This window comes from Streptomyces sp. NPDC058674 (assembly GCF_042716505.1).
Taxonomy (GTDB): Bacteria; Actinomycetota; Actinomycetes; order Streptomycetales; family Streptomycetaceae; genus Streptomyces.
This window is the reverse complement of the sequence record NZ_JBHXSC010000038.1, coordinates 1-55,761: the sequence shown is the minus strand read 5'-3', so window position 1 is coordinate 55,761 and position 55,761 is coordinate 1. Positions and strand designations below refer to the sequence as shown.

Genomic DNA, 55,761 nt, shown 5'->3' with positions numbered 1-55,761 from the left:
CGCGGGCGACGTCTACCTCTTCAAGAACAACACCGACTCGGCGGGCAATTCGTACGGCTGCCACGAGAACTACCTGGTGGCCCGGCACGGAGAATTCTCCCGCCTGGCGGACATCCTCATTCCGTTCCTCGTCACGCGCCAGCTGATCTGCGGCGCGGGCAAGGTGCTGCAGACCCCCCGGGGCGCGGTCTACTGCGTGAGCCAGCGGGCCGAGCACATCTGGGAGGGCGTCAGCTCCGCCACGACCCGCTCCCGGCCGATCATCAACACCCGGGACGAGCCGCACGCGGACGCGGAGCGCTACCGCCGGCTGCACGTGATCGTCGGCGACTCCAACATGTCGGAGACGACCATGCTGCTCAAGGTCGGCGCCACCGACCTGGTGCTGCGCATGATCGAGGCGGGCACGGTCATGCGGGACCTGACGCTGGAGAACCCGATCCGGGCCATCCGCGAGGTCAGCCACGACATCACGGGCCAGCGCAAGGTGCGCCTCGCCAGCGGCCGGGAGGCCTCGGCGCTGGAGATCCAGCGCGAGTACTACGACAAGGCCGTGGACTTCGCCGAGCGCCGGGGCATCCGCACCGGCGTGGTGGACCAGGTGCTGGAGCTGTGGGGCCGCACCCTCGACGCCATCGACGCCGAGGACCTGGACCGGATCGGGACCGAGATCGACTGGGTCATGAAGTACCAGCTGATCGAGCGGTACCGGGCCAAGCACAACATGACGATGTCGAACCCGCGGGTGGCGCAGATAGACCTCGCCTACCACGACATCCACCGCCGGCGCGGGCTGTACTACCTGCTGGAGCGCAAGGGTCAGGCGGCGCGGATCTGCAACGACCTCAAGATCTTCGAGGGCAAGTCGGTGCCCCCGCAGACGACGAGGGCGCGGCTGCGCGGCGACTTCATCCGCCGGGCGCAGGAGCAGCGGCGGGACTTCACCGTCGACTGGGTGCACCTGAAGCTCAACGACCAGGCGCAGCGGACGGTGCTGTGCAAGGACCCCTTCCGGTCGGTGGACGACCGGGTGGAGAAGCTGATCGCCGGCATGTAGGACGCCGGTGTGACCTCGCACCCGATCTTCCCGGGGCCCCGTACGCATCTCGTACGGGGCCCCGCGCACGGCTTAGAGTGGCGACGACCGCCTTGCCGTCTGAGATCTGAGGAACACGTGCGCCGACTTGCCGGCCTGCTGGTCGTCCCCCTGCTGCTGCTGTCGACAGCGGCGTGCGGAGACGACAGCGGCTCCGATTCCGCCTCGACGAAGAACGGGGTGCCCGCGATCACCAAGGGCGCCAAGTTCGGGGAGAAGCCCACCCTGTCGCAGGGGAAGGGCGAGCCGCCCAAGGAACTGAAGGTGGAGACGCTCAGCGAGGGCCGCGGCCCCGCGCTGAAGAAGGGCGACATCGCCCAGGTCAACTACCTCGGCCAGGTGTGGGACGGCAAGGAGCCGTTCGACGAGAGCTTCGGCCGGGGCACCCCCTTCGACGTGACCGTCGGTGCCGGTGCGGTCATCAAGGGCTGGGACCAGGGCCTGGAGGGCCAGAAGGTCGGCAGCCGCGTCGAGCTCGTGATCCCGCCGGCCCTCGGCTACGGCGAGCAGGGCTCGGGCGAGAAGATCAAGCCGAACGCGACGCTGGTCTTCGTCGTGGACATCGTCAAGGGCGCCACCGTCCCCGCCTCGGCCAAGGGCAAGGAGGTGGCCCAGGAGAACAAGGACCTGCCCAAGGTCGGCACGAACACGGACGGCAAGGAAGTCGCCGTGACCGTCCCGAAGGACACCGCCGAGCCGGCCAAGCTGGTCTCGAACTACGTCCTGGAGGGCGACGGCCCGGCGGTGAAGGACACCGACAACGTCGTCGTCAAGTTCAACGGCAAGACGTGGAAGGACGACAAGACCTTCGAAAGCACGTACGCCGCCGACACGACCGTCACCTGGCCGATGGAGCAGCTTTCCGTCAAGGGCTTGAAGGAAGGCCTGATCGGCAAGAAGGCCGGCAGCCGCATCCTGCTGGTCGTCCCGCCGGACCTGGGCTTCGGCGACAAGGAGCAGGGGACCATCCCGGCGAAGTCGACGCTGGTCTTCAGCCTCGACATCCTCGCGGTGATGTAAGACTGTTCCGGTTGACCGGTTCGTACGTATGAGGAGCAGTTCCGTGAGCAAGCAGCTCGAGAAGCCCGAGATCGACTTCCCCGAGGGCCCGGTCCCGACCGACCTCGTGATCGAGGACGTCTGGCTGGGCGACGGCGCCGAGGCCAAGGCCGGTTCCCGGGTCTCCGTCCACTACGTGGGCGTGGCCTTCTCCACCGGCGAGGAGTTCGACGCCTCCTGGAACCGCGGCGCGCCGCTGCAGTTCCAGCTCGGTGTCGGCCAGGTCATCGCCGGCTGGGACCGGGGCGTACAGGGCATGAAGGTCGGCGGCCGCCGCAAGCTGACGATCCCGGCGGACCTCGCGTACGGCGACCGCGGCGCCGGCGGTGCCATCAAGCCGGGCGAGGCGCTGATCTTCGTCTGCGACCTGATGGGCGCCTGACACCACGGGTGTGACCAGAGCGAGGGCCCCTGCCGACCGGCAGGGGCCCTCGCTTTTGCCCGGGCGCGCGGGGGCGGTACCGTCACGGTCACGGGTGTGTGTGTCGAGAGCGGGGGAACGGCGTCGATGGCGATTGCCAAGGCCGAGCGGCTGATGAATCTGGCGCTGTGTCTGCTGGGGACCCGCCGGCCGCTCAGCAAGCGCGAGCTGCGCGGCTCCATCGAGGCCTACATGGAAGCCGGCAACGACGAGTCCTTCAACCGCATGTTCGAGCGGGACAAGGACGACCTGCGCGAACTGGGCCTGGTCATCGAGACGGTCGAGAACCTCGACGGGGACACCGGCTACCTCGCCCGCCGGGACAGCAACCGCCTGCCGGCCGTCTCGCTGGACGCCGAGGAGGCCGCCGCCCTGGGCCTGGCGGCGAAGGTCTGGCAGCAGGCGCGTCTGGCCGGAGCGGCCAGTGGCGCCCTGCAGAAGCTGCGGGCCGCCGGCATGCCGGAGGCGAGCGATCCGTACGAGGGGCAGCACAGCGCCATCGAGCCGCGCATCCCCGTCCACGAGGCGGCCTTCGAGCCGCTGATGCTGGCCTGCCGGGACCGGCGGCCGGTGGTCTTCGACTACCGCAAGTCCACCGCGGCCCGCCCCGAGTCCCGCCAGGTGGAGCCGTGGGCGCTGGAGTGCTGGCGCGGCCACTGGTACCTCGCCGGCTACGACCGCGACCGCGGGGCCGAGCGGGTGTTCCGGCTCTCGCGGATCACCGGGAAGGTCCGCTCCCGGGCCGGCGCGTACACCGCCGGGGTGCCCGACGTGGTGACCGTGCGGGAGACCGTGGCGAGCTGGGCCGGGGAGAGCGCGGACCGCTCCGCGCTGATCCGGCTCCGCACCGGGGCGGGCTACCCGCTGCGGGCCAAGGCCACCGCCGTGCGCGAGGGCGGCGACGGCTGGGACGAGCTGGAGATCCCGTACGGACACGGGCTGGACGCCTGGCTGGTGGAGTTCGGCCCGGACGTGGTGGTCGTGGAGCCCGCCGACCTCCGGGCGGACGTGGTCGACCGGCTCCGCGCCGTCGCCAAGGGCTGACCGGGCCGCCGGGCGGTCCGGGCCGACCGGGTCCGCCACCGCACCTTCCGAGGCCGCGGGTCCGCCGCGGCGCCTTCCGTGACCGCGGTGCCCACCGGACCGCGCCATCCGCAAAGCACGCCCTGAGGGGGAGACGTACCAGCATGGCTGCCAACGCCATCGACCAGACCCGCCGGATGCTGTCCCTGGTGACCTATCTGCGCGAGCGGCCCGGGGCGCACGTCGCCGACGTGGCCCGGGCCTTCGGGATCACCGAGGACGAGCTGATCTCGGACCTCGACGTGCTGCCCATGTGCGGGACCAGCTTCCGCGGCGGGGACCTGCTCGACATCGACACCGACGGGGAGCGCATCTGGTGGCGCAACCCCGAGGCGTCGGGGGAGTCCACCGCCGAGCCGCTGCGCCTGGCCGCCGACGAGGCGACCGCGCTGCTGGTCGCCGCGCGCGCCGTGGCGACCCTGCCGGGGCTGCGCGAGAGCGACCGCGACGCGCTGCTGCGGGCCACCGCCAAGCTGGAGGCGGCCGCGGGAGAGGCCGCCGGGGCCAGCTCCCGGCTCTCGGTGACGTTCGAGTCCGAGGGCGGGGTCTTCGCCGACGTCGACCGGGCCATCGCGGAGCGGCGCAGGCTGTGGCTGCGCTACTACTCGCCCGCGCGCGACGAGCTCACCGAGCGCAAGGTCGACCCGATCCGGCTCTTCGCGGTCGGCCACACGTACATGGAGGGCTGGTGCCACCTCTCCGAGGCGCGGCGCACCTTCCGCCTGGACCGCGTCGCGGAGATCCGGCTGCTGGCCGAGCGGTCCGATCCGCCCGCCATCGAGCCGCGCGACCTGTCGGAGGGGCTCGTGCAGCCCGCCGCCGAGGACCCGGAGGTCGTGGTCGAGGTCGGGCCCGGCGGACGCTGGGTCGCCGAGTACTACCCGCACGACAGTGCCGAGGAGCTCGCCGAGGGGGGCCTGCGGATCACGCTGCGCAGCCCGGACCCGGCCTCGCTGCGCCGGCTCGCGCTCCGGCTCGGACGCGAGGGCCGCATCGTCGCCCCTGCAGAGCTGGCGGAGAGCGCGCGGAGCGCCGCTCGAGAAGCGCTCGCGGGATACGGGGAACAGGTCTGAGGGGAGCGCGGTCGATGTCGCCGATGTCCGGGCCCATCACCTTCAAGGCGGCCTGCCCCGACTGCCGGGCCCGCTTCGAGCTGGAGGCGGGCGCCCTGCGGCTGGCCATCGGCGTCAGCCGGCGGGCCACTTTCTACTCGTTCACCTGTCCCGAGTGCGGGGCAGCCGTCCGCAAACCCGCCGGTGAGCGCATCGTGGAGCTGCTGACCGGGGGCGGCGTGAGCACCCTGCGCAGCGTCTGAGGCGCCCGGTGGCCTAGGCTCGTCCCATGCTGTGGCCGATGATCGCAATTGCCCTGGGGTTCCTGGGGATCGCCGTCCTGGGCGTCCTGGCCCTGCGGGTCTTCGTCGAGGTGCGAAGGCTCTCCGGCCAGGTCGCGCGGGCGAGCCGCCGGATTTCCGACGCCTCGGCGGACCTGGAGCGCGCGGCGGCCGACCTGGCGCGGACGGGCCGCACCGTGCGGCCGTAGAAACGGGACGAATCCGTGTGACCGGGGCATGAACAACCGTCCCGGACGCAAGCGCGGGGACGCCGGGGGATTGCCGGGCGTTAACCCCCGGGGGTTACGATCCTTGTCTGAGTGGTTACCGGATTCCGTCCAGGTCAACCAGAGCCACCACAACCAGCCGTTTCGGTGAGAAGGAAGACACACATGATCGGCAATCTGAAGCCCCTTGAGATCCTTCTGATCATCGCTGTCATCGTGCTGCTGTTCGGCGCCAAGAAGCTCCCCGAGATGGCCCGCTCCCTCGGCAAGTCGGCCCGCATCCTGAAGAGCGAGGCCAAGGCGATGAAGAAGGACGGCGAAGCGGAGGATGCGGCGCCCGCCGCCACCGTCGCGGACCCGGCCCCGCAGGTCGTCCCCCGCACCATCCAGGCCGCGCCCGGTGACGTCACCAGCTCCCGGCCGGTCAACGAGACGAACCGCACCACCCAGGGCTGACACGAGCCGTAGGCGCCAGTCATCTGCAACGAGACAAGGGACGTGGGTTGCTCAAGTCTGCCCGCAAGCAGGGGAAAGCCGAGAAGGACGCCGAGGGGCGGATGCCCCTCGTCGAACACCTGCGTGAGCTGAGAAACCGCCTGCTGAAGTCGGTCCTGGCGATCCTCGTGATCACCGTGGTGGCGGCCTTCTTCTACAAGGACCTCATCGACTTCATGCTGAAGCCGATGCTGGACTCCGTCGGCTGCACCAACGGGGTGGTCTCGCAGCGCAACGGCCGCCCCTGCGCCGACATGACCGTGAACGGCCTCATCGCGCCCTTCTCGATCGCCCTGAAGGTCTCCCTCACCGCCGGAGTGGTGCTCTCCGCGCCGGTGTGGCTGTACCAGCTGTGGGCCTTCACCGCCCCCGGCCTGCACAGCCACGAGAAGAAGTACGCGATGAGCTTCGTCGCGGTCGGCGCGCCGCTCTTCGGCGCCGGCGCGGTGCTCGCGTACAAGGTCCTCCCGCAGACCGCGACGATCCTGCTGGACTTCACCCCCGAGCACGCGCGCAACCTGCTGCCGGTCGACGACTACCTCGACCTGGTCACGCGCATGGTCGTCGTCTTCGGTCTCGCCTTCGAGCTGCCGCTGCTGCTGATCCTGCTGAACGTCACCGGGGTGCTCACCGCCAAGCGGCTGGGGAGCTGGTGGCGGGCCATGATCCTCGGCATCACCGTCTTCGCCGCCTTCGCGACGCCCACCGGCGACCCGCTCACGATGCTGTCGCTGGCCGTTCCGATCGTGGCGCTCTACTTCGTCGCCCTCGGTTTCTGCCTGCTCAACGACCGCAGGCGCCGGCGCAACGACCCCGACGCGCACCTGGACGACGACGAGGCCGCCGAGCTGGACCTCACCCCCGCCCCCCTCGGGCACATGGAGCCGGTTCCGTCCCCCGCGGCGCTGCCCGGCCAGGCCGACGGCGGACGACAGCGGATCAACGGGTACGACGACGCGACCTGACCCCGCCCTCTTCGCACACACCACCGCGGGAAGCGGCCGGCCGCGCGCACGCCCGCGCGGCCGGCCGCTTGCGCACGCAGCGCTCCGCTTAAATGATCGCGACTGTTGTCAGGGGCGGCGGGTAGGCTCGATGTCAAGATGACCGAAGAACTCTCCCCCGCCGAGCGGTACGCCGCCTTCCGGCGCCGCGCCGCCGAAGAGGCCACCGCGCTGCACCCCTTCCGCGAGATGTACGAATTCGAGCTGGACCCCTTCCAGATCGAGGCCTGCAAGGCCCTGGAGGCGGGCAAGGGCGTCCTGGTGGCCGCCCCGACCGGCTCGGGAAAGACGATCGTCGGCGAGTTCGCCGTGCACCTGGCGCTCCAGCAGGGCCGCAAGTGCTTCTACACAACGCCGATCAAGGCCCTGTCGAACCAGAAGTACGCCGACCTCGTCAAGCGCTACGGCGCCGACAAGGTGGGCCTGCTGACGGGCGACAACAGCGTCAACGCAGACGCGCCGGTGATCGTGATGACCACCGAGGTGCTCCGCAACATGCTGTACGCGGGCTCGCAGTCGCTGCGGGGGCTCGGCTACGTCGTGATGGACGAGGTGCACTACCTCTCCGACCGGTTCCGCGGAGCCGTCTGGGAAGAGGTGATCATCCACCTCCCCGAGTCGGTGACCCTGGTCTCCCTGTCGGCCACCGTGTCCAACGCCGAGGAGTTCGGCGACTGGCTGGACACCGTGCGCGGCGACACCGAGGTCATCGTCTCCGAGGAGCGGCCCGTGCCGCTGTGGCAGCACGTCATGGCCGGCCGCCGGATCTTCGACCTCTTCGAGGAGGAGTCCGACCACGGCGGCCGCGGATCCGCGCGCCGCGAGGTCAACCCCGACCTGCAGCGCCTGGCGCGCGAGGAGAACAGCCGTACGTACAGCCCGAAGGACCGGCGGCGCGGCAAGATGGTCCGCGAGGCCGACCGCGAGCGCGAGCGGCGCTCCCGCGGCCGGATCTGGACCCCGTCGCGCCCCGAGGTCATCGCCCGGCTCGACAACGACGGGCTGCTGCCCGCCATCAACTTCATCTTCAGCCGGGCCGGTTGCGAGGCCGCCGTCCAGCAGTGCCTGTTCGCGGGCCTGCGGCTCAACGACGACACCGCGCGCCTGAGGGTGCGTGAGATCGTCGAGGCGCGCACCGCCTCCATCCCCACCGAGGACCTGCACGTCCTGGGGTACTACGAGTGGCTCGAAGGCCTGGAGCGCGGCATCGCCGCGCACCACGCGGGCATGCTGCCCACCTTCAAGGAGGTCGTCGAGGAGCTCTTCGTCCGCGGCCTGGTGAAGGCCGTCTTCGCCACCGAGACCCTGGCGCTGGGCATCAACATGCCCGCGCGCACGGTGATCCTGGAGAAGCTGGTCAAGTGGAACGGCGAGCAGCACGCCGACATCACCCCCGGCGAGTACACCCAGCTGACCGGCCGGGCCGGACGGCGCGGCATCGACGTCGAGGGCCACGCGGTGGTGCTCTGGCAGCGCGGGATGGACCCGGTGGGCCTCGCGGGCCTCGCGGGCACCCGTACGTATCCGCTGCGCTCCAGCTTCAAGCCCTCGTACAACATGGCCGTGAACCTGGTCAGCCAGTTCGGGCGGCACCGCTCGCGCGAACTGCTGGAGACCTCCTTCGCGCAGTTCCAGGCCGACCGCTCGGTCGTCGGGATCTCCCGGCAGGTGCAGCGCAACGAGGAGGGCCTGGAGGGCTACCAGGAGGGCATGACCTGCCACTTGGGGAACTTCGAGGAGTACGCGCAACTGCGCCGCGACCTCAAGGACCGCGAGACCGACCTGGCCAAGCAGGGCGCGGCCCAGCGGCGGGCGCAGGCCGCCGGTTCGCTGGAGAAGCTCAAGCCGGGCGACATCATCCACGTGCCGAGCGGCAAGTTCGCCGGGCTCGCCCTCGTCCTGGACCCGGGCGTGCCGGCCGGGCGGGTCAACGGCCACCGCGGACACGAGTACACCGAGGGCCCGCGGCCGCTGGTGCTCACCGCCGAGCGGCAGGTCAAGCGGCTCGCAGCGATCGACTTCCCCGTCCCGGTGGAGCCTCTCGACCGGATGCGCATCCCCAAGACCTTCAACGCCCGCTCCCCGCAGTCCCGTCGTGACCTCGCCTCACAACTGCGCACCAAGGCGGGCGACTTCAGGCCCGGGCGGGCCCCCCGCGGGCGCGCCGCGGCGGCCGACGACCGCGAGATCGCCCGGCTGCGCGCCGCGTTGCGGGCGCACCCGTGCCACGGCTGCGACGAGCGCGAGGACCACGCCCGCTGGGCGGAGCGCTACCACCGGCTCAAGCGGGACACGCAGCAGCTGGAGCGGCGGATCGAGGGCCGGACGAACACCATCGCCCGCACCTTCGACCGGATCCACGCGCTCCTGACCGACCTGGACTACCTGCGCGAGGACGAGGTCACCGTGCACGGCAAACGGCTCGCCCGGCTGTACGGGGAGCTCGACCTGCTGGCGTCGGAGTGCCTGCGCGAGCGCGTCTGGGAGGGCCTGGGCCCGGCGGAACTGGCCGCCTGCGTCTCGGCGCTGGTCTTCGAGGCGCGGCAGTCCGACGACGCGGTCGCGCCGAAGCTGCCGGGCGGCGCGGCGACGGCGGCGCTGGGCGAGATGGTCCGGATCTGGGGCCGGCTCGACGCGCTGGAGGAGGACCACGGGATCAGCCAGGCGGAGGGCGTGGGACAGCGCGAGCCGGATCTCGGCTTCGCGTGGGCGGTCTACCAGTGGGCCTCCGACAAGAGCCTGGACGAGGTGCTGCGCGAGGCGGAGATGCCGGCCGGCGACTTCGTGCGCTGGTGCAAGCAGGTCATCGACGTCCTCGGACAGGTGGCGGCGGCCGCTCCCTCGGCCTCCGGCGACAGCGGGAGCACGGTGGCGCGAAATGCCCGCAAGGCCGTGGACGCCCTCCTTCGGGGTGTCGTCGCCTACAGCTCCGTCGGCTAGCCCCTTTTGGGGCTTCCTCCGAGAGCAGAGGCGGCCCGGTCTGATCTCTTGCCATGATCGAATCGGTGTGCGCTGTGCGACGATCGGCCCATGAGCGGCGCAGTGGACGAAGGTCCGAGACGGGTCGGTCGGCCGCGCGCCGACCGGCTGAGGACGGAGAGCGGACGGCCGCCGCGCGAGGAGCTCCTGCGCGCGGCGGCCGAGCTGTTCACCGTCCAGGGGTACGCCGCCACCACCACGCGGGTGGTCGCCGAGCGGGCCGGCATGCGCCAGGCGACGATGTACCACTACTTCGCCGGCAAGGAGGACATCCTCGCCGAGCTCCTCGAGTCCACGGCCGCCCCCTCGCTGGCGCTGGCCCGGCAGCTCCTCGCCGACACCGGCCGGCCCGCCGCCCGGCGGCTGTGGGAGCTGTGCCGCTCCGACGTGCTGCTGCTGTGCGCAGGACCGTACAACCTGGGCGCGCTCTACCTGCTGCCCGAGGTCGGCGGCGCGCGGTTCGCCCGGTTCCACCGGATGCGGGCCGAACTCAGGCAGGCGTACCGCGAGTTGCTCGACGGCACCTGTGCCGGAGCCGAACTCGCCGGGGACCGGGCCGGGCTCGCGCTGCGCAACGACCTCGTCTTCGGCCTGGTCGAGGGCGCCATGCTGATCCACCGGGCCGCTCCCGCACGACCGGTGGCCGTCTTCGCCGAGGCGACGGCCGACGCGGCGCTGCGCATCGCGGGCGTCGGGGCGGGGACCGCCTAGGCCCTGTCGTCCTCGGCGGGGGTGCCCGCCTCCCAGGCGGCGCGGTCGTGCCAGGCCTGGAGGGTGCGGCCGCTCTCGAAGCGGTGGGCGGCGCCGGTGACCGGATCGGTGAACGCGAGCACCCGGGCCAGGAGCTGGAGGGGCCTGCGGTAGTCGTCCGGGGCCGGATCGGTGACCCGCGGGTACACCGGGTCGCCGAGGATCGGCAGGCCCAGGCTGTTCATGTGCACGCGCAGCTGGTGGGTGCGGCCGGTGCGCGGGGTCAGCCGGTAGCGGCCCAGCCCGCCCGCCGTCCCGGTGAGTTCGATGAGGCTCTCGGCATTGGGCACGGCATCGGGGACCTCGGCCGCCGCGATGACCCCGCGGGTCTTCTCGATGCGGCTGCGGAGCGTGCGCGGGAGGGCGATCGACGGATCGTGGGCGGCGAGCGCCTCGTACTCCTTGTGCACCCGCCGGTCCTGGAAGAGGAGCTGGTAGGCGCCGCGGTCGGCGGGCCGGACGCTGAACATCACCAGCCCCGCCGTCAGCCGGTCCAGCCGGTGCGCCGGGCTCAGGGCGGGCAGGTCCAGCTCTTCGCGCAGCCGGGCCAGGGCGGTCTGCGTGACGTGGCTGCCGCGCGGGGTGGTCGCCAGGAAGTGCGGCTTGTCGACGACGAGCAGGTGCGCGTCGCGGTGCAGGACGCGGATCGGGAACGGCACCGGCGCCTCGGCCGGGAGGTCGCGGTGGAACCACAGGTGGGTTCCCGGCTGGTACGGGTCCCGGGCGTGCAGGACCCGTCCGCCCTCGCCGACGACCTCGCCGGCGGCCAGCAGCCGGGCGACGGCCTCGGCGCCGGGCCCGCCCGCGTAGTGGGCTGCGAGGTAGGTGCCCAGATCGGTCCGGCCGGGGTCCGGGTCGGCGGGCAGACGCAGCCGGACCGGATCGATGCCGGCGCGCTGGGGGAGGGGGGAGGGGGGCGGCTGGGCTCTGCGTCTCATCGGGGACAGGCTATGCGGCTACTGCTCGGTGAAGGTGCCCAGGTGCTCCGCGTCCAGGTACTCGACGCGGACCGTACCGTCGCCGAAGGTCACCCCGGTGCGGCCGACCGCGTTCTCGCCGGTGGTCTCGAAGCTGAAGACGTTCCCGTCGTAGTGGGTGAGCGGGAAGCGCAGGGGATTCGGCCCGAGGGAGAGGGTGAGCGCGCCCTTGGCGTCCGCGGTCACCGTGAGCCTGCCGTAGTACGGGTTGTCGTAGGTCCCGGTGTAGGCGGCGCTGTCCTGCGCCGGCGCGGCGCCGGCCGGCGGGCGGGCGTAGTCGGTGGGGGACCGGCCCGCTTCGTCCATCTGCGCGTAGAGCGCGGCGGTCAGCTCCAGCCAGTCGGCGGTGGCCTTGCCGTGCTCGGCGAAGTCGAAGAAGTCGAGGGCGACGGCGTCGGCAACGCCGACGGGTGCGCCGTTGGTGAGGACGACGATGCCGAGCTCCTCCAGGGGGAGCATCGTGACGTTGGTGTTGGCGCCGAGCTGGAAGGCGCCGGAGTGGCTCAGGCGGAGCCGGCCCGCGTCGTCGTACGCGACGTTCCAGCCGAGTCCGTAGAAGCCGGTCCGGGCGGTGGGGCCGGAGGGCGGCTGCGACACGATCTCGGGGACGTGCGTGCGGGCGAGGGTGTCGGCCGGGACGATCCGCCGCCCGTCGAGGGTGCCCTCGGCGAGCTGGAGCCGGAGCCAGCGGGACAGGTCGCGGGCGGTGGTACTGACGCCGCCGGCGGGGGACTGCGCGTCCGGGTCGCGGACGTAGCGGGCGCTCCAGGTGCCGTCGGGGTTCTTGACGTGGGTGGCGGCGCGGTCGGGGGCCTGCGCGAAGGCGGAGGACTCGGTGCTCGTGTGCGTCATCCCGGCGGGCTCGAAGAGGGTGTCCGCGCTGAGCTGCTGCCAGGTGGTGCCCTTGGCGCGGGCGACGGCCTCGGCGGCGGCGGTCAGGCCGAAGTTGGTGTAGGCGTAGCTCGCGCGGAAGGGGGACAGGGGCAGGAGGCGGAGGTGGTCCAGGACGTACGCCTGGTCGTGGCCGAGGTCTTCGAGGAGGTCGCCGGCGTGGTCGGGGAGGCCGCTGCGGTGGGAGAAGAGGTCGGCGGTGGTGACGTGCCCGGTGACCCAAGGGTCCTTGAGGGAGAACCCGGGGAGGGTGACGTGCCGGTCCCACTGGTCGGGGGAGGTGAGGGTGCCGGCGACCACCGTGGAGGAGACCGGCTTGGAGAGCGAGGCGATCTGAAAGACGGTGTCGGGGCCGACTGCGGCGGCGTCGCCGACGCGGCGCACGCCGAAGCCCTTGAGGTGGACGACCTCGTCGTTGTGGACGACGGCCACGGAGATCCCCGGGACGCCGGTGCGGCGCATCATGTCCTCGACGGTCCGGTCGAGGCGGGCGACGGCCGCGTCGACCTGGGCGTCGGTGATCCGGGGGCGGGGCGCGGGGGGTGGGCTGGGGGCGGTGGGCAGGACGGTGACCGCCGATGCCGATGCCGATGCCGGTGCCGGTGACGCCGTGGCGGCCGTTGCGGTCAGGAGGATCGCGGCCCCTGCGGCGCCGAGTGCGCGGAGCGTACGCATGGGGACATTGTCCCGCCGTACGGGTGAATGCGCGCGGGGTGGCCCCGCCGGGTCGTGCGGGCGCCGCCGCCGGGGCTCCGCCCCGGACCCCGCGCCTCAAACGCCGGCGGGGCTGAGTTGGGGCCCCGGTACCGGGGCTCGCCCGGCGGGGCTGGGTTCGGGGTCCGGTACCGGGGCGGGGTGCGGCGGGTGGTGGCGGCCGGGGTCCGGTGCCGCCCCGGGCTCCGCGCCGCACGCGACGGCGGGCTGAGTTCGGTGGGTCAGGCGGCCGTGGCGTGGTCCTGTTCGGCTTCCACCGCGGCGTTCCAGTCGCGCTTGATCGCGCGCCAGCCCTCGTCCGTCTCGCCCAGGCGCCAGTAGCCCGAGACCGACAGCCGTTCGCGCGGGACGCCCCGTTCCATGCGCAGGTGGCGGCGGAGCTCCTTCACGAAGCCCGCCTCGCCGTGGACGAAGGCGTGGACGTCCTGCGACGGGAAGTCCAGGGAGGTGACCGCCTCCACCAGGGCCTCACCGATCGGCCGGTCGCCGCGGTGCAGCCAGACCGGGACGGTTCCGTCGGGAGTGGCGAACTTCTGCTCGTCGGCCCGGCCGCCGACCTCCACGAAGGCGTGCACCCGCGCACCCGCCGGCATCCGCTCCATTGCCGCGGCGATCGCCGGCAGGGCGCTCTCGTCGCCCACCAGCAGGTGCCAGCCCGCCGTCGGGTCCGGGGCGTAGGCGCCGCCCGGGCCGAGGAAGCGTACGAGCTCGCCCGGCTGGACGCGCGCCGCCCAGGGGCCGGCCAGGCCCTCGTCGCCGTGGACGACGAAGTCCAGCGTCAACTCACGGTGCACCGGGTCCCAGGCCCGTACGGTGTACGCGCGCTGGCGCGGCCACTGCGCACGGGGGAAGTCGGCGCGGATGCGCTCCAGGTCCCACGGCGCGGGGTAGGTGACGCCCTGCGGCGGGAACAGCAGCTTGACGTAGTGGTCGGTGAACTCGCCCGCGCCGAATCCGGCCAGACCCTCACCGCCCAGCACGATCCGCACCATGTGCGGGGTGAGCCGCTCGGTGCGTACGACGACGGCGGTGCCGACTGCGCGGGCGCGTCCTTCTGCCACGGTGTCTCCCCTGACTCCCCAGAAACTTAGGATGACCTAAGTTAGCATCTCAGGGGCGCAGCGCGCCGCTCAAACGCGACACGGCGCCGCCCAGACCCCACCGGCGTGCGAGCGCGTCGACCAGTTCCGGCTGGGCCGGAGCGGTCGGTAGCGCCGGGTCGAACGGGGGCAGGGGGACGTCAGAGGCGACGTGGACCACCTTCGGGGCCACCGCCAGGTACGGCCGGGACTCGTCCAGGCGCGTGCGCTGGGCGGGCGTCAGCTTCGACTTCGGGTCGTCGACCGCGGCGATGATCCCGGCCAGCGAGCCGTAGGCGTCGAGCAGTTTCGCCGCGGTCTTCTCGCCGACGCCGGGCACGCCGGGCAGGCCGTCGCTGGGGTCCCCGCGCAGCAGGGCGAGATCGGCGTAGCCGGGGCCGTCCACGCCGTACTTCTCCCGCAGCCAGGCCTCGTCGGTGATCTGGAGGGTGCCGACCCCCTTGAGGGGGTAGAGCACCCGCCGCCGCTTGGCGTCGTCCACCAGCTGGTAGAGGTCGCGGTCGCCCGTGACGATGTCCACCGGGCCGGTCGCACGGGTGGTGAGCGTGCCGATCACGTCGTCCGCCTCGTACCCCGCGACCCCCACGCGGGCGATGCCGAAGGCGTCCAGCGCGGCCTCGATGATCGGCACCTGCGGCGCGAGGGTGTCCGGGGTGTCCTCCAGGTCCGGGCCGGTCTCCGTCTCCCGGGCGACCCGGTGGGCCTTGTACGAGGGGATCAGCTCCACCCGCCAGTGCGGCCGCCAGTCGGCGTCCATACAGGCCACCAGATCGTCCGGCCGGTGGTCCTGGACCAGGCGGCCGATGAAGTCGAGCAGCCCGCGCACGGCGTTGACCGGGGTGCCGTCGGGGGCCTTCACGGAGTCCGGCACGCCGAAGTACGCGCGGTAGTAGAGGGAGGCGGTGTCCAGGAGCATCAGGCGTCGTGTCGTCACGCAGACGATGATGCCGCAACGGGCCCCCCGGGCCGGGGGCGTACGGGCCCCCGCCGGTCCGGACGGCCCGGCCGCGCCCCAGCGGTCCTCCAGCGGGCGGGCGTACCGTGGCGGGCCCGTCGCCGGCCGCGGAAGGTGACCGGGTGCAGCCGGGGCATCACCTGCCGTGGGACCAGTGGTCCCGTGCACGCGAAACCGGGGACGGTTGCTGCGTAAGGTGCTTACAGCACACCGATGTGCGACGGACAAGGGGAGGGCAGCCCCGACATGAACAACAGGGACGGCACGGACGAAACGCCGGACGGCAGGGACGACAAGGGCAGGGAGAAGGACAAGGACAAGGACGGCAAGGAGCCGCTCCGGGTGGGCGTGGCCGTGCGCAAGCGGCGCCGCGCGCTCCAGCTGACGCTGGCGGCCGTCTCGGCGCGCAGCGGCCTGTCCGTACCCTTCCTGAGCCAGATAGAGAACGAGCGGGCCCGTCCCAGCATGCGCTCCCTGGAACGTGTCGCGGACGCGCTGGAGACCACGGCCGTCGAACTGCTGGCCGCCTCCGACACCGCCCGTACCGTGGACCTCGTACGGGCCGGGGACGACTCCGCGCTCACCCCGGTCCCGGGCGTACGGCCCCTCGTGCGCGGCCACCACCAGCTGCACGCGCTGGAGTTCACCGGGGACCAGGACGCCGGCCGGGAGTACCAGCACCGCAACGACGAGCTGATGTACGTGGTCGCGGGTGCCTGCCAGGTGGAGGCCGAGGGCCGGGCGTACCGGCTGGAGAGCGGGGACGCGCTGTTCCTGTCCGGAGGCGTACGGCACCGCTGGCGGGCCGTCACCGAGGACACCCGCATCCTGGTCGTCGCGGTCGGCGAGCACATCCACGCCACGTCCGAGCCGCCGTCGCCCGGGTGCTGAGCGGCGTGCGGCGGGTCGTCTCGCTGGTGCCGTCGCTGACCGAGGCGGTGGCGGTCAGCGCACCGGGTCTGCTGGTCGGGGCCACGGACTGGTGCACGCACCCCGGGGACCTCGGGGACGCGGTGCGGATCGGGGGGACGAAGAACCCGGACGTACGGCGGATCGCGGAGCTGCGCCCCGACCTGGTGATCGCCAACGAGGAGGAGAACCGGGCCCCCGACCTGGCGGCGCTGCGCGCGGCCGGACTGGAGGTGCTGGTCACCGAGGTCCGGGACCTGCCGCAGGCGATCCGGGAGCTGGACCGGGTGCTGGTGGGGGTACTGGGGCTGAAGAGGCCGGGGTGGCTGGCGGACGCCGAATCCGCGTGGGCCCGGACGGAGCCGGCGGAGCTCCTGACCGCCTTCGTGCCGGTGTGGCGGCGGCCGTGGATGGTGCTGGGCCGCGACACCTTCGCGGGGGACCTGCTGGCCAGGCTGGGGGTGCGCAACGCGTACGCCGGACACGCGGAGCGCTACCCGCGCGTCCCGGCCGAGGAGCTGGCCGCGAGCGGCTGCGACCTGGTGGTGCTCCCGGACGAGCCGTACCGCTTCACGGCCGGGGACGGCCCGGAGGCCTTCCCAGGACTGCCCGCCGCACTGGTCTCCGGCCGCCACCTGACCTGGTACGGCCCCTCGCTGGCGCAGGCCCCGGCAGTACTGGCGCGGTCCCTGCGCGCACCGTACTGACCCTGCGCCGACCGGTACGGACCACTGCCGACGGGTACGGACCTCTGCCGACCGGTACCCACCCGCGCTGAGCCGTACGGACCCGCGCCGGCCCGCGCTCGTTTCCTCCGGGCCGTCCTCCGGCGGCTCCGGGTCTGCGCCCGGTGCCGCCCCGGGCCCGTCAGCTTCCGTCCGGCCGGGAGCGGAGTGATCGGCTCCGGCCCGGCGCGGCGGGTGCGCCCGGAGCCGCGGGGAGGCGGCCGGTGGACAGGCCGTGCAGGGTGCGGGCCGCCGCCGCGAGCCACGCCGCCAGCAGGGCGGCGTACAGGACGGCGGCGAGCCAGGCGAAGGCGGTCAGGCCGGTGTGGCGGGCGAGTCCGGCCGCGCCGGTGACACAGGTGCCGACGGGGAAGGTCAGTGCCCACCAGGTCATGGAGAAGCCCATGCCGCCCCGGGCCGCTCGGACGAGCATGGCCGCGGAGAGGGCCAGCCACAGCAGGGCGAAGCCCATCACGGGGACCCCGTAGACCACGGCGAACGCGCCGAGCGCACCGGCGTAGGGGGCGCCGATCGACCGGGGGGCCATGTCGGCGAGCTGGTTCACGGCGGTGGTCGACTGCCCCAGGGGGCCCAGGACCAGGAACAGGGTCGGGGTGAGCGGCAGGGGCAGCGGGCCGCCCGTGAGCAGCCGCCCGAAGACCAGGGGGAGCATCAGCAGGGTGGCCAGCAGGCTGAGGCCGAAGAGGGCGTAGCAGCCCAGCAGCATGGCCTCGCGGGGCTGGCCGGCGGGCAGGTGGGGGATGAGCAGCGGTCCGAGCGCGGCGGAGACCATCGGCGCGACGAGGGGAAGCAGCCAGACGGGGGTGGCCCGGGCCGCCTCGACCGTGTGGCGCACCACCATCAGGTACGGCACGGCCACGGCCGTCAGCAGGGCCGTCGCGGTGCCCGCGGTGAACAGCACGGCGTCCACGGCGACGGCGGCGCTCAGGCCGATGAGGTCCTTGCCGACGATGAGGGCGCCGCCGCCCACGGCCAGCAGGGCCATGGAGAGACAGCCGTAGAACGGTGCGACGGCGGGGTCGAGCAGGTGGGCCCGCGCCTGGTCCCGGTGGTGGATCCAGTGCCCGGCGCGCGCCACGAGCAGGACGGCGAGGGCGGCGGCGGACAGCGCCCAGACGAGCTGGCAGGCCACGCGCTGGCCGGGGAGCTGGTAGGGGAGCGTCGCGCCGGCGGTCGCGACGATCGCCGTCCCCATGACGCAGGCGTACCAGTTCGGCCCGAGGTGCCGCAGGGCCTCGTGGGCCCGGGGGGCGGTCCTCCCGGCGGGGGTGGTGCGGGTGCGGGGTCGCACGAGGGTGGTGGCCATGGCTCCAGGGTCGGGCGGGGGCGGACCGGGCGGCAGAGGTCATCTCCCTATGAGGCCATAAACTGATGTTATGGGTAATGAGGAGTGGGTTCCGCTGGCGCACCGGGTGCCGGACCTGGGCGCGCTGGAACTGCTGCTCGCGGTCGCGCGGGTCGGCAGCCTGAGCGGCGCGGCTCGGCGGCTGGGCATCACCCAGCCCGCGGCGAGCAGCCGCATCCGGGCGATGGAGACGCGGCTGGGCGTGGCCCTGGTGGACCGCTCGCCGCGCGGCTCCACGCTGACGGCGGAGGGAGCGCTGGTCACCGACTGGGCGCGGCGGGTGGTGGAGGCGGCGGAGGCGTTCGACGCGGGCGCGCAGGCGCTGCGGGGGCGGCGGGACTCGCGGCTGCGGGTGGCCGCGAGCATGACCATCGCCGAGTACCTGCTTCCGGGGTGGCTGATCGCGCTGCGCGGGCAGCGGCCCGACACGGCGGTCTCGCTGCACGCGGGGAACTCCGCGGACGTCGCCGAGCGGGTGCTCGCGCACGAGGCGGACCTCGGCTTCGTGGAGGGGCTGACGGCGCCGGAGGGGCTGGACTCGGCGGTGATCGCGCAGGACCGGCTCGTGGTGGCCGTGGCGCCGGGGCACGCGTGGGCGCGCCGGTCCAAGGGCGTGGCCGCGCAGGAGCTGGCCTCCGCGCCGTTGATCCTGCGGGAGCGCGGGTCCGGGACGCGGCAGGTGCTGGACGCGGCACTGGCCGGATGCGGGGGGCTCGCCGAGCCGCTGCTGGAGCTGGCGTCGACCACGGCGGTGAAGGCGGCGGCGCTGAGCGGGGCCGGTCCGTGCGTGCTGTCGGAGCTGGCGGTGGGGGACGAACTGGCGGCGCGGCGGCTGGTGGAGGTGCCGGTGGCCGGGGCCGGGCTGGGTCGGGAGCTGCGGGCCGTCTGGCCCGCCGGATCGCGCCCGGCGGGCCCGGCCCGCGACCTGCTGTCCCTGACCCGCCGACCGGCGCCCTGACCCCCGCCGGGCCGGGGGCCGGTCCTGGCTCCCGCTGGGCAGGGGGCGGTCCTGGCCTCCGCCGGGCCGGGGTCGGGTCCTGGCCTCCGCCGCGCCGGGGCCGGGTCCTGGCCCCCGCCGGGCCGGGGCGGTCCTGACCCCCGCCGGGGTCAGCTCACCGGGGTCGGCGCGTGGAGGGCCGCGCGCAGGCCGGCGGCTGCGATCAGGGAGGACATCACGCGCGTGTCCGTGTCCCGTTCCGGGTGCCACTGGACGCCCAGGACCCACCGCCGCGGGTCGGGAAGCTCGATCGCCTCGACCGTCCCGTCCACCGCCTCCGCAGACACGACCAGGCCCCGGCCCAGTTGGTCGACGGCCTGGTGGTGGTAGGTCGGCACCTGCGCCTCCTCCGGGACCAGCGCCGCGTACCGGGTGCCCGGGACCGGGCGGACCGGGTGCCGGGACATCACCCCCGGAGCCCCGACGTGGCCGTCGATGTGCTGGACGAGGGTGCCGCCCAGGGCGACGTTCAGCGCCTGCATGCCCCGGCAGATCCCGAGCAGGGGCACGTCGCCCGCCAGTGCGGCGTCGATCAGGGCGAGCTCCCAGCGGTCCCGCACCGCCGCGGGGGCGCCCGTACGGGGGTCGCGGGCGGCTCCGTAGTGGACCGGGTCCAGGTCCGGCCCGCCCGCGACGACCAGGCCGTCCACGCGGCCCAGCACCTCCGCCGCCCGCCCCGGGTCGTCCGGCGGGAGCAGGACCGCCGCCCCGCCCGCCGCCTGGACGAGCTCGTGGTACCCGGAGGGGGCCAGGGCCGCCGGGACGTCCCACACGCCGTAGCGGGCGGACTCCTCCACGTAGGTGCTGATGCCGATGAGCGGCCTGGTCACGTACTCCACCTCCGGGGCGGGAGCGCTCTGGGACGGGGACAGGATTTCACTTGCGGGAGAGCTCCGCCTCGGCTTCGGCGAGGGCCGCGAACTCCTCCTCGGGCGCCGAGGCCACCAGGTGGTGCCGGCTGTAGAACGCGAAGTAGGCGAGGGCCACGGCGTACACGGCCAGCGCGATGAACGCCGCGTCCTTGTCCACCAGGAAGGTGGCGACCAGCGCCGAGAGCGCGAGGACGAAGGCCGTCGAGGAGGTCGCGATCCCGCCGGGGGTGCGGTACGGCCGGTCCAGGTCCGGCTCCCGGCGGCGCAGCACGATGTGCGAGAGGGCCATCAGGGCGTACGAGATGGTCGCGCCGAAGACCGCGATGTTGAGCATGCGGGCGCCGTCGCCGGTGGCCGCCGCGAGGGCGAAGCCGATCACCCCGGGGATCACGAGGCCGAGGTACGGGGCCTTTCGGCGCGAGGTCAGGGAGAGGAAGCGCGGCAGGTAGCCGGCCCGGGACAGGGCGAAGAGCTGGCGGGAGCCGGCGTAGATGAGCGAGAAGAAGGAGGCCACCAGGCCGGCGAGGCCCGCGTAGTTGACGAACCGGCTCAGCGCGGTCGGGTCACCGGTCCCCTCCAGCGCCACCACCAGCGGGTTCCCCGCCGACTTGACGGCGTCCGCACCCTGCGCGCCGGTCGCCGCGAAGAAGGTGATCAGGGCCAGCACGGCGAGGATGCCCATGGAGATCGAGAGCGCCTTCGGCATGGAGCGGACCGGGTCCTTGGCCTCCTCGGCCGCCAGCGGCACGCCCTCCACGCCGAGGAAGAACCACATGCCGAAGGGGAAGGCCGCCCAGATGCCCAGGAGGCCCATCGGCAGCCAGGAGTTCGCGCCGAGGGCGTCCGCGTCGACCGGGATGTCGTTCAGGCGGTCGGCGTCGAACTCGGTGAAGGCGCCCACGGCGAAGATCAGCAGCGCGGCGACGGCGATGGCGGTGACCACGAGGCTGAAGCGCAGCGCCTCGCCGACCCCCCAGAGGTGGACGCCGATGAACACCGCGAAGCAGGCGAGGTAGACCGGCCAGCCGGAGGTGAGCCCGAAGAGGCCGAGGGACTCCACGTAGTCGCCGATGAAGATGACGATCGCCGCCGGGGCCAGGATGTACTCGATGAGGATGGCGGTGCCGGTGAGGAAGCCGCCCCAGGGGCCCAGCGCGCGGCGGGCGAAGCCGTAGCCGCCGCCCGCCGTGGGCAGGATGGTGGACAGCTCCGCGAGGGAGAAGACCAGACAGGCGTACATCGCGCCCATCAGGACGGTGGCGATGGCCAGGCCGCCGAAGCCGCCCTTGGCCAGCCCCACGTTCCAGCCGGAGAAGTCCCCGGAGACCACGTACGCGACGCCGAGGCCGGTGAGCAGCAGCCAGCCGGCGCTGCCGCGGCGCAGGGTGCGGCGCTTGAGGTAGTCGTCGCCGCCCCCGGGGGAACCGGGGGATGCGGGCACGGCTGTCAGCCGTGCCTCGATGTCGTCGGCCATCGTGCGCTCCTGCCTCGGGGCAATGGTTGTGGGGCGTACCTTTGCCGCAGTGGAGTGGAGTACGCAAGACCCCTGCGTTAAACAGACGTTACGAAGGCCTCTCGGCCCGTGGCGCGCGGAACGCGCCACCGGGGGATCGGATCAGGCCAGGAACCCCCTCAGCAGGGCCGCCGTGCCGCAGCAGTGCTCGCGCATCGTCTCGCGCGCCCCGTCCGCGTCCCGCTCCAGCACCGACTCCACCAGCGCGGTGTGCTGCTGCTGCGAGTGCTCCAGATTGCGCACCAGCAGCGGGATGCAGTCCAGCAGGTCGTTCACGGTCGCCCGGACCGCCGCGTACTGGGCCGTCAGGGTGGCGGATCCGGCCAGTTCGCTCAGCGTCAGGTGGAAGAGGGTGTCCTGGCGGCGGTAGTCGGCGAGCGGGGCGTCGTGGGTCGCGGCCAGGGCGGCGAGCAGCCGCTCCGTTCCCTCCTCTGTCAGCCCGTGCGCGGCGCACAGCCCGGCCGCGCCCACCTCCAGTACCTCGCGGAACCGCAGGGCGTCCTCGATGTCCACCCCCGCGACGCGCCGGCGCAGCTCCTCCTCGGCGCTCCCGGCCGGGGTGTCGGGGCGGGCCAGGACGAACGTTCCGCCGTACCGCCCCCGCCGGGACTCCACCAGTCCCTGGTCCTGGAGCACCTTCAGCACCTCGCGCAGGGTGACGCGGCTGATGCCCATCCGCTCCGCCAGCTCGCGCTCGGGCGGGAGCCGTTCGCCGCCCGGCACCAGGCCGAGCCGGACCACCTGGAGGATCTGCTCCAGCGCCTCCTCGAAACCGTTGCCCGCCCGCACCTGTCGCAGCACGGGATTCAGCCGTGCGGCGGCAGGGCCCTCGCTCGCCGTGTCGGTCATCTTGCCCCCTCCCCTTCCCAAGCAATGGTTCTATTCAATACCTTAGGCCCCCTCGGCTCACCGAAGGAGAGATTCCCGTGGTAGACCGCAAGCCGCCGCTCGCGCCCGAGGAGCTCCGCTCCCTCGTCGCCAGCGGCGAGATCGACACCGTGGTCCTGGCCTTCCCCGACATGCAGGGGCGGCTCCAAGGCAAGCGGTTCGCCGCACAGTTCTTCCTCGACGAGGTCCTCGCGCACGGCACCGAGGGCTGCAACTACCTCCTCGCCGTCGACACCGACATGAACACCGTCGACGGTTACGAGATGTCCTCGTGGGACCGGGGCTACGGCGACTTCGCCATGCACCCCGACCTCGCCACGCTGCGCCGCGTCCCCTGGAACCCGGGCAGCGCCTTCCTCCTCGCCGACCTGGCCTGGAGCGACGCCTCGCCCGTGATCGCGGCCCCCCGGCAGATCCTGCGCCGCCAGCTGGAGCGCCTCGCCGAGCACGGATACACCGCGATGGTCGGCACCGAGCTGGAGTTCATGGTCTTCCAGGACACCTACGAGCAGGCCTGGAACGCCAACTACCGCGGCCTGACCCCCGCCAACCAGTACAACATCGACTACTCCGTCCTCGGGACCGGCCGCGTCGAGCCGCTGCTGCGCCGTATCCGCAACGAGATGCAGGCGGCCGGCCTGGTCGTCGAGTCGGCCAAGGGGGAGTGCAACCTCGGCCAGCACGAGATCGCCTTCCGCTACGACGAGGCGCTGACCACCTGCGACCAGCACGCCGTCTACAAGACCGGGGCGAAGGAGATCGCCGCCCAGGAGGGTGTCTCGCTCACCTTCATGGCCAAGTACGACGAGCGCGAGGGCAACTCCTGTCACATCCACCTCTCGCTGAACGACACCGACGGACGCAACGCGATGGCCGGGGACGGCCCGGGCGGAATGTCACCGGTGATGCGACACTTCCTGGCCGGCCAGCTGGCCGCGCTGCGCGACTTCTCCCTTCTCTACGCCCCGAACATCAACTCGTACAAGCGTTTCCGGCCGGGTTCCTTCGCCCCGACCGCGGTCGCCTGGGGCGCGGACAACCGGACCTGCGCCCTCCGGGTGGTCGGCCACGGCCGCTCCATGCGCTTCGAGAACCGCCTCCCCGGCGGTGACGTCAACCCGTACCTCGCCGTCGCCGGCCTGGTCGCGGCCGGGCTCCACGGGGTCGAGCACCGGCTGGAGCTCCCGGAGGCCTGCGCGGGCAACGCCTACACCGCCGACTACGCGCACGTGCCGACCACGCTGCGCGAAGCCGCCGAGCTCTGGGAGAACAGCGAGATCGCCAAGGCCGCCTTCGGCCCCGAAGTGGTCGCCCACTACCGGAACATGGCCCGCGTCGAGCTCGACGCCTACGACTCCGCGGTGACCGACTGGGAGCTGCGGCGCTCCTTCGAACGCCTGTAACCGCCCCGCCCGCGGTCTCCGCACCCGTGCACACCTTCGAACGTCTGCGAGGCACCACGTGTCCGATGCGCTGGAAGTCCTGAATCCGGCCACCGAGGAAATCGTCGCCACCGTCCCGGCCGCCACACGGGACGACGTCGACGCCGCCGTCACCAGAGCGGCCGCGGCGCAGCGCCGCTGGGCCGCGGCGGCCCCCGCCGACCGGGCCCGGCTGCTCCGCCGGTTCGCCGCCGTCGTCGACGGCCACATCGAGGAGCTGGCGCAGCTGGAGGTCCGCGAAGCCGGCCACACCATCGGCAACGCCCGCTGGGAGGCCGGCAACGTCCGCGACCTCCTCGACTTCGCCGCCGGGGGAGTGGAGCGGCTCTCCGGCCGCCAGATCCCCGTCGCCGGCGGCATCGACGTCACCTTCCTCGAACCCCTCGGCGTCATCGGCGTGATCGCCCCCTGGAACTTCCCCATGCCCATCGCCGCCTGGGGCCTGGCACCCGCCCTGGCCGCCGGCAACGCGGTCGTCCTCAAGCCCGCCGAGACCACCCCGCTCACCGCCCTGCGCCTGGCCGAACTGGCCCTCGAAGCCGGGCTCCCCGAGCACCTCTTCCAGGTGCTCCCCGGCCGAGGGGAGGTCACGGGCGACGCGCTCGTCGAGCACCCGGGCGTCGCGAAGATCGTCTTCACCGGCTCCACCCGGGTCGGCAAGCAGATCATGGCCAAGTGCGCCGACCGGGTGAAGCGGGTCACCCTCGAACTCGGCGGCAAGAGCCCCAACATCGTCTTCGCGGACGCCGACCTCGAAGCGGCGGCCGCGGCCGCCCCCATGGCCTTCCTCGACAACACCGGCCAGGACTGCTGCGCCCGCACCCGCATCCTCGTCCAGCGCTCCGCCTACGACCGGTTCCTGGAACTGCTCGCCCCCGGCATCGAGGGCGTCGTCGTCGGCGACCCGGCCGACGAGAAGACCCAGATGGGACCGCTGATCTCGCGGGCGCAACTGGAGCGCGTACGGTCCTACGTCACCGACGACCTCGCCGCGATCCGCGGCACCGCCCCCGAGGGCCCCGGCTTCTGGTACCCGCCCACCCTCGTCACCGACGCCGCCCCGACGTCCCCGGTGGCCGCCGAGGAGGTCTTCGGCCCGGTCGCCGTCGTCCTGCCCTTCGAGGACGAGGAGGACGCCGTACGCCTGGCCAACGCCACCGAGTACGGGCTCTCCGGCTCCCTGTGGACCCGCGACATCGGCCGTGCGCTGCGCGTCTCGCGCGCCGTCGCCGCGGGCAACCTGTCCGTCAACTCGCACTCCAGCGTCCGCTACTGGACCCCCTTCGGCGGCTACAAGCAGTCCGGGCTCGGCCGCGAGCTCGGACCCGACGCCCTCACCGCTTTCACCGAGACCAAGAACGTCTTCATCAGCACGGAGGCCTGAACCACCATGACCGACCGCACCGAAGCGATCATCTGCCGCCGCCTCGTCGGCCGCACCGCTGTCATCACCGGAGCCGGCAGCGGCATCGGCCTGGCCACCGCCCGCCGGCTCGCCTCCGAAGGCGCCGACGTCGTCTGCGCCGACATCGACCCGGCCGCGGGCAAGGCCGCGGCCGACGAGGTGGGCGGCCTCTTCGTCCAGGTGGACGTCACCGACAAGGAGCAGGTCGACGCCCTCTTCAAGACGGCCCACGACACCTACGGCTCCGTCGACATCGCCTTCAACAACGCGGGCATCTCGCCCGCCGACGACGACTCGATCCTCCTCACCGGCCTCGACGCCTGGAAGCGGGTCCAGGACGTCAACCTCACCTCCGTCTACCTGTGCTGCAAGGCCGCCCTGCCCTACATGCAGGCCCAGAAGCGCGGCTCCATCATCAACACCGCGTCCTTCGTGGCCCTGATGGGCGCCGCGACCTCGCAGATCTCCTACACGGCCTCCAAGGGCGGGGTCCTCGCCATGTCCCGCGAGCTCGGCGTGCAGTTCGCCCGCGAGGGCATCCGCGTCAACGCCCTGTGCCCGGGGCCGGTCAACACCCCGCTGCTCCAGGAGCTCTTCGCCAGCGACCCGGAGCGCGCCGCCCGCCGCCTCGTGCACATCCCCGTCGGCCGCTTCGCCGAAGCCGAGGAGATCGCCGCCGCCGTCGCCTTCCTCGCCAGCGACGACTCCTCCTTCGTCAACGCCGCCGACTTCGTCGTCGACGGCGGCATCTCCGGCGCGTACGTCACCCCGCTGTAGGCCCCTCGCAGACGGCCCGGTGGCCCCGCCCGCGGACGCCGCCGCCGTGGCCGACCGACTCGGTGTGCCGGACGACTCAGAGGAACGTGCGGCCCTCGCCCCGGTAGGTCGGGGCGGTGGCCGTCACCCGGTCCCCCTGGACCAGGTGCAGCGCGTCGAAGCGCTCGCAGAGCTCCCCGGCCTTCGCGTGCCGGAACCACACCCGGTCGCCGATCAGCAGGTCGTCGGCCGGGCTGCCGAGCAGGGGCGTCTGCACCTCGCCGGCGCCCTCCTGCGGGTCGTAGCGCAGCCCCTGCGGCAGGTACGGGACGGGCAGCCGGTCGGGGCCGGCCGCCCCCGAGGCCGGATAGCCGCCGCCGAGCACCGTCACCACCCCCACACCGGGGCGCCGGACCACGGGCTGGGCGAACAGCGCCGCCGGGCGCCCCCGGAAGGACGTGTAGTTGTCGAACAGCCGCGGCACGTAGAGCCCCGACCCGGCGGCGATCTCCGTCACCGCGTCCTCGGCGGCGGTCTGCTGCACGCTGCCGGTGCCGCCGCCGTTGACGAACTCCAGGTCCGGCACGACCGAGCGGACGGCCCGAACCGCCTCCGCGCGCCGGGCGGCGAGCTCCTTGCGGGCCGCGCCCTGCATCAGCCGGATGGCCCGCGACCGCAGGGGCCGTCCGGCCAGCGCGTCCCCGACCCCCGCGACGTGACCCTCGTACCCCATCAGCCCCACCACCCGGAACCCGGGCCGGGCCGAGACCGTACGGGCCAGGTCGGCGAGCTGCTCCGGCGTGCGCAGCGGCGAACGCCGGGCCCCCACCCGCACCCTGCCGCCGAACAGGTGCAGGGCGGTGTCCAGCTCCAGGCAGACGCGGACCTCCTGGGCGCCGCCGGCGCGGGACCGGTCGATCAGCTCCAGCTGGGCGGGGTCGTCGACCATGACGGTCACCGCCGCGGCGAGCTTGGGGTCGTCGGCCAGCTCGCCGAAACCGGCCCGGTCGGCGGACGGGTAGGCCAGCAGGACGTCCTCGAAGCCGGAACGGGCCAGCCAGAGCGACTCGGCGAGGGTGTACGACATGATCCCGGCGAACCCGGGCCGGGCCAGGACCCGTTCGAGGAGCACCTGGCACCGGACGGACTTGCTGGCCACCCGGACCGGCTTCCCGCCGGCCCGGCGCACGAGGTCGTCGGCATTCGCGTCGAACGCGTCGAGGTCCACGACGGCCAGCGGCGCGTCGAGGTGCGCGGTCGCCCGGTCGTACCGGGCCCGGTCGGCGGCGGGGGAGTTCATGGGCGGCAGCTTGCCAGACCGCTCTACCGGTGGGTAGGGGGCGGCGGAGCCGGTGCCGTCCTGACCGCCGTGGTCGACGGTTCCCCGGCTTCCGCCCCCGGTCTTGGCGGCCCGAGCACGTTCCGACGGCCGGTGCCGGGCGTGGTGCCGTCCTGACCGCCGCGGTCGACGGTTCCCCGGCTTCCGCCCCGGTCCTGGGCGGCCCGAGCACGCTCCGACGGCCCGCGCCACACCCGCTCCCGCACCGCCGGTGGCGGGCCGCCGGCCGCGATGGGGCACGGGGTCGGCGGCCCGGCCGCGGGGGGCCGTAGAGTACGGGCAGGCAGCCGTACGGAACGGGGGGCGGAGCCGCCGGATGACCACGACGACACCGCGGACCGCGCTGCCGGGCGAGCCCGAACCCTTCCCGCCCCCGCACGCGCCGTCGCGCCGCCGCCACCCCGGGCGGGTCCTCGCCGCCGTCCTGAGCGGCCTCCTCGGGGCCGGCCTCCTCGGCGGCGCCGGAGTCGGCGCCTGGGCGGACCACCGCGACGCGCACCGGCCCCCGCCCCCCGACGCCGCCTACCGCGAGGCCGGTTCGCTCTGGCGCGCCGCGCCCGTGGACAGCCTCTTCCCCACCGTCCTCGACGGCCCCGCGGCCGGCCCGGGCGGCGCCGACCGGACCTGGACCCGGATCGCCGTCGCGCCCGACGCGGACTGCCCGGCCGCGCTCTCCGCCGAGTGGCGGGCGCTGCTCGCCGCCACCGGCTGTACCCGCGTGCTCCGGGCCGCCTACACCGATGCCACCCGCTCTTCCCTGATCACCGTCGGCATGGTCTTCACCCCCGCCGACGCGCCCGCCCTGGCCGCGGCCGGGGCGCGGCTCCCCGCCCCGCCCGCGTACGGGTTCACCGACGCCCAGCGCGCGGCCTGGACCGCGTCCGCACTGGCCGAGGCCCCCGTCGTCCTCTACACGGTCTCCGCCTTCGCCGACGGCCGCTCCGTGGACGCGCCCCGCCCCGCCAAGGAAGCGATGGAGAAGGACGCCACCGGGTCCGTGGCCCAGGCGGGCCTGGGCCACGACGCCGACGCCGTCGCCGGGCGCATCCGAGCCGCCCTGCGGACGCTCGCCGCCCCGCCCGCACCCCCGGAGCCCGCCGGATGAGCCGCCCCCGCCCCGCACTCGGACCCGTCGCCGCCGTCCTCACGGCGACCGCGGTCCTCCTGGCCGCCTCGCCGGCCCCCGCCGCCGCGGACACCATCCGGGACCGCCAGTGGGGCCTGCTCGCCCTGCGCGCCGAGGAGGCCTGGGGCACCACCCGGGGCGACGGCGTCACCGTCGCCGTCCTCGACACCGGGGTCGACGACTCCCATCCCGACCTCGCCGGCCAGGTCCTCGCCGGCACCGACCTCATCGGAATGGGCGCCGGCCGGGGGGACCGCTCCTGGGCCCGCCACGGCACCGCCATGGCCGGCATCATCGCCGGGCACGGCCACGGACCCAGCCGCGGCCAGGGCGTCCTCGGAGTGGCGCCGCAGGCGAAGATCCTGCCCGTCCGGGTGATCCTGGAGGAGGGCGACCCGGGCCGCGCCAAAGCCCGCGAGAGCAAGGGCGGCGCGCTCGCCGAGGGCATCCGCTGGGCCGCCGACCACGGGGCCGACGTGATCAACCTGTCCCTCGGCGACGACAGCGACTCCGCCCACCACGAGGCGGGGGAGGACGAAGCCGTCCAGTACGCCCTCGCCAAGGGCGTCGTCGTCGTCGCCTCCGCCGGCAACGGCGGCGAGAGCGGCGACCGCGTCTCCTACCCGGCCGCCTACCCGGGGGTGATCGCGGTCACCGCCGTCGACCGCCGGGGCCGCAAGGCCGCCTTCTCCACGCGCAACTGGTACGCCACCGTCAGCGCTCCCGGCGTGGACGTGGTCATCGCCGACCCCGACCGGTCGTACTACGAGGGCTGGGGCACCAGCGCGGCGGCGGCCTTCGTCTCGGGATCGGTGGCCCTGGTCAGGGCCGCCCACCCGGACCTCTCCCCGGCGCAGATCAAGAAGCTGCTGGAGGACACCGCCTCGGACAGCCCCGCCGCGGGCCGCGACGACGCGCGCGGCCACGGCACCGTCGACCCCGCCGCCGCCCTCCAGGCCGCCGACGCGATGCTGCCGCAGGCGCCGGTGCCCGCGCCCGCCCCGGCCGGACGCACCTACTTCGGCCCCGGGCCCGAGCCCGCCCGCCCGCCCGAGCGCAGGGCCCGGTTCGGCGCGCCGGAGGCAGCGGTGGCGGGTGCGGCGCTGCTCGTCCTGGCCGCCGTACTGACCAGGCGTCCGCGGCGCGGGCCCAGGGGGCGGGACGGGGAGCCGTACCCGGCACAGTAGGGTCGGGGAACTGTGGCGAACATGGCGAACAAGAACATTCCCGACCCGGGCTTCTCCGACGACGACGGCAGCGCCGACCCCCGGCTGACCGCGGCCCTGGCCGCGTGGGCCCAGGACCGGGCGAAGGAGCCGGAGGTGCTGGCCGCCCTCAAGGGCGCCCGCCTGCTGGTCCCGGTGGTCGCCGTCCTCGGCGAGGTGGAGACGGACCCGGAGACCGGGCTGAAGCGCGAGAAGACCAGTGACATGGCCGTCCCGACCCTGCGGGCGGGCGACCGCCGGGCGCTCCCCGCCTTCACGTCGATCGCCTCGCTGGCGCTGTGGGACCCGGCGGCCCGGCCGGTGGCGGTCCCGCTGCACCAGGCCCTGGCGGCCGCCGCGCACGAGAAGGCCGACACCCTGGTCCTGGACCTGGCCGGCCCGGTCGCCTACCAGCTGACCGGTTCCGCGCTGCTCGCGCTGGCCGAGGGCCGCACGGACGCGGGACCGCTGGCCGACCCCGCGGTACGGGAGGCCGTACGGGCGGCCGTGTCCGCGGAGCCCGCCGTCCTGCGCGCCCATCTCGGCCCGGGCGGCGCGGACTCCGACGGGACCCTGGCGATCGTCCTGCCCGCCGACGCGCGGGCCTCCGCCGCGGCCCGGCGGGTCGCCGAGGCGCTGGCGGCGGACCCGGTCCTGCGGGCGCGCCTGGTGCGCGGGCTGGACCTGGCCCTGCTCCCCGCCGACGCCCCGGCGCCGGCGGGCGAACCGCTGTTCACCCGCTGACCGCGGCCCGCCGGCCGGGCCGCCGGCGGCGGCCCGGCGTGTGCGGGGATCAGCCGAGGGCGGGATCGGCCGAGGACGGGATCAGCCGAAGACGGGACCGGTGAACTTCTCGCCCGGGCCCTGGCCCGGCTCGTCCGGGACGACCGAGGCCTCGCGGAAGGCGAGCTGGAGGGACTTCAGGCCGTCCCGCAGCGGGGCCGCATGGAAGGAGCTGATCTCGGTGGCGCTCGCCGTGACCAGGCCGGCCAGGGCCGTGATCAGCTTGCGGGCCTCATCCAGGTCCTTGTACTGCGAGTCCGGCTTGTCCAGGCCCAGGTTGACCGCCGCGGCGCTCAGCAGGTGTACGGCCACCGTGGTGATCACCTCGACCGCGGGGACCTCCGCGATGTCGCGGGTCATGGCGTCGTAGTCGGGGGAGGCGTCGGCAGCGGTGTCGGTGGGGGGTGTCGCGTCAGTCATGCGGACCACGATATGCCGTGCGGCGGGCTTGCAACGCGGGTGCTAGTATGTACATCGACCGGCCGGACACTGCTGTGCCCGGCCCACAAGTGGAGGCTCCGATCTCCCACCTGACTGCCCTCCGGGGCGGCGGGTCATCCGGTCAGGCGGTATCCATCGTTCCGTACGGACGATGGAAAGCCGCCCGATGTTGCGCCCCGCGGTTCGCACGCGGCGGTGCTCCGGTTGTTTTGGAGCCCCCGCCTGTGCCCGGCGGGGCTTTTTTCATTCTCCCGCCGCGGTCGGTCTGACGGAAATACACGTCAGCGGCTGTCTGCCAGGCAGCCGTGTGGTGCTACCGAGGAGGATCCATCAGCACCGAGCCCCGCATCAACGACCGGATTCGCGTTCCCGAGGTACGGCTTGTCGGTCCCAGCGGCGAGCAGGTCGGCATCGTGCCGCTTGCGAAGGCGCTTGAGCTCGCGCAGGAGTACGACCTCGACCTGGTCGAGGTCGCGGCGTCCGCACGCCCGCCGGTCTGCAAGCTCATGGACTACGGCAAGTTCAAGTACGAGTCGGCCATGAAGGCCCGTGAGGCGCGCAAGAACCAGGCGCACACGGTCATCAAGGAAATGAAGCTCCGGCCGAAGATCGACCCGCACGACTATGACACCAAGAAGGGTCACGTCGTTCGGTTCCTCAAGCAGGGCGACAAGGTCAAGATCACGATCATGTTCCGTGGTCGCGAGCAGTCCAGGCCGGAACTCGGCTTCCGACTGCTGCAGCGCCTCGCGGCCGACGTCGAGGACCTCGGGTTCATCGAGTCGAACCCGAAGCAGGACGGCCGAAACATGATCATGGTTCTCGGTCCGCACAAGAAGAAGACCGAGGCGATGGCCGAAGCCCGCGAGGCGCAGGCCGCCCGCAAGGCCGAGCGTCAGGGTGCGGCCCACTCCGAGGACGAGGCTCCTTCCGAGGAGACTCCGGCCGAGGCCGCCACTGACGAGGCAGTCGCCTCCACCGAGGCCACCGAGGCCGTCGCCGACGAGGCGCCCGCCGAGGAGCCGAAGACCGAGGCCTGATTCCGGGGCATCCCGCCTCGGATCACCGACACAACATGACGCTCCCCGGAGCCGGTCCCGCAGTGGACCGGTGGGGGCGCCACCGACGAGGAGACAACGGCGCTATGCCGAAGAACAAGACGCACAGCGGTTCCAAGAAGCGTTTCAAGATCACCGGCTCCGGCAAGGTGCTCCGTGAGCGCGCCGGCAAGCGCCACCTGCTCGAGCACAAGTCGTCCCGTGTCACCCGCCGCCTGACCGGCACCGCGGAGATGGCCCCCGGCGACGCCGCGAAGATCAAGAAGCTTCTCGGCAAGTGACGTTCCCCGCTCCCCCCGACGGGAGCGGAACGTCAGGACCGGGACCCCATCGAATTCGGGCCGTGTGAAGACACCCGCGGCCCCGCTACAAGGAGTTAAAAAGTGGCACGCGTCAAGCGGGCAGTAAACGCCCACAAGAAGCGCCGGGCGATCCTCGAGGCGGCCTCCGGCTACCGCGGTCAGCGTTCGCGCCTGTACCGCAAGGCCAAGGAGCAGGTCACCCACTCGCTGGTCTACAACTTCAACGACCGCAAGAAGCGCAAGGGCGACTTCCGTCAGCTGTGGATCCAGCGCATCAACGCCGCTGCCCGCCAGAACGGCATGACGTACAACCGCCTCATCCAGGGTCTGAAGGCCGCCAACATCGAGGTGGACCGCAAGATCCTCGCGGAGCTGGCCGTCAACGACGCCAACGCCTTCGCCGCGCTCGTCGAGGTCGCGCAGAAGGCGCTCCCGGCGGACGTCAACGCCCCCAAGGCCGCCGCCTAAGGGCTAGCCGGCCCGCTCCGCGCGGCCGGCCCCCACGGACCCGCAGGCGATTCGCCTGCGGGTCCGTGTGCTTTCCCCTGTACGCCGCACGCACCGCACCGCTCCGGACCCGAGAGAGAACCGCAGACACCATGGGCACCCCCGCCGAGCTGATCTCCCCCCGTTCCCCGCGGGTGGCCGCCGCCAGGCGACTGGCCCGGCGCAACTTCCGCACCAAGGAGCGCCGGTTCATCGCCGAGGGCCCGCAGGCGGTCCGCGAGGCCGTCGAGCACCGGGGCAGCACGGGCGGGACCACGCTGATCGAGCTGTTCGCGACGGTCGAGGCCGCCGAGCGCTACTCCGAGATCATCGACGCGGCGCTGGCCGCGGGCGCCCGCGTCCACTACGCCGGCGACGAGGTGCTGGCCGAGGTCTCGCAGACCATCACCCCGCAGGGGCTCGTCGGCGTCTGCCACTTCCTGGACTCGCCCTTCGAGGAGATCCTCGCGGCCCGGCCCCGGCTCGTCGCCGTCCTCGCGCACGTCCGCGACCCCGGCAACGCGGGCACCGTGCTGCGCTGCGCGGACGCCGCCGGAGCGGACGCGGTGGTGCTGACCGACGCCTCGGTTGACCTCTACAACCCCAAGTCGGTACGGGCCTCGGTCGGTTCCCTCTTCCACCTGCCGGTCGCCGTCGGCGTCCCGGTGGAGCAGGCCGTCCAGGGACTCCGGGCGGCCGGCGTGCGGATCCTCGCCGCCGACGGCGCCGGCGAGGACGACCTCGACGCCGAGCTGGACGCGGGCACCATGGGCACCCCCTCGGCCTGGATCTTCGGCAACGAGGCCTGGGGCCTGCCGGAGGAGACCCGCGCCCTCGCGGACGCGGTCGTGCGGGTGCCGATCCACGGCAAGGCGGAGAGCCTGAACCTCGCGACGGCCGCCGCCGTGTGCCTCTACGCCTCCGCCCGTGCACAGCGGGCGTCCGGAGGGTGCCGCTCCGTGACCCCCAGCTAGTAATGTGGCGGCCCGGGGGCCCACTGCGCTACTCGGAGATGTGGGGTACGGGGACATGACCGTCGGTACGAACAGCTCACCGGGGGCCGGCGCGGCGGCCCGGCCGCAGGCGGCTGCCCCGTCGGGCCCCGCCCGGCCGGGCCGCTCCGGCGCCGAGACCGTACCGGGCATCCCCGCCCAGGGCGCCGGCCCGGACGCGGGGACCGGGGCCGGTTCCGCGGCCGGGACCCCCGGCCCGGGGGCGGGCGAGGGGCCGGACTTCGGCATCGACCCCGACGACCTGCCCGACGGGCTCGTCGTCGCCGACGCCTCCGGACACGTCATCTGCTTCAACCGCGCCGCGGCCCGGATGACGGCGACCGACCCCGCTCGGGCCCTCGGCACCCGCATCGACCGGGCACTGCCGCTGGAAGACCTCGAAGGCCGCCGCTGGTGGGCGCTGACCGACCCCTACGGGGGCCTGGCCACCCGGCGCGGCCAGCCCGAGCGGAACCTGCTGCTGCCCGGCGGCCGCGAGGTGCTGGTCTCCGCCCGCTACGTGCGCACCCACCCCACCGGCCCGCTGCGCCGCCTCGTCGTCACCCTGCGCGGCACCGAGGCCCGGCGGCGCACCGAGCGCAGCCACGCCGAGCTGATCGCCACGGTCGCGCACGAGCTGCGCTCCCCCCTCACCTCCGTCAAGGGCTTCACCGCCACCCTGCTCGCCAAGTGGGAGCGCTTCACCGACGACCAGAAGCGCCTGATGCTGGAGACCGTCGACGCCGACGCCAACCGCATCACCCGCCTGATCGCCGAGCTCCTCGACATCTCCCGCATCGACTCCGGCCGCCTCGAGGTGCGCCGCCAGCCGGTCGACCTCGCCACGGCCGTCGGCCGGCACGTCCAGGCGCTCATCGCGAACGGACAGGCCCCCGAGCGGTTCCTCGTCAGCGTCAGCCGCCCGCTCCCCGACCTGTGGGCCGACCCGGACAAGATCGACCAGATCCTCGGCAACCTGCTCGAAAATGCGGTGCGCCACGGTGAGGGAACGGTCACCATCGACGTAGCGCCGCACGAGAAGGGAACCGCCGTCACCGTGACCGACGAAGGCCCCGGGATTCCGGAGGAGTCGATGGGCCGCGTCTTCACCCGCTTCTGGCGGGGGAGCAAGCGCGGCGGCACCGGCCTGGGCCTGTACATCGTCAAGGGCATCGTGGAGGCGCACGGCGGCACCATCACGGTCGGCCGCGGCCCCGGCGGCGGAGCCGAGTTCCGATTTATCCTGCCCGTGAGCGCCCCGGCCTACCTCACGCAGTAGCACTGCGGAGCGTCTCGCCGGGCGGCCCACGGGCTCCCTCCACCCCCAGCGACCTTTAGACTCGTCCTTTGGCACCTTTGTGTCCTTGTCCGATCCAGGTCGATCGAGTCGTCGGGGACCACCAGCCAGCCATCGGAAGTACGGGAAGAGATGTCGGCACCGAACAAGTCGTACGACCCTGTCGAGGTCGAGGCACTGAAACCGGAAGAGATCGAGCGCATGCGGGACGAGGCGCTCGCCGCCTTCGCGTCCGCCGGCGACCTCGACACGCTGCGGGAGGCGAAGACCGCGCACATGGGCGACCGCTCGCCCCTGGCGCTCGCCAACCGCGAGATCGGCGCCCTGCCCCCGCAGGCCAAGGCCGAGGCGGGCAAGCGCGTGGGCCAGGCCCGCGGCGCCGTGAACAAGGCCTTCGGGGCCCGCACGGTCGAGCTGGAGGCGGAGCGCGACGAGCGGGTCCTCGTCGAGGAGGCGGTGGACGTCACACTGCCCCACGACCGGGTGCCCGCCGGCGCCCGGCACCCCCTGACCACGCTGATGGACCGCATCGCGGACATCTTCACGGCCATGGGGTACGAGGTCGCCGAAGGGCCCGAGGTCGAGGCGGAGTGGTTCAACTTCGACGCCCTCAACTTCACCCCCGACCACCCCGCGCGCCAGATGCAGGACACGTTCTTCGTGCAGGGGCCCGACGGCACGGAGGGTGACGAGTCCGGCGTCGTGCTGCGCACCCACACCTCCCCGGTGCAGGCGCGCTCGCTGCTGGAGCGCAAGCCCCCCGTCTACATCGTCTGTCCGGGGCGGGTGTACCGCACCGACGAGCTCGACGCGACGCACACCCCGGTCTTCCACCAGGTCGAGCTGCTCGCCGTGGACGAGGGCCTGACCATGGCCGACCTCAAGGGGACCATGGACCACATGGTCCAGGAGCTGTTCGGGGAGGGCACGACCACGCGCCTGCGCCCGCACTTCTTCCCGTTCACCGAGCCGTCCGCCGAGATGGACATGCAGTGCTACGTGTGCCGCGGCGCGTCGGTGGGCAACCCCGACCGTCCGTGCCGCACCTGCTCCAGCGAAGGTTGGATCGAGCTCGGCGGCTGCGGCATGGTCAACCCCAAGGTGCTCGTCGCCTGCGGCGTGGACCCCGAGAAGTACAGCGGGTTCGCCTTCGGGTTCGGGATCGAGCGGATGCTGATGTTCCGCCACAACGTCGAAGACATGCGAGACATGGTCGAGGGTGACATCCGTTTCACCCGGCCGTTCGGGATGGAGATCTGATGCGGGTCCCGCTTTCCTGGCTGCGGGAGTACGTCGACCTCCCCGCGGGTGAAACCGGTCGCGACGTCGCGGCCAAGCTCGTCGACGCCGGCCTGGAGGTCGAGACCGTCGAGCAGCTCGGCGGCGGGCTCAAGGGCCCCCTCGTCGTCGGCAAGGTGCTGACCATCGAGGAGCTCGAGGGCTTCCGCAAGCCGATCCGCTTCTGCACGGTCGACGTCGGCGCCGCCAACGGCACCGGCGAGCCCCAGGAGATCGTCTGCGGCGCCCGGAACTTCGCCGTCGGCGACAAGGTCGTCGTGGTCCTGCCCGGCGCGGTGCTGCCCGGCGACTTCGCGATCGCCTCGCGCAAGACGTACGGCCGCACCTCGCACGGCATGATCTGCTCCGGCGACGAGCTGGGCATGGGTGACGACGGCACGCACGGCATCATCGTGCTGCCGCCCGAGCACGAGGTCGGCACCGACGCGATCGAGCTGCTCCAGCTCGTCGACGAGGTCCTCGACATCGACATCACGCCGGACCGCGGCTACTGCATGTCGATGCGCGGCGTCGCCCGCGAGGCGGCGACCGCCTACGGCCTGCCGCTGCGCGACCCGGCACTGCTCGACGTCCCCGCGCCGAACTCGTACGGCTACCCGGTCAAGGTCGACGACCCGGCCGGCTGCGACCGCTTCACCGCCCGCACCGTGACCGGCCTCGACCCCGACGCGCGCTCCCCGATCTGGCTCACCCGCCGCCTGCAGAAGGCGGGCATGCGCCCGATCTCGCTCGCCGTCGACATCACCAACTACGTGATGCTCGAACTCGGCCAGCCGCTGCACGCCTACGACCGCTCGCGCGTCGACGGCGCCATCGGCGTCCGCCGCGCGGAGCAGGGCGAGCAGCTCACCACCCTGGACGGCGTCAAGCGCACCCTCGACGCCGAGGACCTGGTGATCACGGACAACAGCGGGCCGATCGGGCTCGCCGGTGTCATGGGCGGCGCCAACACCGAGATCGCCGACGCCGTCACCACGCCGTTCGATCCTTCCGGGGCGACCGGCCAGGCGACGGGCACCACGGACGTCGTCATCGAGGCCGCGCACTTCGACTCCGTGTCGGTCTCGCGCACCGCCCGTCGGCTGAAGCTCTCCTCGGAGGCCTCCAAGCGCTTCGAGCGGGGGGTCGACCCGCTGGCCGCCGCCGCGGCCGCGCAGCGGACCGTCGACCTGCTGGTGCTGCTGGCCGGGGGCACCGCCGAGGCGGGCGTCACCGAGTTCCTCGCCCCGGGCGCCCCGCGCACCATCGCGATGAGCGCGGACCACCCGGACCGCGTCGCGGGCATGGACTACGGTCGCGAGACCGTCGTGCGCCGTCTCCAGGAGGTCGGCTGCGACGTCTACGGCCAGGACGAGCTCGTCGTCACCGTCCCCTCGTGGCGGCCCGACCTCGCCGCGCCCAACGACCTCGCGGAAGAGGTCATCCGGCTGGAGGGGTACGGGAACCTCCCGTCCACCCTCCCGCAGGTGCCCTCCGGCCGCGGGCTGACCGCCCGGCAGCAGCTGCACCGCCGGGTCGGCCGCGCGCTGGCCGGCGCGGGCTACGTCGAGGCTCTGAGCTACCCGTTCATCGGCGAGCAGGTCTTCGACCAGCTCCAGCTCCCGGCCCACGACGCCGCCCGCCAGGTGGTCAGGCTGGTCAACCCGATCTCCGACGAGGAGCCGGCGCTGCGCACCACGCTGCTGCCGGGCCTGCTCGGGGCGCTGCGCCGCAACGACAGCCGGGGCAGCCACGACCTCGCGCTCTTCGAGACCGGTTCGGTCTTCCTCGCCGCCGACCGGCCGGGTGTCGCCGTACGGCTGCCCGTCGACCGGCGTCCCACCGACGAGGAGATCGCCACCCTGGACGCGGCGCTGCCCGCGCAGCCGCGGTACGCCGCGGTCGTGCTGGCCGGTGCGCGCGAACAGGCCGGCTGGTGGGGCCGGGGCCGCCCGGCCGACTGGGCGGACGCGGTCGAGGCCGCCCGCTCGCTGGCCGTCGAGGCCGGCGCCGAACTCGTCGTCCGCCAGGGGCAGTACGGCCCCTGGCACCCGGGTCGCTGCGCCGAGCTGGTCGTCACCGTCGACGGCGTCGAGCAGGTCATCGGCCACGCCGGCGAGCTGCACCCGCGCGTGGTCAAGGCCATGGGCCTGCCGGCCCGCACCAGCGCCATGGAGCTCGACCTGGACCGCCTCGCGGCGGCCGGCGGCGAGGCCCCGCGGGCGCCGCGGATCTCCACCTTCCCGGTGGCGACCCAGGACGTCGCGCTGATCGTGGACGAGTCCGTCCCGGCCTCCTCCGTGGAGGACGCGCTGCGCAAGGGCGCGGGCGAACTGCTGGAGTCCCTGCGGCTGTTCGACGTGTTCACGGGTGAGCAGGTCGGCGCGGGCAAGAAGTCCCTGGCGTACGCGCTGCGCTTCCGCGCGGCCGACCGCACGCTGACCGCCGAGGAGTCCACGGCCGCGCGCGACGCGGCGGTGGCCGTGGCCGGCGAGCGGACCGGGGCGGTGCTCCGGGGCGCGTAGCGCCTGTCAGCCGGCTCGAGGGGCGTACCCGGGATTCCCGGGTGCGCCCCTTTCCCGTTCCCGGCGGCGTGGGTGCCGGGGGGCGGAATCCCCGGGGCGGGCGCGGCGAGAGGTCCGGCTCCGGGCGGGGCGGGCGACCAACCCGCACCGGCGGAGCCGGACGGCGCCGCCCGCCTGCCATGGAGTGTCGGGCAGACAGCAGACGGGCGGCGCGGTGACGGGTCGTCGCACTGTACGAGGGGGAGCCGACGACCCGGGCTGCCTCTTGACGAGGCCCTTAAGTGAAGCGCCCCGAGGGGCCCCCGCGGGAGGGTGCGGATCGCATTTATGCGCGTATCCGGTTCACACCCCGTGTGAAGCGCGCACCCACTAGCCTGGGGCCGAAGAGCCCTTGGAGCGGCCCATGCAGCCCAATGTCCTGCTCGACGCCCTCCTCGCCGAGGCGGGCATGTCCCACGCCGGACTCGCCGCGTACGTGAACCAGGCAGGACGCACCCGCGGGCTCGCCCTGCGCTACGAACACACCGCCGTCACCCGGTGGTTGAAGGGCCAGCGCCCGCGCGGCCAGGTCCCGGACCTGATCTGCGAGGTCCTCGGCGGCCGGTTGCGGCGGCCGCTCGGGCTGGACGACATCGGCCTCGGCCTGCCGGACCGGCCCGCGTCCGCGCCCGGTTCCCCCCTCAGCGGGTTCGTCGACCGGGCCGCCGCCCTGTGGCGTGCCGACGGGCAGGCCCGCCCCCGGCTGCTCGCCGCCGACGCCCTCACCGGGACCCCGGCCGTGATCCCGGTCTGGGAGTGGGAGAACCCGCCCGAGGACGCGGACGTCTCCCGCGAGGGACCGCAGCGGATCGGGCCCGAGCACATCGAGATCCTGCGGGCCGCCCGCGCGCACTACGAGCTCATGTACCGGCGGACCGGCGGGGTGGCGACCCGGGACCGCATCGTCCGCTTCCTCGGCACCGAGACCGCGCCGATGCTGCGCGGCGGCTACTGCGACGGCGTCGGCCGCCGGCTGCACCGCGCCACCGGCTCCCTCGTGGCGGTGGCCGGCATCTGCGCGTACGACTCGGACGCCCACGGCCTCGCGCAGCGCTACTTCCACCAGGCCCTGCGCCTCGCCAAGGCCAGCGGGGACCGGGGGCTCGGGGCGTACGTCATCGCGCTGATCGTCAACCAGTGCCTGCACCTGCGGGAGTACCGCCAGGCCGTCGCCTTCGCCGAGGCCGCGCTGCGCGCGGCGGGCCGGCACACCACCTCGGCGCTGGCCGCCGACCTGTACGCCATGCAGGCCAAGGCCTACGCCCGGCTCGGCGACGACCGGGCGGCGCTGGAGTGCATCCGGCGGGCGGAGACCGCCGCCGAGCGGATCCGTCCCGGCACGGAACCGGACGAGACCGGCTACGTCCAGCCCGGACTGGTCAACGTCCAGGTCGCCGAGGCGCTGCTCGGCCTGGGGGACCTGGACGGCGCGCACGAGCAGGCGACCGCCGCCGTGCGCACCCCGGCGCACGACCGCGGCCGGGTGCACCGGCTGGCGATGCTGTGCGAGATCCAGTTGCGGCAGGGGGAGGCGGACCGGGCCGTGGCGGCCGCCGCGGAGATGGCCGAGCGGGCCAGGGGGATGGAGTCGCTGCGGCTGCGCGACCGCTTGCGGGCGGTCCGCGAACAGCTGCTGACGAGCGGCTGCTCGGGCGCGCAGGAGACCGCGCTGCTCATCGACGGGGCGCTGCGGGTGCCCCTGTAACGGCGCTGTTCTGCTGCCATGTTGCCACCTACTCGATCGGAAGGTGGCACAACCGTGCAGTGGATGAACCTGAGTGAGCAGACCGTGTACAAGAACCGTTGGTTCGACGTGAACCTCGCCGATGTGGAACTCCCCGACGGCCGGCACCTGGACCACTTCGTGATCCGGCTGCGCCCGGTCGCCGTCGCCACGGCCGTCAACGGGGCCGACGAGGTGCTGCTGCTGTGGCGGCACCGCTTCATCACCGACAGCTGGGGCTGGGAGCTGCCGGCCGGGGTCGTCGAGGACGGGGAGAGCGTCGAGACGGCGGCCGCCCGGGAGATGGAGGAGGAGTCCGGCTGGCGGCCCGGCCCGCTCCGCCCCCTGATGACCGTCGAGCCGTCCAACGGGCTGACCGACGCCCGCCACCACCTCTTCTGGGCGGACGGGGCCACCTACACCGGGCATCCCGAGGACGACTTCGAGTCCTCACGCAGGGAGTGGGTCCCGCTGGAACGGGTACCGGACATGATCGCGCGCGGGGAGGTCCCGGCCGCCAACACGGCGGCCGGGCTGCTCCTCCTGCACCACCTGCGGCGGGGTCAGGCGTAGGGGTAGAAGCCCGCGCCCGTCTTGCGGCCCAGGCGGCCCGCGTCGACCATCCGCTGGAGGAGCGGGGGAGCGGCGTACAGCGGCTCCTTGAACTCGCTGTACATGGAGTCCGCCACCGAGGCCACGGTGTCCAGGCCGATCAGGTCCGCGAGCTTCAGCGGGCCCATGGGGTGGGCGCAGCCCAGCTCCATGCCGTTGTCGATGTCCTCGCGGCTCGCGATGCCCGACTCGAACATCCGGATCGCGGACAGCAGGTACGGGATGAGGAGCGCGTTGACCACGAAGCCGGAACGGTCCTGGGCGCGGATCGCGTGCTTGCCCAGCACGTCCCGCACCAGGGCCTCGGCCCGCTTGACCGTCTCGTCGCCCGTGGTCAGCGCCGGGATCAGCTCGACGAGCTGCTGCACCGGGGCCGGGTTGAAGAAGTGGATGCCGATGACCTGGTCGGGCCGCGAGGTCGCGACGGCCAGCTTGACCAGCGGGATCGAGGAGGTGTTGGAGGCCAGGATCGCGTCCGGGCGGGTGACCACCTGGTCGAGGACCTGGAAGATCTCCGTCTTGACCTGCTCGTTCTCCACGACGGCCTCGATGACGAGGTCGCGGTCGGCGAACTCGCCGAGGTCGGTGGTGAAGGTGAGGCGGGCCAGGGTGGCGTCCCGCTCCTCCTCGCTGATCTTGCCGCGTTCGGCGGCCTTCATCAGCGAGTTGTGCAGCCGGGTGCGCCCGATCTCCAGGGCCTCGCCGGTGGTCTCGGCGACCTTCACCTCAAGACCGCTGCGGGCGCACACCTCGGCGATGCCCGCGCCCATCTGGCCGCAGCCCACTACGCCGACGCGAGCGATGTCGGTCGGGAGGGTAGAGAGGTCCGTCACATCGTGCCTTTCGCTGCTCATCCATCGCGGGTCCCCCGTGTCCGACAGTGGTAACTGCTTTCCGGCGCCCGCCACGCCCCCCGACGTTACCCCCGACCTTGACCCCGGTGGCGGGCCGGGGCGGGCATGCTGGGCGCACGCAGAGGGATGTCACGCAACGGAACGGAGCCGTCACATGACGTACATCGGGCGACGGAGGCTGCTGGCGGGAGCGGCGGGGGCGCTGGCCGCGGCCACGGCGGGCCGGGCGGGCCCGGCGGTGGCGGCGGCGTCGGCGGACGCGGGCGGGGGTGGGGGCGCGGCTCCGGCGGGGACTGCGGGGGCGGCGGCGCCGGGTGCGCTCGCGGCGGCGGGGGCGCCCGGTCCGACGGCCGGGGCGGGCGCCGCCGAGTTCCGGGGGATGTGGATCGCCTCCGTGACGAACGTGGACTGGCCCTCCAGGTCGGGGCTGTCCGCCGGCGCCCAGCGCGCCGAGCTGCTCTCCCTCCTGGACACGGCCGTCGGGCGGCGGCTCAACGCGGTCGTCCTCCAGGTCCGGCCGGCGGCCGACGCGCTGTGGCCCTCGCGGCTGGAGCCCTGGTCGCAGTGGCTGACCGGGGAGCAGGGGGTCGATCCGGGCTGGGACCCGCTGGGCACCGCCGTGGCCGAGGCGCACGCGCGCGGGCTGGAGCTGCACGCCTGGTTCAACCCGTACCGGGTGGCGAACCACACGGACCCCGACCGCCTGGCGGCCTCGCACCCGGCCCGGGCCAATCCCGGCTGGACGGTCCCCTACGGCGGGAAGCTCTACTACAACCCGGGCCTGCCCGAGGTGCGGCGCTTCGTCCAGGAGGCCGTGCTCGACGCCGTGTCCCGCTACCCGGTCGACGGGGTGCACTGGGACGACTACTTCTACCCGTACCCGGTGGAGGGCGATTACTTCGACGACGACGAGGCCTTCGAGCGGTACGGGGCCTCCTTCGGCTCCCGTGCGGACTGGCGCCGCGACAACACGGACGCCCTGGTCCGCGAGATGTCCGAGCGGCTGCGCACGGTCCGGCCGGCGGCACGCTTCGGCATCAGCCCGTTCGCGGTCTGGCGCAACGGGGACAGGGACCCGCTCGGCTCGCCGACGCGGGCGGGCGTCGCCACGTACGACGACCTGTACGCGGACACCCGCAAGTGGGTCACCGAGGGCTGGATCGACTACATCGCGCCACAGGCGTACTGGCACATCGGGCACCCGACCGCCGACTACGCCGACCTGGTCCCCTGGTGGGCGCGGACGGTCGCCGGCACGGGCGTGGACCTCTACGTGGGCGAGGGCCTCTACCGCAGCGACGCCGACAGTCCCACCGCCGCGTGGCGCGATCCGGCGGAGCTCTCCCGGCACGTGCGCTTCGCGCGGGCGTACCCGGAGGTCCGCGGCCACATCTGGTTCTCGGCGAAACAGGTGGCCGCGGACCCCAACGGAGCGATGGCCCGGGTGGTCGCCGACCACTACGGGTCGGTCGTGCCCCCGCGCTGAGTCAGTACGCCGTGCCTCCGCGCCGAGTCAGTACTCGGTCGGTTCGGGTACGGGGTGGCGCACGACGCAGTCGGGCCCGGGGGCCATCAGCGCTTCGTGGCCGTCCTGGAAGCGCACCCGGTACGGCGGGGTGCCGTTGTCCCCCAGAACCTGGGTGATCTCGCCCACCTTGTCGTTCTGTCCGACGATCCTGCCGTGCTGCACCAGCTGGTCGCCCTCGGTCGCGTGCATGGCCGGCCTCCTCGCTTCCGGTCCCCTCCGGTGCTAGAAGTCTAGGTCGTTCTAGGGTTATTTGACCCGTTGGGTCACGGCGATGCAGACGAGTACCGCGCAGGCGGCCGCGGGCGCGGCGGGCGAGAGGTGCTCACCCAGCAGCGCCACCGACCACACCAGCGTCAGGAGCGGCTGGGCGAGTTGCAGCTGGCTGGCGCGCGGTGCGCCGATCTCAGCCATGCCGCGGTACCAGACGTACAGGCCGAGGAAGGTGGAGCCCGCCGCCGCCCACACCAGGCCCGCCAGGCCGTGGCCGGTGAGGTGCACCGGCTCGTACGCCAGCCCCGCCGCGGAGCCGGCCAGGCTCAGCGGCAGGCACAGCACCAGCGCCCAGCCGATCACCTGCCAGCCGGGCAGCACCCGGGCCAGGCGTCCGCCCTCGGTGTACCCGGCGGCGCACACCAGCAGCGCGCCGAACAGGTATCCATCGCCGGCCGACAGGGAGCCGCCGCTCTGCGCCGCGGTGAAGGCGAGGACCACGGCGGCGCCCGCGAGGGCCGCGGCCCAGAAGCGGCGCGAGGGCCGGACCCCCGTGCGCAGGGCGGAGAGCGCGGCCGTGGTGAGGGGGAGCAGGCCGACGACCACGGCCGCGTGCGAGGTGGTCGAGGTCTGCAGGGCGAGGGTGGTGAGCAGCGGGAAGCCCACGACCACCCCGGCCGCGACGACGGCCAGGCCCGCCCAGTGCGCACGGGCGGGCAGCGGGACCCGCAGGGCGAGCAGGAAGCCGGCGGCGATGACGGCCGCCAGGACGCTGCGCAGGGAGACGAGGGACCAGGGGCCGAAGCTCTCCAGCCCCCACGCGGTGGCGGGGAAGGTCAGCGAGAAGGCGACCACGCCCAGGGAGGCGAGCAGGGTGCCCCGGCGGCCGACGGAACCCTCGACCGCTATCGGAGGCGGCAGGATAGCGCTATTCTGTGCAGTCATGTATGAGCGTAGCAGTGTGGCAGAGCTGGCAGAATCCCTGCGGTCCGAGCTGAACCGCTACTCGGTGGGTGGAAAGCTGCCGTCGAGCCGGGCGCTCATCGAGCGGTACCGGGTCAGCCCCGTGACCGTCTCCCGGGCCTTGGCGCAGCTGGCCGCCGAGGGCCTGGTCGTCACCCGACCCGGCGCCGGCGCCTTCCGCGCCCGCCCGCGCGCCGCGGCCCCCGCGCCCGGTGACACCTCCTGGCAGGAGGTCGCCCTCAGCGCCGAGGGGGCCGGGGAGGTCGTCCCCCGGTCCGTCGACGCCACCGGGGTCCTGGGGTCGCTGGCCACGCCGCCGCCCGGGGTGATCGAGTTGAGCGGCGGGTACCTCCACCCCTCCCTGCAGCCCGAGCGGGCCATGGCGGCGGCGCTCGCGCGGGCCGGGCGGCGGCCCGGGGTCTGGATGCGGCCCCCCGTCGAGGGGCTGCCCGAGCTGCGCGACTGGTTCGCCCGGGAGATCGGCGGACCGGTCGTCGCCGCCGACGTGCTGGTCACCGCGGGCGGGCAGAGCGCACTGGCCACCGCGGTCCGGGCGCTCGCCCCGCCCGGGGCGCCGATCCTGGTGGAGTCGCCGACCTACCCGGGGCTGCTGGCCGTCGCCCGCGCCTCGGGATGCCGGCCCGTACCCGTGCCCGTGGACGCCGGAGGCGTGCGGCCGGAGCTGCTCGCGGCGGCCTTCGACGCCACCGGGGCGCGGGTCTTCGTGTGCCAGCCGCTCTTCCAGAACCCGACGGGCGCGGTCCTCGCCCCCGAACGGCGGGCGGAGGTGCTGCGCATCGCGCGGGCCGCCGGGGCCTTCGTGGTCGAGGACGACTTCGCCCGGGCGCTGGCGCACGAGGACGCCGGTCCGCTGCCCGCCACCCTGGCCGCCGAGGACGCCGACGGCGTGGTGGTCCACGTGCGCTCCCTGACCAAGGCCGCCTCGCCCAGCCTGCGGGTGGGCGCCCTGGCCGCGCGCGGCCCGGTGCTGGACCGGCTGCGCGCCATCCAGGTGGTGGACACCTTCTTCGTGCCCCGACCGCTCCAGGAGGCGGCCCTGGAGCTGGTCGGCGCCCCCGCCTGGCCGCGCCACCTGCGGACCGTCGCCGCCGAGCTGAGACACCGCCGGGACGTCCTCGCCGGGGCCCTGCGGCGCGACCTGCCCGCTCTGGAGCCGGCCCACGTGCCCACGGGCGGCTTCCAGTTGTGGGTGCGGCCCACCGCGGGGGGCGACGACACCGCCGTGGCGGCGGCCGCCCTGCGCGCGGGGGTCGCGGTCGCACCCGGACGCCCCTACTTCTGCGCGGAACCGCCCGGCCCGTACGTACGGATGAGCTTCGCGGGGGTCGCGGGCCCCGCCGAACTGGTGGAAGCGGTCCGGCGGCTGCGCGGGGCCCTCGCGGACGTCGTTGTCGGCGAGGGGCAGGGTCCACGCTGACTCACACCGGGGTTCCGGGCGACAGGAGAGCTCTTTGCATAAAAGTGCGGGGATACGTATAGTCATGCCATCGACGAGGAGGGTCCGATGGCAGTACGTGTAGCGGTGGCCGGAGCGAGCGGGTACGCGGGCGGGGAAGTCCTGCGCCTGCTGCTCTCGCACCCCGAGGCGGAGATCGGCGCCCTGACTGGCAACTCCAACGCCGGGCAGCTCCTGGGCTCCCTCCAGCCCCACCTGGGACCGCTCGCCGGGCGGACCCTGGAGGCGACCACCGCCGAGACCCTCGCCGGACATGATGTCGTGTTCCTCGCGCTTCCGCACGGCCAGTCCGCCGCCGTCGCCGCCCAGCTCGGCGACGACGTCCTCGTCATCGACATGGGCGCCGACCACCGGCTCGCCGACGCCGCCGACTGGGACCGCTTCTACGGCGCCCCGCACGCGGGGACCTGGCCCTACGGCCTTCCCGAACTCCCCGGCTGCCGCGCCGCCCTGGCCGGCTCCAAGCGCGTCGCCGTCCCGGGCTGCTTCCCCACCGCCGTCTCGCTCGCGCTCTTCCCCGCCTACGCGGACCGGCTCGCCGAGCCCGAGGCCGTGATCGTCGCCGCCACCGGCACCTCCGGCGCGGGCAAGGCTCTCAAGGCCCACCTGCTCGGCTCCGAGGTCATGGGCTCCGTGAGCCCGTACGGCGTCGGCGGCGGCCACCGCCACACTCCCGAGATGGTGCAGAACCTCTCCCCGGTGGCCGGGCAGCGCGTCACCGTCTCGTTCACGCCCACCCTCGTCCCCATGGCGCGCGGCATCCTCGCCACCTGCTCCGCCAAGGCGCTCCCGGGCACCACCGCCGCATCGCTGCGCGCCGCGTACGAGAAGGCGTACGCCGACGAGCCCTTCGTACGGCTGCTCCCCGAGGGGCAGTGGCCGGCCACCAAGTCCGTCCAGGGATCCAACGCCGTCCAGGTCCAGGTCGCCCACGACGAGTCCGCGCAGCGGATCATCGCCGTGAGCGCCATCGACAACCTGACCAAGGGCACCGCCGGCGGCGCGGTGCAGAGCATGAACATCGCCCTCGGGCTCCCCGAGCAGCTCGGCCTTTCCACGATCGGAGTCGCACCGTGAGCGTCACGGCAGCACAGGGATTCACGGCGGCGGGCATCGCCGCCGGAATCAAGGCGAACGGCAACCCGGACCTGGCCCTCGTGGTCAACCACGGGCCGCGTCTGGCCGCCGCGGGCGTGTTCACCTCCAACCGCGTCAAGGCCGCGCCGGTGCGCTGGTCGGAGCAGGTGCTGCGCGGCGCCGCCGTCAGCGCGGTCGTCCTGAACTCGGGCGGCGCCAACGCCTGCACCGGGCCCAAGGGCTTCCAGGACACCCACGCCACCGCCGAGAAGGCCGCCGAGGTCCTGAACGGCCTGGGCCTCGGCGCGGAGTTCAACGCCGGTGAGATCGCCGTCGCCTCCACCGGCCTGATCGGCGTCCTGCTCCCCATGGACAAGCTACTGCCGGGCATCGGGACCGCGGCCGCCGCCCTCTCGGCGGACGGCGGCGAGGCCGCCGCCATCGCCATCAAGACCACCGACACCGTGCACAAGACCGCCACGGTCTCCCGGGACGGCTGGACCGTCGGCGGCATGGCCAAGGGCGCGGGCATGCTCGCCCCCGGCCTGGCCACCATGCTCGTCGTCCTCACCACCGACGCCGACCTGGACAGCGCCGCCCTCGACGGGGCGCTGCGCTCCGCCACCCGCACGACCTTCGACCGGATCGACTCCGACGGCTGCATGTCCACCAACGACACGGTGCTGCTGCTGGCCTCCGGTGCGTCCGGCGTGGTGCCGGAGCGCGAGGAGTTCGCCGAGGCCGTACGGGCCGTCTGCGACGACCTGGCCCGCCAGCTGATCGGCGACGCCGAGGGCGCCGGCAAGGACATCCGCATCGAGGTCGTCGGCGCCGCCGACGAGGACGACGCCGTCGAGGTGGGCCGCTCCATCGCCCGGAACAACCTGCTCAAATGCGCCATCCACGGCGAGGACCCGAACTGGGGCCGGGTGCTCTCCGCGATCGGCACCACGAAGGCGGCCTTCGACCCGGACCGGCTGAACGTCGCCATCAACGGCGTCTGGGTCTGCAGGAACGGCTCGGTCGGCGACGACCGGGACCTGGTGAGCATGAAGGACCGCGAGGTCCGCATCACCGCCGACCTGGCCACCGGCGGCGCGTCCGCCGTGATCTGGGCCAACGACCTGACCGCCGAGTACGTCCACGAGAACAGCGCCTACAGCTCATGAGCGACGAGAAGGCCGGGCAGCCCGGCACCGGAACGGCCCGCAAGCACACCGCGCTGCCGAAGGCGCAGATCCTCATCGAGGCCCTGCCCTGGCTCACCCGCCACAACGGCAAGGTCGTCGTGATCAAGTTCGGCGGCAACGCCATGATCGACGAGGACCTCAAGGCCGCCTTCGCCCAGGACGTGGTCTTCCTGCGCCAGGCCGGCCTGAAGCCGGTCGTGGTGCACGGCGGCGGTCCCCAGATCAACGCCCAGCTCGACAAGCAGGGCCTGATCAGCGAGTTCAAGGCGGGCCTGCGGGTCACCACCCCGGAAGCCATGGACGTCGTACGGATGGTCCTGGCGGGCCATGTCCAGCGCGAGCTGGTCGGGCTGCTCAACGAGCACGGGCCGCTCGCCGTCGGACTGACCGGCGAGGACGCCCACACCATCACCGCCACCAAGCACAGCCCCGAGATCGACGGCGAGCTCGTGGACATCGGGCGCGTCGGCGAGATCGTCTCCATCAACACCGGCGCCATCGAAGCCCTGCTGGCAGACGGCCGGATCCCGGTCGTCTCCTCCATCGCCCGCAGCGCCGACGACCACCACGTGTACAACGTGAACGCCGACACCGCCGCCGCCGCGCTCGCCGCGGCGCTCGGTGCCGAGACCCTGATGGTCCTCACCGACGTCGAGGGCCTCTACGCCGACTGGCCCAGCAGCGACGAGGTCATCAGCCGGCTCACCGTCAGCGAGCTGGAGAAGCTCCTGCCCGAGCTCTCCAGCGGCATGGTCCCGAAGATGGAGGGCTGCCTGCACGCCGTCCGCAACGGCGTCACCACCGCCCGCGTCATCGACGGGCGGGTCCAGCACTCGATCCTGCTGGAGATCTTCACGGACGAGGGAATCGGCACGATGGTCGTGCCGGACCAGCCGCAAGGGGGAGCGAAGTGAGCGGGAGCACCGGAAACCAGGAGTACGGCGCGCGCTGGCAGGCCGCCCTGACCGACAACTACGGCACCCCCTCGCTGGCCCTCGTACGGGGCGACGGCGCGCAGGTCTGGGACGCCGACGGCAAGCAGTACACCGACTTCGTCGGCGGCATCGCCGTCAACGCCCTCGGCCACGCCCACCCCGCGATCGTCGAGGCGGTCACCCGGCAGGTGGCCACCCTGGGCCACGTCTCCAACCTCTACGTCTCCGAGCCCGTCGTGGCGCTCGGCGAGCGGCTCCTCCAGCTCTTCGGCCGCCCCGGCAAGGTGTTCTTCTGCAACTCCGGCGCCGAGGCCGTCGAAGCCGCCTTCAAGATCGGCCGGCTGACCGGGCGCACCCACATGGTCGCCACCGACGGCGGCTTCCACGGCCGGACCATGGGCGCCCTCGCACTCACCGGCCAGCCCGCGAAGCAGGACCCCTTCCTGCCGCTGCCCGGAGACGTCACGCACGTCCCGTACGGGGACGCGCAGGCCCTGCGGGCGGCGGTCACCGAGGAGACCGCGATCGTGGTCATCGAGCCGGTCCAGGGCGAGAACGGCGTGGTGGTGCCGCCCGCCGGGTACCTTCGGGCCGCCCGCGAGATCACCCGCGCCACCGGCACCCTGCTCGTCCTCGACGAGGTCCAGACCGGCATCGGCCGCTGCGGCCAGTGGTTCGAACACCAGGCCCACGAGGGCGTCGAGCCCGACCTCGTGACCCTGGCGAAGGGGCTGGGCGGCGGACTGCCGATCGGCGCCGTGGCAGCCTTCGGCCCCGCGGCGGACCTGCTCCGGCCGGGCCAGCACGGCACCACCTTCGGCGGCAATCCGGTCTCCTGCGCCGCCGGCCTCGCCGTCATCGAGACGATCGCCGCCGAGGGGCTCCTCGACCAGGTCAAGGCGCGGGGAGAGCGGCTGCGCTCCGGAATCGAAGCCTCCGGGCATCCGCTGGTCTCCCACGTCCGCGGCGCCGGGCTGCTGCTGGGTATCGTGCTGACCGAGCCGCTCGCGCCCCAGGTGCAGCGGGCGGCTCAGGACGCCGGCTTCCTGGTCAACGCGCCCGCCCCCGACGTCGTACGGCTGATGCCCCCGTACGTACTGAGCGAGGCGGAGCTGGACGCGTTCCTCCAGGCCCTGCCCGGCATCCTCGACGCAGCCCACGGGGACGGAACCGGAGAATGAGACGACGATGAGCCAGGCGCAGGACAACGAGCACGGCGGCCAGGCCGTCCCCCAGACCCGCACCGCCCGCCACCGCCGGATCGTGGACATCCTCAACCGGCAGCCCGTCCGCTCCCAGAGCCAGCTGGCCAAGCTGCTCGCGGACGACGGGCTGAGCGTCACCCAGGCGACCCTCTCCCGCGACCTCGACGAGCTCGGGGCCGTGAAGATCCGCAACACCAACGGCGAGCTGATCTACGCGGTGCCCAGCGAGGGCGGCTTCCGCACGCCGCAGGCCCCCCTCGGCGAGTCCGCGAAGGAGGAGCGCATGCGGCGCCTCTCCGGGGAGCTGCTGATCTCGGCGGAGGCCTCGGCCAACCTCGTGGTCCTGCGCACCCCGCCCGGGGCCGCGCAGTTCCTCGCCTCGGCGATCGACCAGGCCGAACTCCAGGAGATCCTCGGCACGATCGCGGGCGACGACACGCTGATGCTGATCAGCCGGGACCCGCTGGGCGGTCAGGCCCTCGCCGACCACCTCCTGCGCCTGGCCCAGAAGGAGAGCTGACGGCGGCGGTGCGTGACGGCCCCGGGCCGCGCGGGCGCCCCGGCGGTGCGTGACCGCCCCCGGCCGCGCGGGCGCCGCGGCCGCGTGTGAGGGCCGGGAGCCGCGCGTGGCGCCCGGGGGCCCCGCGGGCGCCTCAGTAGCGGGTGACCGCCAAGGCCCCCGACGCGGTGCCGATCGCGATGTGCGGCCGCCGGCCGGGGTCCGCCCAGCGCAGCAGCGCCCGCATGGCCCGCTGCGGGACGGACACGCAGCCCGCCGTCGCGCCGCGGCCGTTGACGTGCAGGAAGATCCCCGCGCCGCGGCCGCGCACGGGCCGCTCGTAGTTGAAGCCGATGACCAGCGCGTGCGCGTACTGGTCCCGGTACGTCACCAGGTGCTCCGCCTCGCCCGGCGCGCAGTCCGCCGGCAGCGGCTCCACCCAGCGGTTGTAGCTGCCGGAGGCGTTGTCCTGGCACCACCACGAGCCGTCCGTCACCCTCCGGTAGCCGAAGCCCGTCCCGGCCGGCGCGGGCCGGATTCCGAAGGCGTACGGGAGCGCGTACAAACCCGTCGGGGTGGTGTTCGTGCCCTGGACGCGGCTCGCGCCCTCCGTGAGCCCGCCGGACCCGAAGCGGGCCTCCGCGCTCCCGGCCTCGTACCAGCGGCCCGCCCGCCGGTCCCACCAGGTCAGCCGACCGGTCGTGGACCCGGGGGCGGGCGCGACGGCCGTGATCAGCTGGCTGCCGCCGCCGGTGTCGGCGAGCCGGGCGGGCAGGGGCGAAGGGCCCTGCGGGAGCAGGGTCGTGACGATCAGTGAGCCGGTGACGAGAGCAGTACGCAGCACATGTCAGACCGTACGGGGCGGAAGGGGCAGCGGCAGCGCAGGCAGGCCGTCGAGGCTCGTCCCGATGTGGTCCTTCTTCTCGCAGTACGCGGCGAACTCCTCGTCCGTCTTGCGGCCGAAGTACTCCGCGTGCAGGGTGCGCTCCCCCTGGTACTCCATGACGGGGACGGCGTACCCGCACACATCGGCTATGCGGCCGGCGCGGACGACGACGACGGCCCGGGCGGACGGCCCGTCGGCGTCGCCGAACAGTGCGATCAGCTCACCCCAGCGCGGGTCGTCGCGGAAGACCGCCTCGCCCTCACCGTGGATGCGCACGATCTTCGGCGGACCGCTGAAGGCACACCACATCAGCGTGATCCGGCCGTTCTCGCGGACGTGGGCGATGGTCTCGGCGCCGCTGCCGCCGAAGTCCAGATAGGCCAGCGTCCGGTCGTCGATGACGACGAGCGTCCCGGCGCGCCCCTTGGGGGAGAGGTTGACGTGGCCGTCCTCCGCGAGCGGGGCGGTGGCGGTGAAGAACACCGGCTGCGCCTCGATGAAGGTGCGCAGCCGGCCGTCGATGCGTTCGTAGAGGTTTCCCACGGTGGTTCAGTGTCCGTTCGTCGTGGAGTCCCGCTGGGGGAGTCCGAGGTGCCGGCGCATCCGTCCGATGACGTAGTCGCCGAAGACTTCCGTGCACCGGTCCAGCAGGGCCCCGACCTCCGGGTCCCCGGACGGCAGGTCGGGCGGCCGGCTCGGTGACCACAGGCTCTGGAGGTGCTGTGCGGCGGTCCGGCGCAGCTGTGCGTCGCCGTCCGCGAGCAGGTCGACGGCGGCTGCCAGCCAGGGCGTTCCGCCCCGGGCGCGCAGCAGCCGGTAGGCGGCCCGGCGGGTGTGCGGCGGCCACCCGGGCCCGACGCGCTCCACCAGCCGGTCGACGGGCGGCCGGTCGGCGCAGCCGCGCAGGCTCAGCGAGACCGCGCGGGCGACGGCGGGCGAGGGGTCGTCAAGGAGCGGTTCCAGCAGGGCCGCGTCATGGGTGTCGAGCAGTCCCAGCCCGGCGACGGCGGCCGCCCGTACGGCGCCCGCGGGGTGGTCCAGCAGCGTGCGCAGCAGCGGGGCGTCACCGCGCCCGGCGCACTCGGCGAAGCCGGTCACCGCGGCCGCGGTGACGAGGCCGGGGTCCGTGACCTGTGCACGGGTCAGGGCGTAGGGGTCCCCGCTGCCCTGGCGCACCGCCCAGCGGGCGCAGGCCCGGACGAGCCCGGAGCGGTCGCTGAGGAAACGGCCTGCCTCGGCCCCCCGGCCGGCCCGCAGCAGCAGGACGACCCCCGCGGAGCGGACCATCGGGCTGTGCCCGCCGAGCAGGGCGTCGACGCTCTCGTCGTCGGGCCCGCCGGCGGCGGCCCGGGCCAGGGCCGCGTCCGCCCACGTCCGGCTCGTCCCCGGATCGTGCTCCGAGGCCGCCCGCCGGGCCAGCTCCCGTACGTCCGCACCCCCGGCCTCCACCGCGAGCCGGGCGGCGAGCCGCCGGACCGGCAGGTCGGGGCTCCCGTGCAGTGCGGCCAGGGCGGGGGAGCCGGCCCGGGAGCGCAGCTCGGTCTCGAAGAGCTCCAGCGCCCAGCCGCCCTGCTCCCGGCGGCCGAGCCGCAGCACGAGCGGGGTCAGCCGGAGCAGCACCGACGGGGGATCGGCCGCCAGGGCTCCGGCCAGGACGTGCCGTGCCCGCCGCCGCACCTCCGGGACCCAGTCGGCGCACCGGATCGCGACGAACTCCGGCCGCGGGTGCGGTGCGTACAGCGCCCGCTCGCGGATGCGGCCGTCGGGGTGGCAGAGCGCGAGGTCGGTCCGGTAAGCGGCGGTGGCCCCGCGCCAGCCGTGGGGGGAGGACCGGAGTGCCTGGTCGAGGGCGGTCCAGTCGTGTGGCTCCGCAGCGTCCGGCAGCAGTTCGACCGGGTCGGCGCCGCCGCGCAGAAGCGATTCCGCGGCCGCCCGGACGCGCTCGGCCTCCTGCCGTTTCACGCCGCTCATATCCCCTCCCCAGGGTGTCCCGGCCGATCCTAGGCGTCGGAGCGTACCGGCGCCCCGATATTTCCGCTGGTCAGGGGCGGCCAGGGCTGATTGACGAAACATACGGAGTAGTGCATAATTATGCCTACAGCGGCCGCGTCTCCGCGCGTCGCGACCCCGCCCGAGTCGTCGCGCAGTACGAAGGCGGCCTCCCCGCATCCTCTGCGGCGGGGAGGCCGTCGTACACCCACCCCCTTGAGGAGCAGTAGCTGTGAGCAGCAACAACGGTGACGTCCGGCTCTGGGGCGGCCGCTTCGCCGACGGCCCCGCCGAGGCCCTCGCGAAGCTCTCCGCGTCGGTCCACTTCGACTGGCGCCTCGCGCCGTACGACATCGCGGGCTCCCGGGCCCACGCACGCGTCCTGCACAAGGCGGGCCTGCTCACCGCGGACGAGCTCGACCGCATGATCGCGGGCCTGGACCGGCTCGAAGCCGACGTGGCCGACGGCTCCTTCACCGGCACCATCGCCGACGAGGACGTGCACACCGCCCTGGAGCGGGGCCTGCTGGAGCGCCTCGGCGCCGACCTCGGCGGCAAGCTGCGCGCGGGCCGGTCCCGCAACGACCAGGTGGCCACCCTCTTCCGCATGTACCTGCGGGACCACGCCCGGATCATCGGCGGCCTGATCGCGGACCTCCAGGACGCGCTGGTCGGCCTCGCGGAGGGCCACGCGGACGTGGCCATGCCGGGGCGGACGCACCTCCAGCACGCCCAGCCGGTGCTCTTCGCGCACCACGTGCTGGCCCACGTGCAGTCCCTGACCCGGGACGCGGAGCGGCTGCGGCAGTGGGACACCCGGACCGCCGTCTCCCCGTACGGCTCGGGCGCCCTCGCGGGCTCCTCGCTGGGCCTGGACCCGGAGGCGGTCGCCGCCGACCTGGGCTTCGAGCGCGGCTCGGTCGGCAACTCGATCGACGGCACGGCCTCGCGGGACTTCGTCGCCGAGTTCGCCTTCATCACCGCGATGATCGGGATCAACCTGTCCCGGATCGCCGAGGAGATCATCATCTGGAACACGAAGGAGTTCTCCTTCGTGACCCTGCACGACGCCTTCTCGACCGGGTCGTCGATCATGCCGCAGAAGAAGAACCCGGACATCGCGGAGCTGGCGCGCGGCAAGTCGGGCCGCCTCATCGGCAACCTGACCGGCCTGCTCGCCACGCTGAAGGCGCTGCCGCTGGCGTACAACCGCGACCTCCAGGAGGACAAGGAGCCGGTCTTCGACTCCTGCGACACCCTCGAGGTCCTGCTGCCCGCCTTCACCGGCATGATGGCCACCCTCACGGTGAACCGGGAGCGGATGGAGGAGTTGGCCCCGGCCGGCTTCTCGCTCGCCACCGACATCGCCGAGTGGCTCGTCAAGCAGGGCGTCCCCTTCCGGGTGGCGCACGAGGTGGCCGGCGAGTGCGTCAAGGTCTGCGAGGGCGAGGGCATCGAGCTGGACCAGCTCACGGACGACCAGTTCGCCAAGATCTCGGAGCACCTGACCCCGGAGGTCCGCACCGTGCTGAACGTCAAGGGGGCCCTGGCCTCCCGCGACGGCCGCGGCGGCACCGCCCCGTCGGCGGTCGCGGTCCAGCTGACCGAGCTCAAGGCCGACCTGGTCATCCAGCACGCCTGGGCGGCCCACAAGAACTAGCCGTACGCGCTCCCGTGGGGGGGGGGGGGGCCCCGGGGGGCCCCCCCCCCCCCCCCCGGGCCCCCCCCCCGGGCCCCCGGGCCCCGCCCCACCCCGCCCCCCCCCCCCCCCCCGGCAGGTAAAAA

At 73.6% G+C, this 55,761-nt stretch carries 53 protein-coding genes (1 of these 53 only partly in view); 37 read left to right on the top strand and 16 right to left on the bottom strand.

Annotation, left to right across the window (positions count from 1 at the left end; translation table 11 throughout):
* The 11 genes from pafA to ACFWU6_RS20375 form a co-directional block, all read left to right on the top strand.
* Positions 1-1,057: the 3' portion of a Pup--protein ligase gene (pafA, locus tag ACFWU6_RS20425; protein ID WP_030768414.1), read on the top strand. The gene continues 305 nt to the left of window position 1, outside the view; the window shows 1,057 of its 1,362 coding nt (coding positions 306-1,362); its start codon lies beyond the left edge, outside the window; its stop codon occupies positions 1,055-1,057.
* 117 nt (positions 1,058-1,174) lie between these two features.
* Positions 1,175-2,116, top strand: coding sequence for an FKBP-type peptidyl-prolyl cis-trans isomerase (locus tag ACFWU6_RS20420; RefSeq protein WP_383806310.1), 942 nt, complete (start codon positions 1,175-1,177; stop codon positions 2,114-2,116).
* Between the two features lie 28 nt (positions 2,117-2,144).
* On the top strand, positions 2,145-2,537 hold the full coding sequence (locus ACFWU6_RS20415; protein ID WP_383806313.1) for an FKBP-type peptidyl-prolyl cis-trans isomerase: 393 nt from the start codon (positions 2,145-2,147) through the stop codon (positions 2,535-2,537).
* Positions 2,538-2,663: 126 nt separating this feature from the next.
* A complete protein-coding gene (locus ACFWU6_RS20410) occupies positions 2,664-3,620 on the top strand; it encodes a helix-turn-helix transcriptional regulator (RefSeq protein WP_383806317.1) in 957 nt (318 codons plus the stop codon).
* Between the two features lie 143 nt (positions 3,621-3,763).
* Positions 3,764-4,732, top strand: coding sequence for a helix-turn-helix transcriptional regulator (locus tag ACFWU6_RS20405; protein WP_383982313.1), 969 nt, complete (start codon positions 3,764-3,766; stop codon positions 4,730-4,732).
* Positions 4,733-4,746: 14 nt separating this feature from the next.
* On the top strand, positions 4,747-4,974 hold the full coding sequence (locus ACFWU6_RS20400; protein WP_383806323.1) for a hypothetical protein: 228 nt from the start codon (positions 4,747-4,749) through the stop codon (positions 4,972-4,974).
* A gap of 26 nt (positions 4,975-5,000) precedes the next feature.
* Positions 5,001-5,201 carry a hypothetical protein gene (locus ACFWU6_RS20395; RefSeq protein ID WP_383806326.1) on the top strand — a complete coding sequence of 67 codons (201 nt, stop codon included), beginning with the start codon at positions 5,001-5,003 and terminating at the stop codon, positions 5,199-5,201.
* A 183-nt stretch (positions 5,202-5,384) separates the two neighbouring features.
* Positions 5,385-5,675: a Sec-independent protein translocase subunit TatA gene (gene tatA, locus ACFWU6_RS20390; RefSeq protein ID WP_383806329.1), complete on the top strand. Its 291-nt coding sequence runs from the start codon at positions 5,385-5,387 to the stop codon at positions 5,673-5,675.
* Positions 5,676-5,722: 47 nt separating this feature from the next.
* Positions 5,723-6,679 (top strand): twin-arginine translocase subunit TatC, encoded by a 957-nt coding sequence (gene tatC / locus ACFWU6_RS20385; protein WP_383806332.1) that lies wholly within the window; start codon positions 5,723-5,725, stop codon positions 6,677-6,679.
* 138 nt (positions 6,680-6,817) lie between these two features.
* A complete protein-coding gene (locus tag ACFWU6_RS20380; RefSeq protein WP_383813203.1) occupies positions 6,818-9,658 on the top strand; it encodes a DEAD/DEAH box helicase in 2,841 nt (946 codons plus the stop codon).
* A gap of 90 nt (positions 9,659-9,748) precedes the next feature.
* Entirely contained in the window at positions 9,749-10,408 is a 660-nt protein-coding gene (locus ACFWU6_RS20375) for a TetR/AcrR family transcriptional regulator (protein ID WP_383982311.1), read from the top strand.
* Here ACFWU6_RS20375 and ACFWU6_RS20370 read toward each other — a convergent pair.
* The 4 genes from ACFWU6_RS20370 to ACFWU6_RS20355 form a co-directional block, all read right to left on the bottom strand.
* Positions 10,405-11,385, bottom strand: coding sequence for a pseudouridine synthase (locus tag ACFWU6_RS20370; protein WP_383982309.1), 981 nt, complete (start codon positions 11,383-11,385; stop codon positions 10,405-10,407). The two genes, ACFWU6_RS20375 and ACFWU6_RS20370, sit on opposite strands and share 4 nt — an antisense overlap.
* Before the next feature lie 18 nt (positions 11,386-11,403).
* Positions 11,404-12,990: a serine hydrolase gene (locus ACFWU6_RS20365; protein ID WP_383982307.1), complete on the bottom strand. Its 1,587-nt coding sequence runs from the start codon at positions 12,988-12,990 to the stop codon at positions 11,404-11,406.
* A gap of 260 nt (positions 12,991-13,250) precedes the next feature.
* Positions 13,251-14,090 carry a siderophore-interacting protein gene (locus tag ACFWU6_RS20360; protein ID WP_383805321.1) on the bottom strand — a complete coding sequence of 280 codons (840 nt, stop codon included), beginning with the start codon at positions 14,088-14,090 and terminating at the stop codon, positions 13,251-13,253.
* Positions 14,091-14,139: 49 nt separating this feature from the next.
* Positions 14,140-15,045, bottom strand: a complete 906-nt coding sequence (locus ACFWU6_RS20355; protein WP_383982323.1) for a 5'-3' exonuclease H3TH domain-containing protein — start codon at positions 15,043-15,045, stop codon at positions 14,140-14,142.
* Between the two features lie 285 nt (positions 15,046-15,330).
* Between ACFWU6_RS20355 and ACFWU6_RS20350 the strand changes: the two genes are divergently transcribed.
* Positions 15,331-15,975, top strand: a complete 645-nt coding sequence (locus ACFWU6_RS20350) for a helix-turn-helix domain-containing protein (RefSeq protein ID WP_383805319.1) — start codon at positions 15,331-15,333, stop codon at positions 15,973-15,975.
* Positions 15,972-16,700, top strand: a complete 729-nt coding sequence (locus ACFWU6_RS20345) for a helical backbone metal receptor (protein ID WP_383805330.1) — start codon at positions 15,972-15,974, stop codon at positions 16,698-16,700. The genes ACFWU6_RS20350 and ACFWU6_RS20345 overlap by 4 nt, the downstream gene beginning before the upstream one ends.
* Before the next feature lie 160 nt (positions 16,701-16,860).
* Here the strand turns inward: ACFWU6_RS20345 and ACFWU6_RS20340 are convergent, their stop codons facing one another.
* On the bottom strand, positions 16,861-18,045 hold the full coding sequence (locus tag ACFWU6_RS20340) for a TDT family transporter (RefSeq protein ID WP_383982305.1): 1,185 nt from the start codon (positions 18,043-18,045) through the stop codon (positions 16,861-16,863).
* Positions 18,046-18,115: 70 nt separating this feature from the next.
* Between ACFWU6_RS20340 and ACFWU6_RS20335 the strand changes: the two genes are divergently transcribed.
* Positions 18,116-19,042: a LysR family transcriptional regulator gene (locus ACFWU6_RS20335; protein ID WP_383805315.1), complete on the top strand. Its 927-nt coding sequence runs from the start codon at positions 18,116-18,118 to the stop codon at positions 19,040-19,042.
* Between the two features lie 149 nt (positions 19,043-19,191).
* Here the strand turns inward: ACFWU6_RS20335 and ACFWU6_RS20330 are convergent, their stop codons facing one another.
* The 3 genes from ACFWU6_RS20330 to ACFWU6_RS20320 all read right to left on the bottom strand — a co-directional run bounded on the left by ACFWU6_RS20330 (position 19,192) and on the right by ACFWU6_RS20320 (position 22,315).
* A complete protein-coding gene (locus ACFWU6_RS20330) occupies positions 19,192-19,911 on the bottom strand; it encodes a gamma-glutamyl-gamma-aminobutyrate hydrolase family protein (protein WP_383982303.1) in 720 nt (239 codons plus the stop codon).
* 46 nt (positions 19,912-19,957) lie between these two features.
* Positions 19,958-21,427: an ethanolamine permease gene (eat, locus tag ACFWU6_RS20325; RefSeq protein WP_383805312.1), complete on the bottom strand. Its 1,470-nt coding sequence runs from the start codon at positions 21,425-21,427 to the stop codon at positions 19,958-19,960.
* Positions 21,428-21,568: 141 nt separating this feature from the next.
* Entirely contained in the window at positions 21,569-22,315 is a 747-nt protein-coding gene (locus tag ACFWU6_RS20320) for a FadR/GntR family transcriptional regulator (RefSeq protein ID WP_383805310.1), read from the bottom strand.
* Positions 22,316-22,392: 77 nt separating this feature from the next.
* On the opposite strand from ACFWU6_RS20320, the gene ACFWU6_RS20315 reads away from it, so the two are divergent.
* The 3 genes from ACFWU6_RS20315 to ACFWU6_RS20305 are packed head-to-tail and all read left to right on the top strand — an operon-like array spanning position 22,393 to position 25,978.
* Positions 22,393-23,757 carry a glutamine synthetase family protein gene (locus ACFWU6_RS20315; protein ID WP_383805308.1) on the top strand — a complete coding sequence of 455 codons (1,365 nt, stop codon included), beginning with the start codon at positions 22,393-22,395 and terminating at the stop codon, positions 23,755-23,757.
* A 58-nt stretch (positions 23,758-23,815) separates the two neighbouring features.
* Positions 23,816-25,180 carry an aldehyde dehydrogenase family protein gene (locus ACFWU6_RS20310; RefSeq protein WP_383805306.1) on the top strand — a complete coding sequence of 455 codons (1,365 nt, stop codon included), beginning with the start codon at positions 23,816-23,818 and terminating at the stop codon, positions 25,178-25,180.
* A gap of 6 nt (positions 25,181-25,186) precedes the next feature.
* Positions 25,187-25,978: a 3-oxoacyl-ACP reductase gene (locus tag ACFWU6_RS20305; protein WP_383805304.1), complete on the top strand. Its 792-nt coding sequence runs from the start codon at positions 25,187-25,189 to the stop codon at positions 25,976-25,978.
* Between the two features lie 76 nt (positions 25,979-26,054).
* Here the strand turns inward: ACFWU6_RS20305 and ACFWU6_RS20300 are convergent, their stop codons facing one another.
* Positions 26,055-27,257, bottom strand: coding sequence for an amino acid deaminase/aldolase (locus tag ACFWU6_RS20300; RefSeq protein WP_383982301.1), 1,203 nt, complete (start codon positions 27,255-27,257; stop codon positions 26,055-26,057).
* 355 nt (positions 27,258-27,612) lie between these two features.
* Between ACFWU6_RS20300 and ACFWU6_RS20295 the strand changes: the two genes are divergently transcribed.
* Genes ACFWU6_RS20295 through ACFWU6_RS20285 form a run of 3 tightly spaced genes read left to right on the top strand, consistent with a single transcriptional unit; the run spans position 27,613 to position 30,371 of the window.
* Positions 27,613-28,401 (top strand): hypothetical protein, encoded by a 789-nt coding sequence (locus ACFWU6_RS20295; protein WP_383982299.1) that lies wholly within the window; start codon positions 27,613-27,615, stop codon positions 28,399-28,401.
* Positions 28,398-29,609 (top strand): type VII secretion-associated serine protease mycosin, encoded by a 1,212-nt coding sequence (gene mycP, locus ACFWU6_RS20290; RefSeq protein WP_383982297.1) that lies wholly within the window; start codon positions 28,398-28,400, stop codon positions 29,607-29,609. The genes ACFWU6_RS20295 and mycP overlap by 4 nt, the downstream gene beginning before the upstream one ends.
* A 21-nt stretch (positions 29,610-29,630) precedes the next feature.
* Positions 29,631-30,371, top strand: coding sequence for an SseB family protein (locus tag ACFWU6_RS20285; RefSeq protein ID WP_383805297.1), 741 nt, complete (start codon positions 29,631-29,633; stop codon positions 30,369-30,371).
* 81 nt (positions 30,372-30,452) lie between these two features.
* Here the strand turns inward: ACFWU6_RS20285 and ACFWU6_RS20280 are convergent, their stop codons facing one another.
* The gene (locus tag ACFWU6_RS20280) at positions 30,453-30,830 is read right to left on the bottom strand and encodes a DUF1844 domain-containing protein (protein WP_383982295.1); all 378 of its coding nucleotides are present in this window, start codon (positions 30,828-30,830) and stop codon (positions 30,453-30,455) included.
* Between the two features lie 326 nt (positions 30,831-31,156).
* Here ACFWU6_RS20280 and infC point away from each other — a divergent pair, with 326 nt between their 5' ends.
* From infC to ACFWU6_RS20235, 9 genes are all read left to right on the top strand, one after another.
* Complete coding sequence (gene infC, locus ACFWU6_RS20275) at positions 31,157-31,891, top strand: translation initiation factor IF-3 (RefSeq protein WP_383982293.1); 735 nt, start codon at positions 31,157-31,159, stop codon at positions 31,889-31,891.
* 104 nt (positions 31,892-31,995) lie between these two features.
* Positions 31,996-32,190, top strand: coding sequence for a 50S ribosomal protein L35 (gene rpmI / locus ACFWU6_RS20270; RefSeq protein WP_030387121.1), 195 nt, complete (start codon positions 31,996-31,998; stop codon positions 32,188-32,190).
* 102 nt (positions 32,191-32,292) lie between these two features.
* Positions 32,293-32,679 carry a 50S ribosomal protein L20 gene (gene rplT, locus ACFWU6_RS20265; RefSeq protein ID WP_007263143.1) on the top strand — a complete coding sequence of 129 codons (387 nt, stop codon included), beginning with the start codon at positions 32,293-32,295 and terminating at the stop codon, positions 32,677-32,679.
* A 131-nt stretch (positions 32,680-32,810) separates the two neighbouring features.
* The gene (locus ACFWU6_RS20260; RefSeq protein ID WP_383982291.1) at positions 32,811-33,671 is read left to right on the top strand and encodes a TrmH family RNA methyltransferase; all 861 of its coding nucleotides are present in this window, start codon (positions 32,811-32,813) and stop codon (positions 33,669-33,671) included.
* Positions 33,672-33,726: 55 nt separating this feature from the next.
* Positions 33,727-34,968, top strand: coding sequence for an ATP-binding protein (locus ACFWU6_RS20255; RefSeq protein ID WP_383805288.1), 1,242 nt, complete (start codon positions 33,727-33,729; stop codon positions 34,966-34,968).
* A 150-nt stretch (positions 34,969-35,118) separates the two neighbouring features.
* A complete protein-coding gene (pheS, locus tag ACFWU6_RS20250) occupies positions 35,119-36,246 on the top strand; it encodes a phenylalanine--tRNA ligase subunit alpha (protein WP_383982289.1) in 1,128 nt (375 codons plus the stop codon).
* Positions 36,246-38,789 (top strand): phenylalanine--tRNA ligase subunit beta, encoded by a 2,544-nt coding sequence (pheT, locus tag ACFWU6_RS20245; RefSeq protein ID WP_383805284.1) that lies wholly within the window; start codon positions 36,246-36,248, stop codon positions 38,787-38,789. Before pheS ends, pheT begins: the two co-directional genes overlap by 1 nt.
* A 403-nt stretch (positions 38,790-39,192) precedes the next feature.
* On the top strand, positions 39,193-40,533 hold the full coding sequence (locus ACFWU6_RS20240) for a transcriptional regulator (RefSeq protein ID WP_383982287.1): 1,341 nt from the start codon (positions 39,193-39,195) through the stop codon (positions 40,531-40,533).
* A 54-nt stretch (positions 40,534-40,587) separates the two neighbouring features.
* Positions 40,588-41,124, top strand: coding sequence for an NUDIX hydrolase (locus tag ACFWU6_RS20235; protein WP_383982285.1), 537 nt, complete (start codon positions 40,588-40,590; stop codon positions 41,122-41,124).
* On the opposite strand, the gene ACFWU6_RS20230 is transcribed toward ACFWU6_RS20235, so the two are convergent.
* Positions 41,115-42,017, bottom strand: a complete 903-nt coding sequence (locus tag ACFWU6_RS20230) for a 3-hydroxybutyryl-CoA dehydrogenase (RefSeq protein ID WP_383805279.1) — start codon at positions 42,015-42,017, stop codon at positions 41,115-41,117. The two genes, ACFWU6_RS20235 and ACFWU6_RS20230, sit on opposite strands and share 10 nt — an antisense overlap.
* Before the next feature lie 154 nt (positions 42,018-42,171).
* On the opposite strand from ACFWU6_RS20230, the gene ACFWU6_RS20225 reads away from it, so the two are divergent.
* Positions 42,172-43,503 carry a glycoside hydrolase family 10 protein gene (locus ACFWU6_RS20225; RefSeq protein ID WP_383982283.1) on the top strand — a complete coding sequence of 444 codons (1,332 nt, stop codon included), beginning with the start codon at positions 42,172-42,174 and terminating at the stop codon, positions 43,501-43,503.
* A gap of 27 nt (positions 43,504-43,530) precedes the next feature.
* Here ACFWU6_RS20225 and ACFWU6_RS20220 read toward each other — a convergent pair whose 3' ends face one another.
* Complete coding sequence (locus tag ACFWU6_RS20220; RefSeq protein WP_383805276.1) at positions 43,531-43,734, bottom strand: DUF1918 domain-containing protein; 204 nt, start codon at positions 43,732-43,734, stop codon at positions 43,531-43,533.
* A gap of 57 nt (positions 43,735-43,791) precedes the next feature.
* Complete coding sequence (locus ACFWU6_RS20215) at positions 43,792-44,700, bottom strand: DMT family transporter (protein ID WP_383982281.1); 909 nt, start codon at positions 44,698-44,700, stop codon at positions 43,792-43,794.
* On the opposite strand from ACFWU6_RS20215, the gene ACFWU6_RS20210 reads away from it, so the two are divergent.
* The 6 genes from ACFWU6_RS20210 (at position 44,699) to ACFWU6_RS20185 (ending at position 51,122) form a co-directional block, all read left to right on the top strand.
* The gene (locus ACFWU6_RS20210) at positions 44,699-46,156 is read left to right on the top strand and encodes a PLP-dependent aminotransferase family protein (protein WP_383982279.1); all 1,458 of its coding nucleotides are present in this window, start codon (positions 44,699-44,701) and stop codon (positions 46,154-46,156) included. The two genes, ACFWU6_RS20215 and ACFWU6_RS20210, sit on opposite strands and share 2 nt — an antisense overlap.
* A gap of 87 nt (positions 46,157-46,243) precedes the next feature.
* Positions 46,244-47,272, top strand: coding sequence for an N-acetyl-gamma-glutamyl-phosphate reductase (argC, locus tag ACFWU6_RS20205; RefSeq protein ID WP_383805271.1), 1,029 nt, complete (start codon positions 46,244-46,246; stop codon positions 47,270-47,272).
* Entirely contained in the window at positions 47,269-48,441 is a 1,173-nt protein-coding gene (gene argJ / locus ACFWU6_RS20200; RefSeq protein ID WP_383982277.1) for a bifunctional glutamate N-acetyltransferase/amino-acid acetyltransferase ArgJ, read from the top strand. Before argC ends, argJ begins: the two co-directional genes overlap by 4 nt.
* Complete coding sequence (argB, locus tag ACFWU6_RS20195; RefSeq protein ID WP_383805266.1) at positions 48,438-49,376, top strand: acetylglutamate kinase; 939 nt, start codon at positions 48,438-48,440, stop codon at positions 49,374-49,376. The genes argJ and argB overlap by 4 nt, the downstream gene beginning before the upstream one ends.
* On the top strand, positions 49,373-50,578 hold the full coding sequence (locus tag ACFWU6_RS20190; RefSeq protein WP_383805264.1) for an acetylornithine transaminase: 1,206 nt from the start codon (positions 49,373-49,375) through the stop codon (positions 50,576-50,578). The genes argB and ACFWU6_RS20190 overlap by 4 nt, the downstream gene beginning before the upstream one ends.
* 7 nt (positions 50,579-50,585) lie before the next feature.
* On the top strand, positions 50,586-51,122 hold the full coding sequence (locus ACFWU6_RS20185) for an arginine repressor (RefSeq protein ID WP_383805262.1): 537 nt from the start codon (positions 50,586-50,588) through the stop codon (positions 51,120-51,122).
* A gap of 133 nt (positions 51,123-51,255) precedes the next feature.
* Here the strand turns inward: ACFWU6_RS20185 and ACFWU6_RS20180 are convergent, their stop codons facing one another.
* From ACFWU6_RS20180 to ACFWU6_RS20170, 3 genes are read right to left on the bottom strand one after another with little or no spacing between them, the layout of a single operon-like run.
* A complete protein-coding gene (locus tag ACFWU6_RS20180) occupies positions 51,256-51,942 on the bottom strand; it encodes a L,D-transpeptidase (RefSeq protein ID WP_383805328.1) in 687 nt (228 codons plus the stop codon).
* 6 nt (positions 51,943-51,948) lie between these two features.
* Positions 51,949-52,530 carry a pyridoxamine 5'-phosphate oxidase family protein gene (locus tag ACFWU6_RS20175; protein WP_383982275.1) on the bottom strand — a complete coding sequence of 194 codons (582 nt, stop codon included), beginning with the start codon at positions 52,528-52,530 and terminating at the stop codon, positions 51,949-51,951.
* Between the two features lie 6 nt (positions 52,531-52,536).
* Positions 52,537-53,958 carry a HEAT repeat domain-containing protein gene (locus ACFWU6_RS20170; protein ID WP_383982273.1) on the bottom strand — a complete coding sequence of 474 codons (1,422 nt, stop codon included), beginning with the start codon at positions 53,956-53,958 and terminating at the stop codon, positions 52,537-52,539.
* A 250-nt stretch (positions 53,959-54,208) separates the two neighbouring features.
* Between ACFWU6_RS20170 and argH the strand changes: the two genes are divergently transcribed.
* Positions 54,209-55,636, top strand: coding sequence for an argininosuccinate lyase (gene argH, locus ACFWU6_RS20165; protein ID WP_383805256.1), 1,428 nt, complete (start codon positions 54,209-54,211; stop codon positions 55,634-55,636).
* Positions 55,637-55,761: the final 125 nt, after the last annotated feature.

Excerpts from the sequence above, each read along its gene's own strand:
- ACFWU6_RS20415 (WP_383806313.1), top strand. The coding sequence starts at position 2,145 with ATGAGGAGCAGTTCCGTGAGCAAGCAGCTCGAGAAGCCCGAGATCGAC.
- ACFWU6_RS20410 (WP_383806317.1), top strand. The coding sequence starts at position 2,664 with ATGGCGATTGCCAAGGCCGAGCGGCTGATGAATCTGGCGCTGTGTCTG.
- ACFWU6_RS20405 (WP_383982313.1), top strand. The coding sequence starts at position 3,764 with ATGGCTGCCAACGCCATCGACCAGACCCGCCGGATGCTGTCCCTGGTG.
- ACFWU6_RS20400 (WP_383806323.1), top strand. The coding sequence starts at position 4,747 with ATGTCGCCGATGTCCGGGCCCATCACCTTCAAGGCGGCCTGCCCCGAC.
- ACFWU6_RS20395 (WP_383806326.1), top strand. The coding sequence starts at position 5,001 with ATGCTGTGGCCGATGATCGCAATTGCCCTGGGGTTCCTGGGGATCGCC.
- tatA (WP_383806329.1), top strand. The coding sequence starts at position 5,385 with ATGATCGGCAATCTGAAGCCCCTTGAGATCCTTCTGATCATCGCTGTC.
- ACFWU6_RS20380 (WP_383813203.1), top strand. The coding sequence starts at position 6,818 with ATGACCGAAGAACTCTCCCCCGCCGAGCGGTACGCCGCCTTCCGGCGC.
- ACFWU6_RS20375 (WP_383982311.1), top strand. The coding sequence starts at position 9,749 with ATGAGCGGCGCAGTGGACGAAGGTCCGAGACGGGTCGGTCGGCCGCGC.
- ACFWU6_RS20370 (WP_383982309.1), bottom strand. The coding sequence starts at position 11,385 with ATGAGACGCAGAGCCCAGCCGCCCCCCTCCCCCCTCCCCCAGCGCGCC.
- ACFWU6_RS20365 (WP_383982307.1), bottom strand. The coding sequence starts at position 12,990 with ATGCGTACGCTCCGCGCACTCGGCGCCGCAGGGGCCGCGATCCTCCTG.
- ACFWU6_RS20355 (WP_383982323.1), bottom strand. The coding sequence starts at position 15,045 with ATGCTCCTGGACACCGCCTCCCTCTACTACCGCGCGTACTTCGGCGTG.
- ACFWU6_RS20350 (WP_383805319.1), top strand. The coding sequence starts at position 15,331 with ATGAACAACAGGGACGGCACGGACGAAACGCCGGACGGCAGGGACGAC.
- ACFWU6_RS20340 (WP_383982305.1), bottom strand. The coding sequence starts at position 18,045 with ATGGCCACCACCCTCGTGCGACCCCGCACCCGCACCACCCCCGCCGGG.
- ACFWU6_RS20335 (WP_383805315.1), top strand. The coding sequence starts at position 18,116 with ATGGGTAATGAGGAGTGGGTTCCGCTGGCGCACCGGGTGCCGGACCTG.
- eat (WP_383805312.1), bottom strand. The coding sequence starts at position 21,427 with ATGGCCGACGACATCGAGGCACGGCTGACAGCCGTGCCCGCATCCCCC.
- ACFWU6_RS20320 (WP_383805310.1), bottom strand. The coding sequence starts at position 22,315 with ATGACCGACACGGCGAGCGAGGGCCCTGCCGCCGCACGGCTGAATCCC.
- ACFWU6_RS20305 (WP_383805304.1), top strand. The coding sequence starts at position 25,187 with ATGACCGACCGCACCGAAGCGATCATCTGCCGCCGCCTCGTCGGCCGC.
- ACFWU6_RS20300 (WP_383982301.1), bottom strand. The coding sequence starts at position 27,257 with ATGAACTCCCCCGCCGCCGACCGGGCCCGGTACGACCGGGCGACCGCG.
- ACFWU6_RS20295 (WP_383982299.1), top strand. The coding sequence starts at position 27,613 with ATGACCACGACGACACCGCGGACCGCGCTGCCGGGCGAGCCCGAACCC.
- mycP (WP_383982297.1), top strand. The coding sequence starts at position 28,398 with ATGAGCCGCCCCCGCCCCGCACTCGGACCCGTCGCCGCCGTCCTCACG.
- ACFWU6_RS20285 (WP_383805297.1), top strand. The coding sequence starts at position 29,631 with ATGGCGAACAAGAACATTCCCGACCCGGGCTTCTCCGACGACGACGGC.
- ACFWU6_RS20280 (WP_383982295.1), bottom strand. The coding sequence starts at position 30,830 with ATGACTGACGCGACACCCCCCACCGACACCGCTGCCGACGCCTCCCCC.
- rpmI (WP_030387121.1), top strand. The coding sequence starts at position 31,996 with ATGCCGAAGAACAAGACGCACAGCGGTTCCAAGAAGCGTTTCAAGATC.
- ACFWU6_RS20260 (WP_383982291.1), top strand. The coding sequence starts at position 32,811 with ATGGGCACCCCCGCCGAGCTGATCTCCCCCCGTTCCCCGCGGGTGGCC.
- ACFWU6_RS20255 (WP_383805288.1), top strand. The coding sequence starts at position 33,727 with ATGACCGTCGGTACGAACAGCTCACCGGGGGCCGGCGCGGCGGCCCGG.
- pheS (WP_383982289.1), top strand. The coding sequence starts at position 35,119 with ATGTCGGCACCGAACAAGTCGTACGACCCTGTCGAGGTCGAGGCACTG.
- pheT (WP_383805284.1), top strand. The coding sequence starts at position 36,246 with ATGCGGGTCCCGCTTTCCTGGCTGCGGGAGTACGTCGACCTCCCCGCG.
- ACFWU6_RS20240 (WP_383982287.1), top strand. The coding sequence starts at position 39,193 with ATGCAGCCCAATGTCCTGCTCGACGCCCTCCTCGCCGAGGCGGGCATG.
- ACFWU6_RS20230 (WP_383805279.1), bottom strand. The coding sequence starts at position 42,017 with ATGAGCAGCGAAAGGCACGATGTGACGGACCTCTCTACCCTCCCGACC.
- ACFWU6_RS20225 (WP_383982283.1), top strand. The coding sequence starts at position 42,172 with ATGACGTACATCGGGCGACGGAGGCTGCTGGCGGGAGCGGCGGGGGCG.
- ACFWU6_RS20220 (WP_383805276.1), bottom strand. The coding sequence starts at position 43,734 with ATGCACGCGACCGAGGGCGACCAGCTGGTGCAGCACGGCAGGATCGTC.
- ACFWU6_RS20210 (WP_383982279.1), top strand. The coding sequence starts at position 44,699 with ATGTATGAGCGTAGCAGTGTGGCAGAGCTGGCAGAATCCCTGCGGTCC.
- ACFWU6_RS20215 (WP_383982281.1), bottom strand. The coding sequence starts at position 44,700 with ATGACTGCACAGAATAGCGCTATCCTGCCGCCTCCGATAGCGGTCGAG.
- argC (WP_383805271.1), top strand. The coding sequence starts at position 46,244 with ATGGCAGTACGTGTAGCGGTGGCCGGAGCGAGCGGGTACGCGGGCGGG.
- argB (WP_383805266.1), top strand. The coding sequence starts at position 48,438 with ATGAGCGACGAGAAGGCCGGGCAGCCCGGCACCGGAACGGCCCGCAAG.
- ACFWU6_RS20185 (WP_383805262.1), top strand. The coding sequence starts at position 50,586 with ATGAGCCAGGCGCAGGACAACGAGCACGGCGGCCAGGCCGTCCCCCAG.
- ACFWU6_RS20170 (WP_383982273.1), bottom strand. The coding sequence starts at position 53,958 with ATGAGCGGCGTGAAACGGCAGGAGGCCGAGCGCGTCCGGGCGGCCGCG.